Origin of the sequence: Bradyrhizobium cytisi (assembly GCF_008123515.1) — a bacterium.
Classification (GTDB): domain Bacteria; phylum Pseudomonadota; class Alphaproteobacteria; order Rhizobiales; family Xanthobacteraceae; genus Bradyrhizobium; species Bradyrhizobium cytisi.
On the sequence record NZ_VSSR01000005.1, the window covers coordinates 114,198 to 171,868 of the forward strand.

The following is a 57,671-nucleotide window of genomic DNA, read 5'->3' on the forward strand; positions in this document are numbered from 1 at the left end:
GCGGTCTCGCCCGATTGCGAGATGAAGATCGCGAGGTCGCCTCTGCGGAGTGGCGCTTCGCGATAGCGGAATTCGGAGGCAATATCGACATCAACCGGGATATGTGCCAGCTGTTCGATCCAGTACTTCGCGATCGCGCCGGCATAGCTTGCGGTGCCGCAGGCCGTAATCGTCGCGCGCCTCACGTCGCTGAAGTGGAACGGCAGCTTGATCGGCAACGCTGCCCGCTCGGCTCTCATATCGACATAGTGGGCGAGCGTGCGGCCGACCACGTCCGGCTGCTCGCAAATCTCCTTGGCCATGAAATGGCGATAGTTGGCCTTGTCGGCGACGAACGATGCCCCGCCCGAATTCAGCACCTCGCGGGCAACGACCGCGCCATTCGCGTCCCGGATCACTCCTTTCTCACGGGACAGCTCCACCCAGTCACCGTCCTCGAGATAGCTGATGCTGTCGGCGAAGGGAGCGAGTGCAATCGCATCTGAACCGAGATAGGTCTCGCCTTTGCCATACCCCACCGCCAGAGGCGAACCCCTGCGTGCTCCGATCAGAAGATCGCGATATCCCTTGAAAAGGAACACTAAGGCAAAGGCGCCACGCAGCTGCGGCAACGACGCCCACACGGCTTCCTGAGGCGAATAGCCCATCAGCAGGTAGGAATGAACGAGATGTACGACGACTTCCGTATCGGTATCGCTCGTGAAGGTGGCGCCCTTCTCTTCCAGCGCCTGGCGCAGTTTTCTGAAGTTCTCGATGATGCCATTGTGCACTACGGCGACGCGCTCGGTCGCATGTGGATGGGCATTGTGCTCGGTCGGCTTGCCGTGCGTGGCCCAGCGCGTGTGACCAATTCCGGCATCACCGCTCAGTGGGTCGGCAAGCAGCCGCGCCTCCAGGTTCTTGAGCTTGCCTTCGGCCCGGCGGCGTTCGAGACGACCGTCATCGAGAGTTGCCAGGCCCGTTGAGTCATACCCCCGATATTCGAGCCGCCTGAGTGAATCGATCAATCGCCCCGATACCGCGGTTCGTCCTAGAATACCGATAATTCCGCACATTTGTCAGATCCCTCGCCCCCGCCGACAATCAGAAATGCACGCGCACGATGATCATCGTCGCCCAATACACGGTTCGCGCAAATTGAGGCGGTCGAATCGGGAGAATTGCAGCAACAAACGCGGGGTACTCCGCTCGAGCGAGCGAATGCGGCAAGCGCCCTCCTCTGTTCGAGGAGGCGCTCGCGCGGCGCAGATCAATGTTGTGAATGCGATTACGGCGGGTGGATCCGCGATCCCGGACCCAGACCGTGCTGCCAGGCGCCTCACGCGAGTCGCTTCAATGATTGCTGCCTGAGAGTCGGCGCGAACGCCTGCAAGTGAATCAGCAGGGCAAGCCCTCCGCCGTCGCTATACCTTCGATGCGAAGAGATCGCGGCCCCGGCGGGGGGCTGATTTGCAGGGAAGCCGGGGCCGCCGAACACGCCGAATTGGGCAATTGCGGCGCAACGTGAGCTTAGAGCGCAAGAAGCAATAATCCATGTCAATCACGAGAATCCGGTTCGACGTTGAGGTACTCAACAATGATCATGGACGTGGAATGGCAGCTCGTCGTAGGTCCACTCGGGGACGCTACTGCGACGTCCGCTTGGTTTTGTCCCGGGGATGCACTCGTTTTCCGGAAGCGCCAATGCCCCGCTATTTTTTCCACGTTCACGACGGCGGCGACTCAGTACCAGACGACCTCGGCTTGGATCTCCCCGACATCGACGCCGCGCGGACGGCGGCCATTGAGTTGAGCCGCGAGATCTTGCGAAGTGACGTCGTCGGACCATTTCAGGACTATCCGTCTTGGCGGATCGAGGTGAGCGACAGCCCTGAACTGACCAGTCTGCCACTGTTTGTCCTCCATTTTTCGGTCGAGCAATAGCCTGCAGCAAGCACCTGCTGATAGAACCCCGCTGGCGTCGGATTAATCCCGGTCGAACGTCAGTTGGCCTCGGCAGACCATCGCTCGCGCACGGGACTGGAAGCAAGAACGGCTTTCAGAGCTCTCCGCTCATTCATTCCGTCGACTTGGCCGGAGTGCCCCGATCAATCCGCGAAATGGCCAAGGCCGCGAGCGCTGTCCGGTTGCTGATCTCCAGCTTCTGGAAGATGTGGTGAAGATGGACTTTGATTGTGCCGTCGGCAATGTTCAAGCGGCGTCCAATTTGCTTGTTTGATAGTCCTTCCGAAACCAAGCGCATGATCTGACGCTCTCGGTCCGTCAGCACAGCCAGCGCACTCTCTGAATTCACCTCGTGCCCCGCCGGCATAACCTGATCAATTGAGGATTGCGGCACGATTCTTTCGCCGCTTGCGATTTGCCGTAAAGATTGCACCAGCGCTTCGGGTAAGGTCTCCTTCAGGATCACGCTGCAGCCATCGAACGCGTCCGGCGAGATCAGCCCGTAGACTTCTGAGGGGATGAAAAACACCAGGCGGATCGGGCGATCGGCTGGATTGAGGGCAGAGGAGCCCAGTGCGATCAGCTCGGACATCGTTGAATCGAGAATCGCGATATCGGGCGCAAGGCTGTCGATCGCCTGCACGCAGCTAGCAGCATCACCACAAGATGCAACAATTTCGAAGTCATCTTCCGAGCCGAGCACGCTGGTCAAACCTCGCAAGACCACCGGATGCCGGTCTGCAATCACTATTCTTGTGCAATTCATTGGGCTTCTCAATCAGTCGCCCCCGCTTCTCAATCAGTCGCCCCCGATGTCAACGTTCACCCACCTCTCATTGTTTCACGTCTCTGCCGGCCATACGGCCCCGCGCGATATCTTACCGCAGAACTACGATCATTGTCCCGGGGCGCCTCGCCCGTAGAACCCCGGTGCGGATCGCCACATTGCGTTCTCGCGACGAGAAATTCCCGTAACGACGCCCCAGAAACTCATATTTCCTACTTCTGGCAGCTTCATCAATACACCTGTCCCGGCGATTGCGCCGGTCGGCGATATTTCAGTCCGACCCGCGGCTCTAGGGATTCACGCAATGTGCGGAAACATTTTGATGTTGGCTCATCTGCAGATTGCGTGAATCGCGCTCCGCGACGCCAGTGGATTCCGCAAGTGCACCTATAACGAACGGTATATATGGAAATCGAAAATCCGGATTTAACGTTCATAAAACCTTAACAAACAAATTAAGGGCCAAGAACCTGCCAAATAACGGCAAAGGCTGGAAGCACACAGCCGGGGTAGCACGAAAGAGTAGCCGCCGAACAAAACCGATCAACTGAGCGACCTGTAAGGAGGCAGGCGGAATGATCGGCGGAGTTCACTTTGACTTCTAAATGTTTCGAAAATGTTTCGTTGCAGTCGTAGCGTAGGTGCTGGAGGGTACAATGCCGAGGCGTCAGTCTTATGAAACAATTCTTATTGGAAAGAACATTTTAGTCAGAGAGGGAATTTCACGGATCCTACATGCTGCAAATTTCAGGATCGTGCTCTCTGCTTCGAGCGCTGATGAGCTACCAAGCGAGCTCCAATCACATCAGCTGCTGTTTCTCATTATCCACAACGGCGATAGCTTCGATGTCGCCTTGGAGCAAATCCGTTTCGTCAGAGCTCGAAGCCCTGATGCTCGGATCGCAGTCGTATCGGATCATTATTGCCCAAGCGACCTTGTCTCGGCCCATCGGGCTGGTGCGAGCGGCTATTTCGTGAACGTCAATTCTTGCGATGCCTTCATCAAATCCATTGAGCTCGTGACGATGGGAGAGGCCGTCTTTCCTCCGGCATTCCTGTCGTTCGCGCTTGACGGCATTCTTGAGCGCGAAGCGGCACCGACCGAAGAGGTCGAGCATGGCATCGTGCTCACCGCGGGGGAGCCGGTTGCGCCACATCTTTCTCCACGTGAGAAGGCGATCTTGTCTTGCTTGATCGAGGGCAGTTCGAACAAATCCATCGCCCGAAAGATCGACATAGCCGAGGCGACCGTGAAAGTTCATGTTAAGGCGATCCTGCGCAAGATCCGGGTCCAGAACCGAACCCAGGCTGCGATCTGGGGAATGAACAATGGGTCACTGGTGCACTCCGCAAATGGACACACCTTGCCCTCGATCATCCCTCAACCCGTAGGCTTCAGCGCGTTGCGATCCGATCGCCGAAATCACGCCAATCAAACTCCGGGCGTTACCAAACTCGACTAGCGGACCCTGGCCGCGTCTACCACCTCATCGCAACGGCGTCTCGACAAGCGATAAAGGACTAATCCCGCGGCACGGCAACCATCACGCGGTCTGCAATCTTCTCGACGCGCCACAGCAGCCACGCTGCTGTGGCGTTCGTCTGTCGTGCAGACCTCGACCGTCCCGGTTCACCCACAGCGCACTGATAGTGCTTTGATTTCCGCCGTGCTTGAACGCGCCAACCAGCACGGCTACGTGGCCATCGCCTTTCGCGCTCGCGCGTCTGCGCGCGGCATTCGAAATCGATCACGGTCGCACTGAATGCACTTGATCGTGTCCGCATACCCAAATCGTCTCATGCAAATGCACGAAGACGCGTCAGCTGAATTGCGCTTACGTTCTTTACACGCTCCTGCCCGATCAGCACGCTGAGATCGGACTTATGCGGGCGAAAGTACATAATTGAACGATTGCAAATTCTAGCAATGCGGAGGGTCTTATGAAGGCGGTTATTCAATGCGGCGGCAAAGGAACTCGCTTACGCCCCCACACCTCAATTTTGCCGAAACCACTTATGCCAATCGGTGCGCGTCCCGTACTTGAGCTCGTTCTCAAGTGGCTCAGGCGGAACGGGATCAGGGAGGTCTACGTCACGACCGGATATCTGGGCCACCTTATCCGCAGCGTCTGCGGAGACGGCAACCAGTGGAACATGCGCATCAACTATACGCAGGAAATGGAGCCGCTCGGAACCATTGGCCCACTGTCGCTGCTGCGCGACCAACTCGACGAGCCGTTTCTCGTACTCAATGGCGACGTGCTGACGGATCTGAATCTCAATCAGTTCGTGAACTGCCATCGGCGCAGCAACTCTCCGCTCTCGATCGCCACGTCGATCCGGCCGACCAAGATGGACTTTGGCGTGATCGAAGAGATGGAAGGGCGCGTGAGCGATTTCCGCGAAAAGCCCGAGCTCACGCATCTCGTCAGCATGGGGATCTACTGCATGGACCCGTCTATCGTCGAGCGGATCCCGTCAGGCGTTCCCTTCGGGTTTGACGATCTGATGTTCCAGATGCTCAACGAGGACGTGCCAGTCAACGTCTTCAAGCACAGCGGCCTCTGGCTCGACATCGGACGCGTCGAGGACTTCCTGAAAGCACAGGATGTCGCATGGGACGAACAGTCCCCTGCACTCGCAAGTTTCGCCGCCGCCTGAGGCCGATTCTCATCCTGCAGTGATCGCAACAGTCGCGCTCGCGGCGCGAGCTCGCGCCCAGAATTGGAGATGAACAACATGCTATTGGTATCAGAGCCGGTCCTGGGCGAAGAGGAGAAGGGCGCTCTCGCCGCGGTCATTGAAAGCGGCTGGGTGACGATGGGAGATCGAGTTCGCGACTTCGAGCAGGCGTTCGCCCGCCTGCACGAGGCCGAGGATGCGGTCGCCGTCGGCTCCTGCACGGCGGCCCTCCACCTCATCCTGCACGCCCTTGGCATTGGCCCCGGCGACGAGGTCCTCGTCCCCTCGCTGACCTTCGTAGCGACCGCCAACAGCGTCCTCTATGTCGGCGCCAAACCAGTCTTCGTCGATATCGGGTCGGCAGAGGTTCCACTGATGTCGCTGGACGAAGCGGAAGCAAGGTGCACCTCCAGGACCAAGGCCATCATCCTCGTTCATTTTGCCGGCTACCTTGCACATCGCGATGCCTGGCAATCCTTTGCACGCCGGAAGGGGCTGCTCTTGATCGAGGACGCCGCCCATGCACCCGGACTGCCCGAGGTCGGCAGCTATGGCGAGGCAGCCGCCTTCAGCTTCTACGGAAACAAGAACATGACCACGGCCGAAGGAGGCGCGATCATTGCGCGCAGCCGGGCCCTGCGCGAGACCATCCGGCAGGCCCGCGCTCATGGGATGACAAGCGGTGCACGGCAACGCCTCACCAGCCGCCGTCCCGACTACGACGTGACGGTTCTCGGCTTCAACTACCGGATGGACGAGCTGCGGGCTGCGCTTGGCCTCGTGCAGCTCAAGAAGTTGCCGGAATGGAACGAGATCAGGCGGCGGTTGTCGGCCACATACCGTGAGCTCATGGCGGAACATTGCCCATCGGTGATGATACCTTTTGAAGATCCCTGGCCGTCGACCCACCATTTGATGCCGGTGGTGCTGCCGCCGGCAACCAGCCGGCAGCGCGTCATCGATCGCCTGCGCAAGCATGGCATTCAGACCACGGTTCACTATCCGCCCGTTCACCGCCTGACTTTCTACAGAGATCTCTATCCAGAGATTCTCCTGCCACGCACCGAGGATTTTGCTCGACGCGAATTGACGCTGCCTTTGCATCCACGAATGACGACGGCGGATGTCGAGAAAGTCGTGGTTGCACTGACGACTGCACTCACCACCGATTTCCCAGTGGGGGCGGTAGCATGACCCTGCCCGAGATAGCGAACCGGTGGGGCGCGCAATCTCGTTCATCTCGCTTGAGTGCACGGCGCGCAATCGATGTTCTCTGTGCCGGCACCGCGATGGTATCGCTTTCACCCGTCTTCGTCGTTGTCGCGTTCGTCATTTGGCTCGAGAGCGGGCGGCCACTCCTGTTCTCGCAACTTCGCCTGGGACAAAGCGGCGAACCGTTTCGCATGTACAAGTTTCGCAAGTTCGGACCGAGCTGCGGAAGCGGCGGCTCGCCCCTGACGCTGCAGGAGGATGAACGTTTGACGGCCGTCGGCCGAATCCTCGCCGCGACCAAGCTGGATGAGCTGCCGCAGCTCTGGAACGTCCTGCGCGGCGACATGTCTCTCGTCGGCCCCCGACCGGAGTCTCTCAGCTTTTCCGATTGCTTTCGCGACGGCTTCGAAAAGCTGCTCGACTACAAACCAGGTGTGTTCGGCCCGTGTCAGGTCCTGTTCAGACACGAAAACAGGATGTACCCCACCGACGCGCCGGCAGCGGAGTACTATCGAAAAGTGCTGTTTCCAGCCAAGGCGAAGATCGACCTTGCCTATTTTCCGCGACGGACTCTCGTATCGGATTTCGGCTGGATCGCCCGTGCCGGGCACGTCATCGCCGTGGAATGCTGGGGCGCGTTAACGCGGAAGCTTCGATCAAGATGAGAGAAAGAGAGGGGCGATGATGACCTATCTTGGAGCAAAAGTTCTCGTGACAGGAGCCGACGGCTTCATCGGATCGCACCTGACGGAGCACCTCGTTTCGGCAGGAGCTGACGTAACTGCGTTGGCGCAATACAACTCCTTCGATAGCCATGGTTGGCTCGACGATATCCCCCAAACAACCCGACAGAAGCTCAATCTCGTGCGCGGCGACATTCGCGACGCGGCCTTCGTCAGCCGGCTAGTCCAGGGCCATCACTATGTCTTTCACCTCGCGGCGCTGATCGCCATACCCTATTCCTATCTCGCGCCGCAATCCTACGTGGAGACCAACGTACTCGGTACATTGAACATCCTCGAGGCCGCACGCCAACACGGCATCGAACGGCTGGTCGTGACGTCGACGAGCGAGGTCTATGGTACGGCGATGAAGATGCCGATCGATGAATCTCACCCGCTGCAAGGGCAATCGCCCTACTCCGCCTCCAAGATCGGCGCAGACATGATGGCCGAGGCCTTCGCGCGCTCGTTCGGCGTTCCCGTCGTAATCCTCAGACCGTTCAACACGTTCGGACCTCGGCAAAGCGAACGCGCGATCATCGGCACGATCATCCGGCAGGCCCTCGATCCGGAATGCGGTGCGATCATGGTCGGTGATACGACCACCGTCCGCGATCTGACATTCGTCACGGATACAGCCGCGGCATTCATGGCGGCCGGACTAGCGGACGGCGTCGAATATGGTCATGCCTACAACGCCGGCAGTCAGCGCGCCATCACAATTGGTGATCTGATCGACAACATTCTCGAGCTGACGTCCAGTCACAAGCCGGTCCTTCGCGACGAAAAGCGCCTGCGGCCGACAAATTCGGAAGTGCGCGCGCTCCTTGCCGACTCCACCCGGTTCGTACGGGCGACCGGCTGGACGCCGAAGGTCACGCTGCGCGAGGGACTGGAGCGAACCGTCAATTGGTGGCGCGGTCGCCTCTCCACTAAGAAAATCCGACAGCAGACGGATTTTATTACATGACGAGGCCGCGCAACCGATGCTCGATTATGCAAGGAGATCGCTATGGGCGACACCAAGGGCGTCAGGACGTTCAGCCGCATCTCGATTGCCGGCTGGATGGCGATAGTTCTGCTCGCCAGCAGCCCGTGCTTCGCAGCACAGTATAGGCTGGCGGCGGGTGATACCGTCGAAGTGTCGATCGGAGGTGCGTCGGAACAACGTCACCGGGCGCAAATCCAGATCGACGGCACGATCGCTCTTCCCGGAATCGGCACGGTCGAGGTCGCGGGCCTGACTACGGCCGAGTTACAGAGCCGGATGGAAACGTTGCTGCAGTCGAAGATATTGCGGCAACGGCTGCCAGACGGGCGCGAACAGGCAATCGTCGTCGTGCCTGGCGACGTGATCGCGAGCGTGGTGGAGTATCGTCCCATTTACGTTACCGGTGACGTTCTGACGCCCGGACAGTTGGCATACAGGTCCTCGATGACCGTGCGCCAGGCTGTCGCGGTTTCCGGCGGTTACAGCCTGTTGCGTTCCCGCAATCAGCCCGGCGCCAACGATCCAGCGGATCTTCTGCGCGACTATCAGTCCTTTTCCACGGAGTACGTGAAAGAGTACTTCCATATCCTTCGTGTCGATGCCGAACTTGCAGACAAGGAAACCTTCGATCAGACGCCGCCCCAGGACATCTCTTTGCCGTCATCTGCAATCGTTCCGATCGTGCAGGCTGAGGCAGAGTCGCTAAAGACCGCCCAACGCGACTATCGCAAGGAGCGGATGTTTCTGGAAAACGCCGTAAAGCAAGCGGACGGACAGTTCGCGGCGCTCAGTAAGCAGCAGGAAGGCGAAGAAAAAGGCGTGCAGGCGGATGAGGAAGAACTCGATCGCGTCGTGAAGCTGTTCGGTTCGGGCTCCCTACCGAGTCCCCGCGTCACTGAAAGTCGACGTGCCCTTCTGCTTTCATCGACGCGCCGTCTGCAAACCATGGTCGAGCTCATGCGTCTCCAACGCCAGCGCGAGGATTCCGCCCGGCAGATCGATCGCGCCGCAAGCCAGCGCTCGATCACGTTGCTTCATGAGCTGAGGGATTCCAACGTCCACATAACCGACCTGCGCATCAGAATGAGGTCGTTAGCGCAGAAGCTGCAGCCCGTAAGCGGAAGCGCGGCGGTACCAGCGGGAACAGGTGACCTAAAGCCCCAGGTCACCGTCGTACGAAAGTCCGGCCAGAGTTGGGAAAAGATCGTCGCAACCGAAGATTTCGACCTGGAACCAGGTGACGTCATCGAAATCGCGTTGCACGCCCCGGGCGGCTCATAACGCCACCGGCTTAAACGTGTATCGCACCGACCCGCAGAGCCTCCACCGGGGCAGTCAACAAGCGATCTCCGCCTACCCCGCGTGAGCCTCCTCCGCTTCCCCGAGAACATCGGCTGGATTACTCCCAAGTTGACCTCCTAACTCCGATTCAACGTTTACAACGCGCCCGCCAATTGGAGAATGGTCGTCAGATATCGTTCATTTGAACGAGCCGGTAGACGAAAAGGGCGCATCGAATGCTGAACTTGACCCAGAGCAGCTCGGTTGCATCGCGTTACCAATCCAGGGAGTCCATTTTCAACATTTCCAACCGTGCTCCTCCAATCCTCTCCAGTGACCGTCGGTCCGACGTGCGCGATGAAATGTACGCAGCCCTTGGCCGTATCGGCTGCGCGCACATCTTGCTCAAACACAACCGTGTGGTCGAGGTGAGCCCGACGGGCCAGGCCATACTGGAGCGCCGTTGTGGATCCGCTCTGGATACGAGATCGCTGTCCGGCGCTGTAAGGGAACTCGTAAAATGCGCGGGCGTCGAAGTTCCTGCGGGTTCGATGGCGTGGCTGGCAACGTCCTCCCGCGAAGGCATAACGAGCCTGGTCAATCAGATAGCCAATGTCTGGTCGGACGACACCTGCGCCATCGTCCTGCTCGACCTCGATGCTCGTCCGGAGCCGTCGCCCCGAACGCTGCAACGCTTGTTTGGCCTCACGACCGCTGAGATTCATGTCGCCATCGAATTGGCACGCGGCGGCAATTTGCTCGACATTGCCCGTTCTCAACAGTTGAGCCGAACGACAATCCGCTCCCATCTCGCGTCGCTGTTCGTCAAGACACAGACGCGGCGCCAAGTGGAGCTTGTCTCTCTCTTGGGACGTATCGCCCTGATACCTTAACTACATTACTTCCGTTTCCGACCTACTCTGCTGCCGAGGGGCGCATCCAAGCGATGATCGTCGTGAGGCCACTCTCCGGCGAGTTTCACCGGCATGGCCCTGGGGCGCCGCCCGACGGCCAAAGAGGCTTGCTCATCCATCCTCAGAGCCTCCTGGCCGCTATCTTTCCCGTAATATTTCCTGATTGTAGCGCGTCAACGGTGAGAGCAGGTAGCTGATGATGCGTCGCGAACCCGTCCTGATCTCGACGGTCACCGCCATTCCGGGCGACAGCTGGACGGTCCGACCCTCTATCTCCATCGAGGTACGGTCGAGGCTGACGCGGGCCGCATAGATCAGCTCCTGCCCTTTCGGCTCGCTGGACGCGATCTCCGTTCCGCCGGACTGATCCCTCGCCCCGTCCTCACGCCGATCACGTATGATTGCATCCCGTGAAACGCTGAGCACCCGACCATTCAGCAGGCCATAGCGGGTAAAATTGAAAGTATCGATCTTGATTGCGACAGTCTGCCCCGGAACGACAAAGCCAATATCTCGGTTCGATATCAGCGCCTCAATCTCGAAATCCGGATTCAATGAAACTACGGCCGCCAGTGTTTGCGCCGGTGTGACCACGCCACCGATCGTGTGCACCGCCAGCTGCTGCACCACGCCATCGACCGGCGCGGTGAGAATCTGCAGCTTCGCCTTTTGCTCCGCCTTGATCATGTCCTGAGCGAGACCGGCGGCCCGCTGTTCGGCCTTGGACAGATCGTCATAGAGCGCTCGCCGGAACTCCGCTTCCGCTTTGGATCTGGCCTGCGCGAGACTCGCCGTCGCGGCCTCCGCTTCGCGGAGCCGACTCTGCTGGACCAGAACGTCATGCTGTTGGCCGACCAGTTCCTGAGCCTCGGTCAGGTAGGTGATCTTGGACCCGATCGCCTTGTCGTAGAGATATTTGCGAACGTTCACACGCTCCTCGAGGAGGGGGATGGTTGCATCGAGTTTGGATATCGTCGCCGCGATGGTCTCGCTCTCAGCCTTTTTCTGTCCCAACTGCCTGTCGAGCTCCGACAGCCTTGTGCTGTGCTCTGCCATCTGGCTGGCCAGGAACTGACGATGCAGCTCGATCGCCTGCTGGCTGGCTCCTATCGGAGGGGCGAACGCCGCCATCGGATCGCCGGGTGCCAGCGCCGCGCGCAACCTGGCACTGTCAAGCTGCGTAGCAACCAGGTCGCTCTTCACGTGATCAAGTTCGGCGGCAGTGATAGTTGGATCCAGTTCGATCAACACGTCACCCGCCTTGACCATCGCGCCGTCCCTGACGTGAATCGCGCGCACCACCCCCGTTTCCGCCGGCTGGATTACTTTGGTTCGGCCATTCACCACGATCTTGCCCGGCGCGGTCGCGACAACATCGACCTTGGAAAGCGTCGCCCAGACCATTGTGACGCAAAACAGCAAGATAATGACCATGCCGGTGGCGCGGCCGACCGGCGACGGCGGCCTCTCGAGAACCTCCAGCGCGGCTGGGAGAAAGGCGGTCTCCTCTTCGCGGCGCCGGCGGCGATCCGGGAACGGAACGATGCTTCTAGCGATGGTCATTGATCCCTGCCTGGAGCAAGTGCAAGTTTGCATAGCGCCCGTTCGAGCGGATCAACTCATCATGGGTGCCGTCCTCGACGATCCGCCCGCGATCGATGGTGATGATCCGATTTGCTCGTCGTACCGTGGAGAGCCGATGGGCAATGATAAAGACGGTGCGCCTCTCGCAAATGCGTCGCATGTTGTCCTGGATGATGCGTTCGCTCTCATAGTCGAGGGCGCTGGTGGCCTCATCGAAAATTAAAATACGAGGATCATTGACCAGCGCGCGGGCAATCGCGATCCGCTGCCGCTGGCCACCCGAAAGGCTGCAGCCGCGCTCACCGACGATGGTATCGTAGCCCTCAGGTAGCTCGAGTATGAACTCGTGTGCTCCAGCAAGGATGGCCGCATCGATGATCCGCTGCATCGGCATGGCAGAATCGGCAAGCGCGATGTTCTCGGCCACGGTTCGGTTAAAAAGCACGTCCTCCTGCAGAACGACGCCCACCTGCCGTCGCAGCCAGGCGGCATCGGTCAAGGCGAGATCAACACCATCGACGAGGACACGGCCACTTTCCGGCACGTACAGCCGCTCGAGGAGCTTGGTCAGCGTGCTCTTGCCCGAGCCGGACGGACCAACAATGCCGACGACTTGGCCTGCCGGAACATGGAATCCAATGTCGTGCAGCGTCTCAGGACCGTCGGTGCGATAGCGGAATGTAACGTGATCGAATGTGACGGCGCCCGTGATCGGCGGGAGCACGGCGCGCCCTATGCCGACAGTCGGCTCCGGCCGCGTATTAAGGATATCGCCCAACCGATCGATCGAGAGACGAACCTGGTGGAAGTCCTGCCAGATCTGGGCGATGCGCAAGACAGGCATGTTCACGCGGTTTGCCAGCATATTGAAGGCCACCAATTCACCGACGGTCAGGCGACCGTCGATCACCAACTTCGCGCCGAAGAACAGGATCGCAACCGTAACCAGATGGCTCACCAATTGCACCGCCTGACTTGCGACATTTCCAAGACTCACAACGCGAAAGCTCGCGGAAACATAGGCAGCGAGCTGTTCCTCCCAGCGCCTGTTCATCTGGGGCTCAACGGCCAGGGCCTTCAACGTCTGCACGCCCGTTATGCTCTCGACCAGGAAGGCCTGATTTTCTGCGCCGCGACGGAATTTTTCATCCAGCCTCTGACGGAACAGCGGCGTCGCAATGGCCGAAATGCCGATGTAGAACGGAAACCCTCCCAGAACGATCAGAGTGAGCATCGGCGAGTAAACGAACATCACCGCAATGAAAACTGCGGTGAACATGAAATCGATAATGAAAGTCAGCGCGGAACTCGTCAGAAAGTTGCGGACATTTTCCAGCTCCTGAACGCGCGCGACCGAGTCGCCGACCCGTCGGGTTTGAAAATACATGAGTGGTAATGACGCCAGATGGCGGTAGAGGCGGGCGCCTAACTCGACGTCGATGCGGTTGGTAGTATGAGAAAAGAGGTAAGTGCGTAACGCGCCCAGCACTGCTTCGAACACGGCGATCACGGCCAGACCGATCACCAAGACTTCCAGCGTACTGATCCCGCGGTGGACGAGCACCTTGTCGATCACAACCTGAAAGAATAGCGGGCTGACGAGGGCGAATACCTGGAGGAAGAAGGAAGCGAGCAGAACCTCCCCGAGCAGGTGCCGATATTTCCGAATTGCACCGAGAAACCAGGTAAAGTCGAATCGGCGAGACNNCGGAAAGCGACGCCCTGCGCGCCATCAAGACCATGCGGCCATCCCAGAGCTCCTCGAATTCGGCACGACTGAGTTTGCGCGGACGGGGGTCCGAGGGACACTGAACCAACACCTCGTCCCCGTCCGCCTTGCCGACCAGGAGGAAGCCGCCTTGATTAAGCACGGCGATCCCCGGCAAGGGTATGCGCGCAAGCCGTGCCCAATCGGTCTTAATCGTGCGCGCCTTGAGGCCGAAAGCCTTCGCACAGCGCACCATCTCCGTCACGCCGATGTTACGTGTACCCAATCGGTGACAGAGTTGCTCCTTGTCGGCTGCAATGCCGTGCAACCTAAGCAACAAGACGAGGGCAAAGGGCGCCGACTTCTCTGGAGACGCCATTTCTTGGATATCCCGCATGTGGTTCGCCAACATCTCGCGATCAATAACATCAGATCCGGCAGCAACCCGAGTGGCCATTTAAGGTCCTCGTCTCGCGCTCGATCCGGCGAGCGCTGGTTGCTCGTGAAGCACGTCTTGCAGTGAAGTCGGCTCCTGCGGTCGCGACTCTAACCGTGCTCACGGGATACCCGCGCGGCAAAAACGCGGTACATGTGCAGTTTCATTAGGCCCTAATAGGTAGCCCAGAAGGTCAAGCGCCCGCACCGGGACGGCGTCATCGACAGGCCGCCGCTCGGTGGCGCAGCGGGAGACTCTGTGGCGAACAATTGTCCGGCCAGAGAGGCGAACTGTGAGGTAATCCAAAGGGGGTACCGAAACGATGGCCGCATCATATAGCCTCACCTGCCGGCCGGGCATCGATCGAGTACAGCCTTATCAAATCCATTCCCGCCGCAAGCGCGCGATCGTCCTGACGCAGCATCGCAACGCGCCGCCGCCGATTGCGCGAGTGGATCGTGTGGTTACCCCTTTATTCAGATACGATCGCAAATGTGCCGTGATAATAGTGGATTCCCGACAACCCTCTCGGTTGAGTGGCTAAATTCACGCTTCCCTGAGCGTGTCGGCGCTTTCGAGCGGATACCATTTTTCGGTTTCCGATTGATGGATGGGCCGCGGCGCCGTTCAAGTGGGCTGCGATCCAATGGATGAATTGACGAGATCCTGTCTCGGCGGACGGGCTGCCGGCATTTGCCAAGACGTGGGCGATTGAGAGCGGGCGATTGAGACGTGGGCGATATCGAATAAGGGAGCTTTGCGAATGTTGAAGCTAGGGCTGAGCGGCGATCAAAGATACGGCTCTCATCTCCCTGATAACCACCCAAGTGGGACGTCGACGGCCCGACGCGATCCGCTGCAGCCCCATCTTCTTTATATCGGGGGCGAAGATCATCATCTGCGCATTCCGGCGATGTGCGCGCTGCGCGACCACGGCTTCCGCATAACAGCCGTGGCGAGCGGCGACCCAGCTCCATTTGCGCAAGCAGGCATCCGCTATCGAGACTTCCAGTTCAACCGGTTCGTAAACCCGCGGGCCGACTGGGCGGCGATCAAAGGCCTTACGAAAATCCTGGTCGAGGAGCAGCCTGATCTCGCGCAAAGCTTTGACACCAAACCCTCGATATTTCTGCCTTTGGCTGCGCGGAGCGCTCCTGGTGTGCTGGCCATTCGTACGATTAATGGACGCGCCTTTCTCTATTCATCTCGCTCCCCTCTCGCCCTGACACTACGTCCGGTTTATCGCGCGCTCCACAAGCTCGCGGCTCGCACCGCTGCCGCTACGGTATTCGAGATCGGTGACGACCGCGCATTCTTCGAGCGTCACGGGATCGCCGGCAAGATGCCCGTTCTGATTCGAGGTGCGGGCGTCGATGTCGAGGGGTTCGATCGAGCACTGAGCTCAGGACCCTCGCCAGCTCAGCTCCGCCAAGAACTCGGGCTTGGCGACGCCGAAGTCGTGATTACGGTGACGCGGATGACCAGGCAGAAGGGCATTCCGGCGCTACTCGACGCGGCTGCCCGGGTGCACGAGGTGCGTCCCGATGTACGCTTCCTGCTGGTCGGACCGCGCGAATCCGAAGGCCCCCTCGCCATCACGCAAGCCGAGATTGATCGGCATGCACCCTATGTGAAGGCGATCGGGCCGAGATCGGACATCCCGGCCCTGCTCAGGCTCGCAAATGTATTCGCGTTTCCGACTGAGTACCGTGAAGGCGTGCCTCGGGTTCTCCTCGAGGCCGCACTCGCCGGCCTGCCAACCGTGACCACGACCATGCCGGGTTGCGCTGAAGTCATCCGCGACGGATGGAATGGCTTGCTGGTGCCCCCGGGAGCGCCGCCCGTATTGGCCGCAAAGATTCTCCACTTGCTCGCCAATCGAGAGAAGGGCCTGGCCATGGCAGATCGCGCCGCCGAGTATGTCAGGAGGGAGTTCTCGCTCGCGACCGTTGTCGCTCAGCATGCGAATCTCTACAGGCAGTTGATCGATCGTGCGTCCCCAGCCCGGTTCAAGGACCGCAGCCTCGCGGCGGCGAGGGAGGATACATGCAGCGCCCTGTAGGGAAACGTGCCGCGTGCGTTACGTGGGCCGCGGTAGCAGTGCTGCTGGGGGCCGGCGCATTGCTCCTGCAGGCGCTCGTGTTCGATACGCCCACGCACGCGCAGGCCACAACCACGCTGCATTTCGCCTCCAACGGAAATTTCGACCCGGCCGGCAACTATCTTCCCGGTGCTGCCGGCTTCAATTTGGCGGACGTCAGCAGCCTGGCGCAGATGGAGGCTCTGCCGGAGGGTGTGAGGGGCCTGGTGTGGGTCGGTCAATGCAACGGCGCGGACACTAAATTCGTGGATACCGTCCGCCCATTCATCGGCCATGCGAAACTGTTCGGCTTCTATTTGATGGACGATCCGGATCCGACTGGACAGCACTTCCCGCTTTGTACGGCTGACAATCTGAAGGCGGAATCGGACTGGATCCATGCCAACGTGCCCGGCGCAAAGGCTTTCATCCTGCTCATGACGATGACGTCGTCACGAACGCCGTCCTTCAAGAACGCCTACGACCCTGCCAACTCGCATGTCGACCTGTTCGGCATCGATCCCTACCCTTGCCGGACGGAGTTGAACGGCTGCGATTACCACCAGATCGACCGCTACGTCGCGGCGGCCGAGGCCGCGGGGGTGCCGCGCGACAAGATGGTCCCGGTCTACCAAACCTTTGGCGGCGGCCGCTGGATCAATGACGGCGGAGGCCGATACGTGCTGCCGACCGCAAGTCAGATGCAGCTGATGTTGGCTCGCTGGGACGCGCTCCTGCCGGCTCCCGTTTTCGACTTCGCCTACAGCTGGGGACCGCAGAATGGAGACTGGGCCCTCGCCGGTTCACCGGAATTGCAGGCAGCGTTCTTGAGCCGCAATCGAAACCCAATCGCTTTGAACCGAATGAATTGAAGTCCGATGGAAACCGCCCGAACGCGTCGCAACCGCAAGACATGCCAGCCGGGCGAGACTTATGTGCGCCTCAAGATAAGAGCGACGGACAGGAGGTCTGGACTCCTGCCTGCTGCACCGCAAACCTTCGCGATTTTTCAGATCGTCACTCAAAGACTGCCCTCTTCGATCGAGCGGCGGTTACGGAATCGATCGACGCAGCGCGAGGTACGTCGATGATCCTGGACTTCCTGTTCGCATTCGGACTGCTGCTGACGCCCGCCTCCCAATTGCGGCTTGCGGGCTTGCCAGTCGGACCGGGCGAACTTTGTCTATTTATCTGGGTGATCCTCGTACTCGGTCGCGAAGCAGCTCGCCTTCGCTTGCTCCTGACGCCGGCTCTGTCGCGGCTACTGGTATTCTGGTCGCTGTTTGTCCTTGCGCAGAGCCTCGGAACGCTGACGGCAAAGCTCATCGGCGACGAGCACGATTCCGAATGGTTCATGCACGATGTCATGGCCTATCCCCTGTTGGCCGCCATCAGTTGCCTGAGCGTGGTCGGGCCGCACCCCCGAGCCAGGTTGCGGCGCATCACCTGGCTTCTGTGTGGACTCGGCACGCCGGTTATCGTCGCACAACTGGCCGACGCCTGGGGTCTCTACGATTTACCTTCGGTCGATCCGATGTGGTGGGATCAATTCCGAGGCTGGTCGTCGAATCCGCATCAACTTGCAGTTCTCTGCATGGTGCTTGGAATTCTATCGCTCCATCTTGCCGAAACGTCCACCACGCTCGGCTCGAGGATTGGCGCTCTCGCCTGCGCCATCATCCCAGTCTACACGGGCCGGATCACCGGGAGCGACTCGTTTACCCTCATTCTTGTGCTCGCCGGCCCGATCTTCTTGGCGTTCAAGTGCCGAATCTGGCTGTTCTCGCGAGCGCGGCAGATCAGCTTCCGTTCGGCGTTCGCCTGGGTGATTGTGCTGGCCTTGCCCGGGCTCGTGATTTCGATCGCGCCGCTGGCCTATTCGATTGCGGTCGAAGCCAGCGACCTCGCCAAATCGATGGCACGGGAAAACCCCGAGCAAACCAGAGAGAAGACGGAATTGCGATTTGAGCTTTGGAGCCAGGCCGTCAGGCGGGGAGTCCAATCCGGCATGCTCGGCCTAGGCCCTGGTCCGCATCTCGAAATTCCGAGTTCCATCGTCTCGGCAAGGAACCTGGATACGATCCACCCCCAGTTTGTCGAGCACCCCAAGCCCTCGTTCGTGCCGAACTTCGAGGCGCACAATACGATGCTCGACCTATTTACCCAGGGCGGGCTCCTGGTCGTCTTAAGCTTCGTCTGGCTCGTTGTAATGGCTTTCAAGTCCGCCTACGCGACCGGTCAAGCAGGCTTGCCGACGTTACTGTGCGGTCTCTGCATTTACGCCATCGCCACCTTCCTGCTTCGGCATCCTATCTTCTGGTTTGCAATCGCTGTCTGCCTGACCGCAGAGCCGATGCCGGCGGGCCAACTACGATCGATCGCCAGAGGCAACGCACTGCGTTGCCATGCTCGCCTCGCGAACGCATGGGGTCGATCTCTTACACGTCCGCGACCGGCATATGGCGCGAGCCAACTGGGCTCGAGGTCGAGCTAGCTGCGAGGATGGACCGATGGCAGGGAGGTACGGATGCAGTTGATGGATAAGACGGGTCTCATCGCCGACAGCATACCATTGAGGCCCGATTACGAAGGCATGCGGCAAGACGACCCGACCACGATCGCGCTCGAACCGGGCTTCCAGCAGGTGATTGGGATCCTGCGTCGGAGGAGCAAGTTCATCCTCACCATCGCCGGCGTAGGAGCGATGCTTGCCGGCATCGCCGGCCTGGTCATCACACCCAAATATACGGCGACCGCGCAGGTCGTCCAGGTTCAGGGCGGCACTTCCCTAAGTCCCGAGGCGCTCCAGCAGGCCGTCGACACTCAGGTGACCATGCTGACATCTCCCTATCACCTGCGCCACGTTCTCGACAGCTTTCGAAACGACCCAAAGTTTCGCGGACTGGCGCCCGACGTCGCAGTGGATCCGGCCATCGTGCCGAAACCTGCTCAGGCCGAGACGAGCGAGGCCGGCCCGCTAGGCCTGAATGAGCTCAAGCGACGGCTGGGTGTCTGGATTGGACCGCTATTCCATCACAGGCGAACCGACGCAGGCCTGCAATTCGACGATCTCCAGCGTCGTCTGCAGGTCCTCCAGGAACGCCGCTCACGCATCATCAACGTCACCTTCCAGTGGACGAGTCCCGAGAAAGCCGCCGACATCGTCAACCGGATCGTCGCGCTGTACGTTCAGAGCAATGCCGAGCAGCAGCGAGCCTACACCGCCGGCGAACTGGCCCGGCTTGACGAACGAATGGCGACGGTCAAGGCCGACATCGAGCGGACCAGCGCAGCTCTGCACCAGGCAATCCAGCGGCGCGCCGATGTGGGCCGCAACGCCGGCGGCGAAGAACAGGGAGCTAGCGCCGACCCACGCGAACTCGAACGCCGAACCGCCGCCAACGCACAGCTTTATGCAAGTCTTCTCCAGCGCCAGAAGGAGATCCGCGAACAGGAAGAGCTCGTCAACCCGGACGTCAGCATTCTTTCACTTGCCTCTCCGCCGTCGCGACCGAGTTCTCCGAATCCGATCCTGTTCATGCTCCCTGCCCTGATCGTCTCGCTCATCTGCGGGAGCTTCGTCGCGCTCATCCAGGAGCGCCTCGACAAATCGCTGCGCAGCGAGAAGGAAATCACCGATGCGCTCGGACTCTCCTGCATCGGTTTGGTCCCGCAAATGCCCGTGGGCCATCTGACTGACGCAGGAGACTATGTTCGGGTCGAGCCATTCTCTCCGTACGCGGAAGCGCTTCGGTCAACGGCTGCGACGTTACGTCTGGCCGAGCCAGGCCATGTGAAAACGGTCCTGATCAGCTCCAGTATCGCAGGCGAAGGGAAAACCACGCTCGCCAGGGGCCTTGCGGCTTATGTCGGCCTTCTTGGGCGGCGTGCGCTCCTGATCGGCATCGACCTTCACAGAGGCATGCGCGTTACCGAGTTCGACAACGCCGGCGAGCGACGAATCGTCGGTCTACAGAACCGATCGCTGGCGGACTCGATCCGGCACATTCCGCAGGCCGGCTTCGACTACCTCCGGATACCCGGCTATCGGCTCGACCCAATAAGTGCCATCGAACAGATGGCAGAACTCATTCGCCAACTGCGCGAACGCTACGATTGCGTGATCATCGATGGTCCGCCCGCCCTTGCAGCCATCGAGGCCCGATTGCTCCCACCGATCGCCGACAAGCTTCTCTTCGTCGTCAAATGGGGGAGCACGAGGCGGGAGGTCGCTCAGAACGCCTTGGGCCTCCTTCGCAACTGCGGGCGTTTCGACAACGAGCGCGGCGATTTTGCAGCGGCCATCGCGACACAGGTCGATCTCAAGAAACAGGCGCAATACGGTTATGGCGATGCGAGCGAATTTGCCGCCCGGGCGGCAGACGCGCCTCGCGCCGGCATACGCCAACGCTTCCTCGCAATCACCTCCTCCCTGTTTCAGTGGATGCAGGAGATCGGACTTCAAGCTGCAAGATCATTCGGCCGAAAAGGGCACGAAAGATGAGACAGGATGCCCTGCACAGAACAGACCTGACCGGCTCGACCGCCGAGAGCGCGATCTTGCCGCTGAATCTTATGGTCTTGAACGACTTTGATCGGCGCGACATCACCTACTTCTACTGGAAGAGCAGCAATCGAATTTACCGCGGGCTGACCGGCGACGGCGACCTCGATCTGCTTGTCGCAAAACAGGATCAGCACCGCGCTCAGGCGATTCTCCTCGAGCGCGGTCTCAAGCTCTTTCCCGCCGTCGCCTATCGTGACCATCCGTCGGTCCTGAGCTATCTTGGCCATGACGAACCGAGTGGGCGGATCGTGCATCTCCATCTGCATGTCCGACTGGTCGCCGGCGCCAGCCTGCTCAAGAACTACCACCTGCCGTGGGAAGAGGCCCTGGCGAAGCGAGCGATTGCTCATCCGGAGCTGCCGATCCGTATCCTGGAGCCAGTGGACGAGGCATTGCTGTTGATTGTACGCGGCTGCCTCGAGCTGAGGCGATCGGATCCAGTCGTGCTCCGCAACTGGCAGGCAATGACGCGCAAATTTGCACTTGATCGCACGGAACTCGCCGGCCGAATTCCTCGCGCGGCACTCAGAAGGCGAGCGGCTGAACTTCTGGGCGGCGATCTGGCCGACATGGTCGCCAATGCCCTTTATTGCCAACCCGCGCTGGAACATCAGCATCATCTGCGGCGGCGTATCCGAATGCACTTCGCGCCGCATCGTATCTACAACGATCTTGAGGCAGGACTGCGGAGCCTGACACGCGCCACACACCTCGTCGCCGGTTACCTGAACAAGCGCTTTCTCTGGGCACCCCGACCATGGAGCCGACGAGCCCCAGGTGGTGGGCACGTCGTGGCCGTCATCGGCGTCGACGGCAGTGGGAAATCAACCATCGTCGCGACAATCCGGCAGTGGCTCGGCGAGGAAATGGATGTCATTCCCATCTATTTCGGTACCGGGGCAGGACGCCCCTCCCTCGTCTTATGGCCACTCAAGCTGATGGTGCCTCTGGTCACGCCGTTGTTCAAGACCAAGCCCAGAGGCTCATCGCATGGCAAAATCTCGGATCGCCCTCCGAGCCGAGTGTACAGTGCCCTCATGGCGATCTGGGCGACGGCCACGGCCATCGAAAAGCGCTCCAAGCTGACGGCCGCGCATCGCGGGGCCCGCCGGGGCCTTGTCGTGGTCACGGACCGATACCCGCAGAACGAGATCGCCGGCTTCAACGAAGGTCCGCTGATGCCACGCCTGATCGGGATTCCGCTCTGGCTACGTCGGTTTGAAGCCAAAGCCTATTCACTTGCCGAGCGCCTTCCACCGGACATCGTCATCAAGCTGGTCGTTCCGCCGGAGGTTTGCGCCAAACGCGAACCCGACATGGATCCTGCCGTGATCACGCAGCGTATCGCAGCTATCCCGCGACTAGCGTTTTCCGGCGCGCGCGTCGTCTCGATCGACGCCCAACAGCCTCTAACCGATGTCATTCGCGCGGTGAAGAAGGAGGTGTGGCGGATACTCTAGAGCAAACGACAGAACTGTCCAATTTCAATCATTTCATTTGTCTGAGTTCGGATATGATCATCGAGCTTTTCGGTCCTCCAGGCGCTGGCAAGACCACTCTTGCTCGTACTCTTGCCGCACGTCTGCGCGAGCGTGACTACACCGTGGACCTCGTACTCAGCCATCGGCCGGCGGAACGCTCGCCAAGCGAGACCGTCACGCCGTCAACGCCCCTTCGGAAGATCTCCTTCACGACGCGGCGCTTGACGCGTCCGCTGGCGGAATTGGTGTCCATGATATTCCGACCGCGGGGGATTTCACGCGATCTAGGGACAGCATTGAATCTGATCAAGGTCCTTCCACCGTCGAACCCGCTCTCTTCGCTCAGGCTGCTGCAATACATGTCCAGATTATCGCACGCATGGTTTCACAGATCCGCGATCGCGCACATCGTCTTGTTCGACCAGGCGTTCGTCCAGGCGATTTGCTCTCTGACACTGCTTTGCGGCATCGCCGACGAAGCATTGATCTCGTACGCGCTGGATCTTGTTCCCGCACCGGACCTTCTGATACGCCTCGACGCGCCGACCACGCTCCTCGAGGAGCGGCTTCGCGACCGACATCATCTCGGGGGCAAGATCGAACAGCTGCTCGAGCTGGACGTGGAAACCAGCCTCAGCTCACGCAGCATCGTCGACCTCCTGCACGAATTGTTGCGCAGGAAAGGCCGGAACGTCGTGACCATATCGTCGCTCAATCAGGCGTCTCTCGCCACGGCCGTCGAACAAATGGAACGGCAGATCGTGAGCATCGTCGAGCAACAGAAGCGCGCCACGACCAAACCAGCACATGTTGAAGCGGAACTCTCGGACCATTCCCTGTTGAATCATTTTCCTTGAATCGTTTTTCGACCCGGATTTTTGGGCTCGATAGAGCCAATACTGCAAGGACAGAAAATGGAAATGCACGACCGGAGCGTTGGCCACGCGCGGATCAGACGAGTGGTGATCGGAGGAGCTGCCGCATTCTCAATCTACGTTGCCAGCGCCGGCGTAACTGCCTGCGCGCAACTCCTGATAGCCAGAATTGTCGGCGCTCACACTTACGGCGTCTACGCCTATGTCATCGCCTGGATAACCATCCTCGCATATTTCTGCGCGCTCGGCTTCGACATCGCACTGCTGCGCTTCGTGTCCGCGTATCAAACCACGGGAGCCAGCGGCCTTGCGCGAGGCGTCATCCAATACGCGGAGCGACGTTCACTTGGCATAAGCCTTCTAGTCGCGTTCATCGGGGCGGGCATTATCGAGATCTGGCCCCGGCCGTTCTCGACGGAGTTGACGAACACCTTTCTGGTCGGCTTCGTTCTCATTCCCATTCTGGCGCTGTTATGGATACGCTGCTCGATCGTCCGCGCTTTTGGCGGCGTTGTGCCGGCACTGTTGCCCGACCGCGTGGTGCGGGACGGATTACTTGTGATCATCGTCGTCATGGCCGGTCTTTTCCTCGGATCGCGCATCGAGGCACAGGGGATCATGATGGCGACCGTCGCCGGCGCCGTCGTCGGACTCGTGCTCGCCAGCCAGGCTGTTCGGAGATTGTGTCCAGACGCAATCAGGGCGGCAGAGCCCCAATATGCGCCCACAAGTTGGCGGCAGACTGCCGTGCCGTTCATGATCATCGCGGGCGCGGAAGCTCTGCTCAACCGCGCCGGCGTGGTGCTGCTCGGATGGTTCGGGGAAACCAGGGAGGCCGGAATATATAGCCTGGTCTTCAATATCGCATTCCTCGTGGCATTGCCCCGCACTGCGATCAATACCCTGTTCGCGCCGACCATCTCAAGCCTGTTCACAAGGAACGATCGGGCGACCTTGCAGGCACTCGTGACTAAGGCCGCTTTGTGGACGCTCTGTACCTCGGTGGGCATCGCGCTCGGATTGGCGATCATGGCCGAGCCACTTCTCTCCTGGTTCGGAGGGGATTTTGTGGCTGGCGCCGCCGCCCTGCGCATCTTGCTCCTGGGGCAGGTGATCGCAGCCGCCTTCGGATCTCTGCTGCTCATCATGACGATGACCGAGCACGAACGGGGGGCTGCCGTACTGCTGACCCTGAGCGCCGCCATCAACATCCTCGCCAGCATCGCATTCATCTACTGGCTTGGATTGACCGGCGCTGCGATCGCCAGCGCAGCCGCGCTGATCATCTGGCACATCGCCATGGCCTTCTTCATTTTCCGGTACCTGCGGCTGCTGCCCGGCGTCCTCGGGGTATTCCTGCCGAACCGCAAGGAAAAAGCCACGGCGCGGCCCGATGTCCGTGTAGAGGCGCCGTCCGTTTGAGATTTCGTACCTCGCCGGCGCACCACAACGACGCGCCGGCCGGCCGCGTTTCAGGGGCGCAGGTAGCTCCAACCCTGCTCCTGCAGCTCCATCAGCCGAACCACGCCGGATTTGGTGACCTTCGCCTGCGAGATCAGAGGTATCTCCTTGGCTTCGGTCCTCGCCATGTTCTCCTTGGTGTTTCCGCATGCTGAGAACGAGACTTCGGGCATGGTCTCGCTCATGGACCTGATGCGCGCTTTCACAGGCGAGGTGTCGTCTCGCAACATGTGCAACCCTGGTCCGAATGCCACCAGTTCGACCTCGACCTTCTGACCGATTTCCGAATAGTGCTGAACCGTGTTGCTGACGTTGTTCAACGCGAGGTTCATGAGCGCCGGATCATTGACGTCCACCTGGACGACGAGCCGGTGCGACTGCACACGCTTGGGACTGACGATCATCTTGGCATTGGCGTTGAGCTTAGGGCTTCCAGCTTGAGAGGCATGAGTTGTCTGGACCGCGCTCACCAGAAACGCGCCAGTAAAGGTCAGACTGGCGAAAACGACGATTGTCTTGTTCATGCTGTTTTCCCCTGAATTGTGCGGAACGCGCAGCCTGGGCTGGCCCGTCCAATCTGTTGCGAGCGGCTGCGTTGGTCAAGGAAGGCACAGCGGCAGCGCCGACGATCTACTTTATTCCCGGTACGGCGCGCCTCTACCTCCTTGTGGCTACCTATACTGCCACATCGACAGAGCACCGACCAAGGCGGTGTCATTGATGACGCCGAATGACAAGGTGCCTAAGGCTAGTCTGAGCTGTCACGATGGAGTTACAGGCAATTGCGCACGAAATGATCGGCTCGCTGAGCGGCGTTCCCCGTCCTTTCCGACAGGGCCGATCGCTTGGCGGAGATGTCGTGTGGACAGCCGCTACGGCGGCATTCCTCCTGGCACTCCTTGTCGGATTCGCGCATGGCGGCCCGCGCGACGCTATCGAGTTCGGCGTCCCGGCGGTTGAAGCCGAACGGATCAGGCAGCACGAGGCACTTGAACAGGAGCGTGATCGAGCCGACAGGCTCGCACGTGAACTGGCAAGTGTCCGAGCAGAGCTTAACGCTGCCCAGCTCGAGCGGGCGCACGCGATGGGAGCCATTGAGCTGGGGATCAGGCAGACCCACGCCCTTGAGCTGGAACGGGACAAGGTGAACAATCTCGCGCGAGACCTCTCATTCCTCGGGGCGGAGCTCGCGGCGGCCCGGATCGCAGCCTCAAAAGCGATGCAGATCTCCGCAGCAGAACCCAAGCAAGAGCCGATAGTCGCACCTGGAAGCGGCACAGAGAGCACCACGGCCGAGCTTGCGTCGCTCCGATCGGACCTCGACGTCGCGCGGAGCGCCGCGACTGAAGCAACAACGGCCCTCGCCGCCGAGGTTGCAGGGAAGCAAGCGCTCGAAGTCGAGCTGAAGCAGCAACGCGACAGATCCGAGGGGGCCGCCACCGAGCTGACTTCCGTCAGGGCCGAGCTCGAAACCGCACGGACCGCCGCCACCGACTCTTCCAAAGCCGCCGCTGCCGAAGCCACGCAAAAGCAGGCCATGGAGCAGGAACTGAAGCTGCAACGCGACAGGTCGGCTGCCGCCGCAACGGAACTGGTCACCCTGCGGACGGCGGCCAGCACAGCTCGAGCCGAGACCTCCGACGTTGCGAAGGCGGCCGCTGCAAAGTCGGAGCGGAGTGTCGCCCTGGAGAAAGAACTGGCGCAACAGCGAGATCGAGCAGATGCCGCCGTGAAGCGGCTCGCCTCCGTCCAGGCTGAGTTCGAGGCCGCGCAAACCGCTGTTATGAAGACCCGCAAAACCGAGACCGAGCAGAGGGAGGCGCTGGAACGCGAGCTAGGCCAGCAGCGAGATAGAGCAGACGAGCTCGCACGCGAAACGGTATCGCTGACGAACCAACGTGATGACGCGCGTTCCGCCACCGGAGAGGCCGCTAGGGCCACCGATGCCGCCCAGGCCGAGAACAAGAAGGCAGCAGTCAGACAGAGGGACAAGAGCGAAGCTCTCCTTCGCGAACTGACCTCCGCGCGGAAAGAGGTCGAGGAACGTTCTGCCGGCCTCGCCGCTGCCTATGCCGAGATCCTCAGGGTCACGGACCTCAACGCGACGGCTGCAAAGCAGAACGATGCCCTCGCCGGTGAGCGCAAGCGCGCCGACGATCTCGCACGCGAGCTTGCATCGGCCAGGGCCCAGCTCGCGGATACGAATGGAAAATTGGCCGCAACGATTTCGTCCGCAAATCGGCCGCCGGAGCGGACCGCACAGGAGCGTGCGCCCGTTCTCGCTCCTAACGGCGAGGGAGGAGGCCGCTCGCGCGAGCAGGACACCGCCCGGACGGTCGCCTCCAACCCACAACCTACCTCGAAACCTGGCTCATCGACATTGCAGGCGCAAACGACAAATCGCGCCCCGCCCGCGGATCCGGGTTCGAAAGTCGCCGCGGCACCGGAGCGCTCCGCTCCGGCGAGCGCGACGCCCCGTGCCCTCGCAGACGAGCAGAGGCTGCTTGCACGGGCGACTGCGTTGCTCCGGCAGGTCGACATCAGCAGCGCTCGCCAGTTGCTGGAGTTGGCTCTTGCACGCGGCAGCGCGCAGGCCGCCTTCATGCTTGCGGAGACCTATGATCCGCCCGTGCTGGAATCGTGGCGTGCGCGCGGAGTTGCGGGCGATCGGACCAAAGCGCGCGACTTGTATCAAAGAGCAAAGGCCGGCGGCATTGACGATGCAGAGGAGCGCATCAAGGCGCTGAAGTAGCGTCGCACCAGATCTCGAAGCAGCCAGACGACGGAGAACGACACATGGGCATGATCAAGTTCGCGTCCGCAATTTTATCGGCGCTGATCGGGCTGCAAATGGCGGCGAGCGCCCAGTCTGTCAGGACTCCCGCAGCGCCAGCCGCGGTACCGGCAAAGAACGCCGACATGATCGCAAAAGAGCGCATTAATGCTTGGACCGTCGGGCTCGCAGGCGGTCTCATCGAGGGTGCTCCGCTTCGACTTGCGGCGGAGATCGCCCGCGTCGTCAACGAGGAAGACAAGCTCCACGTCATCCCGATCGTGACGACCGGCGCGACGGAGAACGTCAATTCGCTGCTCTATCTGCGGGGGGTGGATGCGGCGATCATCAATACGGACGCCCTCGACGAGTACAAGGCCCAAGTCCCGTCGATCGACCGGCGCATCGTCTACATTCTCAACCTTTTTCCAGCTGAACTGCACGTCTTCGTGCGCCCCGAGATCAAGTCACTCGATGACCTCAAGGGTAAGAAGGTCAACTTCAACACGCAAGGCACAGCGGCCGCTTATTCCGGTCCGTTGATCTTCAGCCGGCTGGGGTTGAATGTCGAGAAGATGTTCATTCCCCATCAGGTCGCATTGCAGCAGATGAAGAGCGGGGAAATCGCGGCGGTTGTGTTCATCACGTCGAAGCCGGTCGATGCGTTTCTGAAGGGGCGTTGGGAGCCGGGATTCAAGTTCCTGCCGGTGGAATACGATTCACGATTCGAGGACTACTATCTCCCGTCAGCGATCGACGCGACGGACTATCCGAGCCTCGTGTCGAAAGGAGAACGCATCTCAACCATCGCGGTCCCCACCATTTTGGCAGGCTACAACTGGCCGAAACAATCCGACCGCTACGTGCGCATGGCCCGCTTCGTGGATCAGTTGTTCGGCCGGCTCGACCGCCTGCAGTCGCCTGGCTTCGATCCGAAATGGAAGGATGTGAGCCTCCGCGCCAACGTGCCCGGCCTCGCCCGGTTCGGCCCCGCACAGGAATGGCTCGATCGCTCACCGGGCGCGACGGTGGGACTGTCACGATGAAGGGCACGGTTGCCGTGGCTTTGATTACACTCGCAAGTCTAAGCCTGCCGACCCGCGCACAGGCGGGCGATGCTACCGAGCGGTTGAAGGAATGTGCCCGGTTCCAAGGAATGGAACGGCTGAAATGCGTCGACAATTTGCTGAGTGAGGCGGCAGAACCGACCACAACGGCACCACCTCGAGGGCTGGACTGGATCATCAGCGAGACGACCTCGCCGGTGGACTACAAGCCGCAGATCTCGGCGCAGACCATGGGACGTCGAGCCACGAAGGATGCCCCCTCCTCGATCGCGATCCGCTGTCGCGGCAGTCGGACCGAGCTGACAATACCCACCTCGCCATCCTGGAAGCAGCCTCCAGAGACCGAGGTGAAAGTCGTGTACCAGATCAACGACGAGCCATCCGTCGAAGAGCGCTGGCGCGCGACGGAGGGAGGCAGAAGTCTTACCTTTCAGGGTGACGCCGTTCGCCTGTTGCGCGCGATGCCGGAGGGCGGCCGGCTCCTGATCAAGGTCTACGCGGGAAAGACCCTCCCATACGAAAACACGTTTGACCTGGTCGGCCTGGATTCCGTCCGACGCAAGCTCGCGACCGCCTGCAATTGGTCGGGTTCGTGAGGAGGCGCCCCACCTGATCGGAGATCGGTTCTCTCCCTCGCTCCTCCCTCCGGCGCACTAGTTCTCCCGCATGCCGCGACGTATCGCGTCCGTCATCGGTTGTGTGAGATAGGCCAGCACGGTGCGTTCCCCGGTCGCGATGAGAACGTCGGCCATCATCCCCGGCTTGAGCTTTTCCCGGATCGTCTCGGGGAATTTTGCCACCTGCACCGAGACCTTGACCTCGTAATAGGGTTGATGCGTCGCTTCATCGCGAACCGCATCGGCTGCGATCGAGAGAACTTCGCCGACGGCGATCGGGGTGGAGCGCGCCTTGAACGAAGGAAGCCGGATTTCCGTGGGCAATCCGACCTGTACATGATTGATATCGAGGGACGACACTTTCGCCGCGACCACGAGCACGTCGTTATCGGGCACGACCTCCATCAGGACCTCGCCGGCCCTGATCACCGCTCCCACCGTATGGACTTTCAAATTCACAATGCGTCCGGAACGCGGTGCTCGCACCTCCATCCGAGCCAGAACGTCGTCAGCGGCCCGCAGCTTCTCGCGCGCGTCGGCAAGTTGCGCCCTCGTCTCGGTCAGCTTTCCGGTCGCTTCCTCCAGGACTTTCTGTCCGACCTGCTCGATCTGCAACCTCGACTCGTCGATCACGCGCCCGTAGCGGGCGATATCGGCCTCGTAGGCGCCGATCTTGCCATCGAGCTCGGACTTGCTGCGCTCGAGGGTGGCGACACGGGCGAACGCGACGATCCCCTGATCGGCGAGCGGCTTGAGCTTGGCATATTCCTGGCTCACGCTATCGAACTGCGCCCGTGTCGCCTTGCTTTGCGCATCATTTCCCTGAATCTGCCGCTGCGCCTGCGCTATGCGCTCTTCAAGAATCGATACCTCGATTTTTCGCGCGGCGCGGCGTTCGTCAAAACGCCGCTTCTGGTCGCCCATCGCGCGTTGCGCCGATGGATCGGAAGCATTCTGAGTCAGTTCGGCGGGAAACGTGATCTTATCGCGTCCTTCGGCTTCAGCCTGTAGGCGCGCCTCCTCGCCAATCGCCGAATAGACGGCCGAGCGCGCGATCCCCTCCTTCGCCCGTTCCTGGGTTGAATCGAGTCGCAACAGGACCTGCCCTTCTGCGACATGAGCGTCGCCGGTCACCATCAGACTTTGAACGATGCCGCCCTCAAGGTGCTGCACCGCCTTCTTGTCGCTCTCGACCACGACCGAGCCCGTCGCCACCACGGCGCCATCGATCGAGGCCAGGGCGGCCCAACCGCCAAACACGACGAATGTGAAGAACACGATGGCGAAGCCCCGCCTCGCTGGAGTGTGCCAATCGCCGGACGGGCCACCAGCGGCTTGCCCCGAGCCCCGCAGCGAAAGCAACGGCCCAATGGCCATCGCAAGACGAGGAAGCCGCCTTGCCAGTGACCGCAAATTGGCTATGGCGTCGGACAGGATGTGGCGCGCCCGAGGCCTGCCGCTCGCGCTCAAGCGCTTCAGAAGCTCCGTGAATTCATTTTGAGGAGAGGCTTCTTTGACCGACATCATGTTGTCCATCATTGCCTCGTCGCGTGAGCTGCGCGCACCGGCTTCGCAAGAGGCGCGTTGAGGGGAGCGCCGTCGGCGCGATGATGAGCTTCGACTTGGTGACGGTGCTCACCCGGCGCTCGCGCATCGCGATGCATCGGCGTGACCGCCTGCCCCAGCAGCACGGGAAGAAGTTCGTCGCGTGTTCCGACCCGCCCGAGGCGTCCTTCGTGCATGAAGACGATCTTGTCGACCAGGGCGAGCAGGTTGGGGCGGTGATTGATGATCACGACCGTTACGCGGTGCTTCCGGAGCGTCTGGATCGCATCTGCGAGAGCGCGGTCGCCATCGCCGTCCAAATTGGCATTCGGCTCGTCGAGCACGACCAGCACGGGCCTGCCGAACAGCGCGCGCGCCAACCCGATGCGCTGCCGCTGACCGCCCGAAAGACCGGCCCCGTTATCGCCGACGACGGTGTCATAGCCCTTCGGAAGCCGCTGAATCATGGCATGCGCGGACGCCAGTTGCGCAGCCTCGATGACCGATTCATCCGTCGCGTCGTCGCGAAAGCGAGCGATATTGTCGCGCACCGTGCCGGCGAACAGCTCGACGTCCTGCGGAAGATACCCTAGGCGTTGCCCAAGGAAATTAGGATCGAAATGCCTTGTGTCGTTCCCATCGATGCGCACGCAACCGCGGACGACGGGCCAAGAGCCGACAAGAGCCCGTGCCAGCGACGATTTCCCGGAGCCAGACTGTCCGACTACTGCAACGATCTCACCGGGGGCCAAGTGGAAAGAAACATCTGCGACCGCCGGCATTTGGGATCCGGGTACGAGCACCGTGACGGCTTCGACCGAAACCTCACCAGCCAGTGGCGGCAACTTGGTTGGCGGGCGCTCTGAAGCCCGAGTTCGAAGCGCGGCGTCGAGCCGCGCATACGACGTACGCGCGACGACGAGAGCCTTCCATTGCGATACGGCCGCTTCCACCGGTGCAAGCGCGCGCCCCATGATGAGCGAAGCCGCGAACAGAACGCCTCCCGAGATCTCCTGCTGAATTGCGAGATAGGCTCCTACTCCCATGATCGACACCTGGAGTGCCATCCGCAGGAATTTGGAGATCGCAAGGAGCGTGCCACCGCGTTCGCCCGCGCGGGCGCCGTCGAGAAGCGCCTCGCCATGTGTCGAGCTCCAGGCGTTGCGCACGGCGGGTCCCATTCCCAACGCGCGGATGGCCTCGGCGTTGCGTAGCGAGGATGTCAATCGGTCCAGGGCATGAAGGTTTTTCGACGCGGCCGCAATGAGCGGCGCCTTGGTGGCGCGCTCATTGAGGAAGGCCAGAAAGAGAATGGCAACCGCACCGGTCAAAGCGACCAAGCCAATCAAAGGATGAAGCAGGAAGCATATTGCCAGGAATATCGGTGTCCACGGCACGTCCATCAACGACGTGATCACACCACCCGACAGGACCTCGCGCAGAGTGTCCACGTCACGAAGCAGTTGGACGTGATGCGAGCTGCTCGTGCTCAGGGAATGGCCGAGCGCGGTCTCGAAGACTTCCCCGGAAAGGAGCTGGTCGAACTGCAGGCCGACTTGCACCAGGACCCGGCTGCGAAAATGCTCGAGTGCCGCATAGCTGACAAATACCGCGAGCGCGATCAGCGAGAGCAGCAGGAGGGTCATTCCGTTCCGGCTGGTCAGCACGCGGTCGTAGATCTGCATCGTGTAGAGCGGCGAAACGAACACCAGCAGGTTTATGAAGATAGATAGTCCACCGGCCGCAAGCAGGCCAGGACGTATCTGACGGAATCCATCCGCGAGCGCGGAAACCTTTGCCGAAGCGTACATGTGCATATCCGGGCGGCCCTTGGACGGGCAGCGGCAAGCAGTTGAAATTTTGCATGTGATCGAGCGCGAGCGCTCGCATTCCAACATTCCGCCTTGCGCAGAATGGCACCCCGGCCCGCGGCCACTGCGGCAGCAAGCGATCCCCTAGGCAATTCTCATACGCGGGGCGTGCCCCGCGTATGTCTCTGTTGACGAAAACGGTCTCTCAGATCAGAAGTGCCACGCGTGATGGTCAGTGTGATGACTGATCAGATCTGCCATATGAGTCGCGGCATCCGTGTGGGTCGAAGTGGCATCCGTTGCACCGCTTCCGCTCGCAGTCGCAATCGGCGTTGTGGACGTCGGAGCGATTGCCGACGAGGCTGTCGGTGCGCTCGTCGCAAGCTGCGAAAAATCGAGCCCGTGATGGTGATGATGGTGCTGACCATCGGTCGTCGTCGATGTCGAACCGCCGGACGAACTGCCGCTGGTCGAGCCCGTGGTCGTGCCACCGGTGGTCGTACCGCCGCCCGCCGCGGTACCTGTGCCGCCGCTCGAGCCAGTGGTTGTGCCACCGCTCGAACCGGTCACGGGTGTCGTGCTACCGCCCGAACTGCCCGTCGAGCTTCCGCTGGTGCCTCCGGCCGGCGTCGTGCTCGTGGCGGTGTTGTGCTGCAGAAATACGCTCTGCAACGCGGACGAGCCCTCGAGTGCCGTATCGCCGTTCTGCGAACCCCACGCATAGGCGTAGTCGAAGGCCGGATTTGGCACGGCCGCCGCCCAATGAGCGAGCATCGTCTGTTCCTGCGCGGCTGTCGGCATCACGTAGTGGCCTCCGCTGTCATCGGCCCAGTTGCCGCCGCCGAAGGTCTGGAACACCGGGACGATGTGGTCCGCCGAAATCCCCGCGGATTCGGCGGCGGTCACGGCCTTGTCGATCATGCTGTAATCGACCGTGCTCATGTCCGACCGGACCGGATACGGATCGATGCCGAATAGATCGATGTGGGTGTTGGTCGGGTTGTAGGTGTTCGCGAACGTCGGATTTTCCGAAGACCCCATGTTCATCATGGTGATGAAGGTCTTTGCGCCGGGAACGTTGGCGTGGATGTAGTCCGACTCAGCCTTGAGGTTGGCCGCCGTCACCAGCGTATTGTACTGTCCCGTCGGATCCGGCTCATCCTTGAGATAGAAGCCGTAGACTTTCGGATTTCCGATGTAGGGCTTCACTGCATCCATGAAGCTCTGGGTGACGCCGTCCCCCTGGTCAAGGTAGACCATGCCGCGCACGCCAGACGGCAATGCATTCAACTCGTCTACCGACGAAACATCGGCCAGGTTGAAGCCAGCCGCGGCTGGCGCGTAGGTACCTTGCGCATTGATGTTGTTACCTGCGGTATAGTGTAGTGTCAAATCGCTTCCCCTATCGTGGTGAGTGCCCCCAGCACCTCCAAGTCTGAGTGCAACCGGCCTCTCATTGCGGGTGAACGTATGTTTACGTTTGAGGCAGGAATCTCGGTTCGATTGGGCGGAACCAAGGGATTATTGTGCCGAAAAGTTGGGCGCTCAATTGCGCCGCAATTTGCCCGATGCATCCTTTCCAGGCGTTTCGCCAACAGCGTCAGTGGTCTGAGGTGCGACGCGCACGCGAGATGCGCCCAGTCTCCGTGCATGGCCGACGTTCACAACCTGATTGAGCTGCTCGAATCACACCGGGAGCAGACCAGCAGAACGGCCAGGCGAGGTACCTCTAATGGAGCATTCGCATCTACGATCATACCGTTCGACCTAACGCTCCGGGGGCGAGCGAAGACGAACAGCGGATAGCCGACAATACGTTGCCCGTTTCGGGTGCCGGCGATCGCGCACAGTGGTTGAAGCGAACCGAGTGGATTTATGGCTCCGGATTACTCCCGACGAAGGATGTTTTCACCGAAGCGTTTCCGTGATTCAGTCCGGGACGTTGGGGGGCCGGATGCGAGTTCATGGCGCGGATTTGGTGTTGAGCAGGTATTGTGGCGCTGAAGCCGAGCAGGCGGAGAGAATTAGGAACTGCAGTTGGGCATCGGATGATTTGGTCTTTTCAGCACTGTTGTCCGAGACCTCTTTTTATCGCCGAAGTACGACAGCTGCTATTTTCGTCTGGCCCGCGATCGAACTTCCCGCCTGCCTGCGCACCCTCGTTCACGGCGCACGCGTTCGCGAACTCTTCGAGTAGAACTAGCTCATTCGCTGCCGAGGATGTCATGGCAGGATCGGCCCAAGCCGAACTCAAGTTTCCGCCGGGCTCACGAATTCAGGTGAAGCCGGGAGCCGGTCCTCGCTTGGCTGCAAGGACCGGGACCGTGATCAGGACTGGATACTATCCGAAGAGTCTCCGCGTGATTCTGGATGGATCGAAGGGACCAATCACTCTTCATATGGACTACGTGGCCATGATCGACACGTGAAACAGGCGCCACGCTCTCGTCCGAGCACAAAGCCGCCGCGCCTAATTTAGACGATGCCCGCCGAAGTCCCGGCGACGGCGGGGCGCTCCTTCGCTCTTTGCGCCCGATAACCGGAGGCGCGATACGCCGCTATGGGCGCGATCGCTCCGCCTGTGCGCAGGCGAGCGGCGGCGAGGAGCGGCGAGACATCTGTCGTGAAGGCGCGTTTCAATTCGAGATGCGCGCCGAGCGCGTCATTCGTCTCTTGCGCAGCTTCGAGCGCCGCGCGATCGACGATCAGGGCCTGCGCATAGGCGCGCTGCAATTCGATTGCCGATTGCATCAGGCTCTCGATCGGATCCGTGACGTTATGCGACTGGTCAATCATATAAGCGGGCGCGAAGCCTTCCGCTTTGCGGCGCTCGGCGTCGATCAGCTCGTTGAAGACCAGAAACAGCCGAAACGGATCGACCGAGCCGGTATCGAGATCGTCGTCGCCATATCTTGAATCGTTGAAATGGAAGCCCGCGAGCTTCTTGAAGCGAACCAGCCGAGCGACGATTTGCTCGATATTCACGTTCGGCGCATGATGGCCGAGATCGACGAGGCAATAGGCCTTGGGCCCGAGCTCCTGCGCGGCGGCGAAGCTGGTGCCCCAATCCGGGATCACCGTGGAATAGAAGGCCGGCTCGAAGAACTTGTGCTCGAGGAACACGCGCCAGTCGGCGGGCAGCGCCGCAACGATCTCACGCATTGCGTCGATATAGCGGTCGAGGACCTTGGTCAGACTAGACTGGCCGGCGAAGTTCGAACCATCGGCAATCCAGACCGTCAGCGCTTTCGAACCGAGTTTGCGGCCGATCTCGATGCTTTCGATGTTGTGCGCAACGGCCTGGTCGCGCACCGCCTTGTCCGTATGCGACAACGAACCGAACTTGTAAGAGAGCGCTTGCCCGGGCTGATCCTGGAACGTGTTGGAGTTGACCGCGTCGAAGGCAAGGCCATGCGCCGCGGCTTTTTCGCGCAACGCCGCATTGTCATCGACCTTGTCCCACGGAAGATGCGGCGAAACGGCCGGCGTCGCCCGCGCCAATTGATGGATGACGGCGCAATCATCGATCTTCTCGAAGACGTTGCGTGGTTCGCCCGGGCCCGGAAAGCGGGCGAAGCGCGTGCCACCGGTACCGACTCCCCAGGTCGGAATGGCAACGCCGAATTCCGTCACCTTCCGGACCAGCGCTTCGGCATCGATCCCGCGCCGCGTCAGCGTGCGCTCAAGCGCGTGATAGTCCTCCGTCGTCGCGCCGTCGAGCCGCGCGTTGTGGTCGGCAATGAAATCGGCGCTGATCGAGAATGGCGCGCTCATCGCGTGAACGCCTGGGCATTGCCGGCATCGATATTGAGGATGTTGCCGGTCGATTTGGCCGAAAGATCGGAAGCGAAAAAGTAGATGCCCTCGGCAATGTCCGCGGGGAAGACCGACAATTTCAACATCGAGCGTTGGCGATAGACTTCTTCGAGCTGGTCTTCCCCGACCTTGTTGGACGCCGCGCGTTGTTGGCGCCACTCGCCTTCCCAAATTTTTGAGCCGCGCAATACCGCGTCGGGATTGACCGTGTTGACGCGGATGCCGTGCGCTGCGCCCTCCAGCGCCAGGCAGCGGGCGAGATGGATCTCGGACGCCTTGGCAGCGCAATAGGCCGAAGCGCCAGCCGAAGCGGCGAGGCCATTTTTCGAGGCAACGAAGATGATAGTACCGCCGGTCTTCTGGCGCTGCAGCAGCCGGAACGCCTCGCGCGACACAAGGAAATAGCCCGTCGCGAGAATGTCTATGTTCTTCTGCCAAAGTGCAAGACTTGTGTCCTCGACCGGCGACGCCGAGGCAATGCCGGCATTCGAGACGACGATGTCGACGCCGCCAAAGGCGAGCGCGGTCTCTTCGAACGAGGCGATCACCGCCGCCTCGTCGGTCACGTCAAGCTTCACGCCGACCGCCGCGTCGCGGCCATAGCGTTTCGCGATCGCCGCGACGCGCTCTTTCAACGCCTCCTCGTCGATATCGGCGACGACGACGCAGGCGCCTTCGTCGAGCAACCGCTGCGCGGTTGCCCCGCCAATGCCGCCGGCGCCACCCGTTACGTAGGCGATCCGTCCGGCCAGCGGCTTCGGCTTGGGCAAACGCTGGAGCTTGGCTTCTTCAAGCAGCCAATATTCGATGTTGAAGGCCTCTTGTTCGGCAAGGCCGACATAGGCGCTGACACCCGAGGCACCGCGCATGACGTTGATCGCGTTGACATAGAACTCGCCGGCGATGCGGGCCGTAGCCTTGTCCTTGGCGAAGGTGAACATGCCGATCCCCGGCGCAAGATAGACGACCGCGTTGGGATCGCGCATAGCCGGCGAATCCGGATGTTTGCAGCGCTCGTAATAGGCGGCGTAATCGCGCCTGTAGGCGGCGAGCAGATCGTCGAGACCGGCGATCACCTCGTCGAGGTTGTCGCGGCCCGGATCGTAAGGGAGAACCAGCGGCCTGATCTTGGTGCGCAGAAAGTGATCCGGGCACGACGTGCCGAGCGGCGCCAGCTTCGTCAGCGAATTGGAGTTGACGAATTCCAGCACTTCCGGCGCGTCGGTGAAATGACCGATCTTGCGCTCGTCGGCGGAAATCTTGCCGCGGATCAGCGGCATCAGTATGGCCGCGACGTCGCAGCGCTTTTCCGGCGCGGCCGTTTCGACCTTGGTGCCCCCGAAGGAAGGCTTCTGCTCATGCGCCGCAAGCCAGTCGGCGGCCTGCTGAATGATACGCAAGGTCGTCTCGTAGCAGGCTTTCGACGTCTCGGCCCACGTAAAGAGCCCGTGGCCTCCGAGGATCACGCCGACATACTCTGGATGTCGCGAGGCCATCTCGCCGAGTTTCAAGCCGAGATCGAAGCCCGGCCGCTGCCACGGCAAGAAACCGAGCTTCCCGCCGAAAACCTCTCTGGTCAGCCGCTCAGCATCGGCCGAGGCGGCGACGGCGATCAGCGCGTCCGCATGGACGTGATCGACATGGCGATGCGGCACGAAGGCGTGCAAGGGCGTATCGATCGAGGTCGCGCGCGGATTGAGATCGAAGGTGCAGTGATTGAACAAAGCGACCATCTCGTCCTCTTCGGCGAGACCTCGATAGAGACCTTTCAGGCTCTCGAGCTTGTCGAGGTACAGCGTCGCGAAGCCGTCGCGCTTCATCGAGCCGAGGTCGCCGCCCGAGCCCTTGACCCAAAGGACGCGAACGTTCGCGCGGGTCAGCGGATCCCGCGCGTCGACCTTCGCCGAAGTGTTGCCGCCGCCGAAATTGGTGATGCGCAGATCGACCCCGAGCAAATTCGAGCGATACAGCAACTGGCCCGGCTCATCGAGCCCGGCGGCGACGGCGTCGTCCCATAGATTGGGCAACCGCATGTCCGCAGCCTCGCTCATTGGACGTTCTCCTGTGCTTCGTTTGAAGCCAGCTTATGTCCGACATTCGATCACGGTCAATCATGGATGCCCGTCGCCGCGATGCAACATGATTGATGCAGCGCGATAATGATCGATCTTGAAAGTTTGGAGTTGACCCGTCCTCGGGAGCATGACCAATTTACGGGCAAGGGGAGGAAGATCGACGTGCACGAGCGAGAACGCTGGCAGGTCATCAAGGCGCTCTTGCGAGAGCGGTCGCTAGTGCGCATCGCCGATGCCTGCCGCGCGACGGGCGCCTCCGAAGCATCCATCCGGCGGGACTTCGCCAGTCTCGCCGGGCAGGGCGTCGCGATCAGGGTGCATGGCGGGCTTGAGACATTGTCCGACGCAACCAATGCGCAGGGCGACGTCCTCTCCCTTGCGACCCGCTCTTTCGATGTCAGCCAGACGCTCAACATCGATGCCAAGCGGGCGATTGCCAAGGCGGCCGTCGCGCTCTGCGCCGACGGCGAGACGATCATCATCAATGGCGGCACGACCACCTACCAAATGGGTGAATATCTGCGCGAGCGGCACCTGAAAGTGCTGACCAATTCTTATCCGCTCGCCGAAGTGCTGATCCACAAATCGAAATGCCGCGTCGCTCTGCCGGGCGGCGAGGTATATCGCGAGCAGGGCATGATCGTCTCGCCCTTCGAGGAGGACGCAATCCAGCATTATTCAGCTACGCGCATGTTCATGAGCGCGATCTCGATCGGGCCGCTCGGCGTCATCGAGGGCGATCCCCTGCTCGCTCGTGCCGAGTCCAAGCTGTTGAAGCGCGCCAACAAGTTGACCGTCCTCGCCGATTCCTCAAAATTCAACCAGCGCGGCAGCCTTGTCGTTTGCCCGCTGTCGCGCATCCACACGCTGATCACCGACGCCGACGCACCGGGCGCCGCGCTCGACATGTTGCGCGAACAGGGCATTCATGTCGTCGTCGCGACCGGCGCCGACGCTATCGCGGCGGCTTGAAGCGATGGCGAACGATCAAGCCCTTCGCGAAACCGCCGCGCCGCCTCGCCTTTCGGTGTACAACATCGAGAAGTCCTTTCCGGGTGTGAACGCGCTTACGGGCGTCTCGTTCAACGTCGCAAAGGGCGAGGTCCACGCCTTGCTTGGCGAGAACGGCGCCGGCAAATCGACCTTGATCAAGATTGTCTCCGGCGTGTTCCCGCCCGACCGCGGCGAGGTGATCGTCGATGGCAAGCCAGTCAATCTCGCGCGGCCGGACGACGCCAGGCGCGCTGGCATTGCGACGATCTATCAAGAGCTGCTGCTGTTTCCTGAGCTCACCGTCGCCGAAAACGTTTTCATGGGCCATGCGCCGCGTGCGGGGCTCGGCCGGCTCGACTGGCGCGCAATGCGCGAAAAGACGAGACATCTGCTCGCTGCACTGGAGATTCACGACCTGCACGCCGACCGCGTCGTCGGCTCGCTCAGCGTCGGCAATCGCCAGCGCGTCGAAATCCTGCGCGCTCTGTCGCAAGATGCCCGCATCTTGATCATGGACGAGCCGACCGCGGCCCTGACCGAATACGACGTCACCCGGCTCTTCGATATTGTGCGCAAGCTGAAGGCGCGCGGCGTCGCAGTGATCTATATCAGCCACCGGCTCGACGAGATTTTCGCGATCGCCGATCGTGTCACCGTGCTGCGTGACGGGGCGCATATCGCCACCAAGCGCGTCGCTGACACGGCGGCAGCCGAACTCGTGCAATTGATGGTCGGCCGCAAGATCGAAAGCCTGTTTCCGAAGATCACGCTTCCGATCGGCGGACCGGTGCTGGAGGTCAAAGATCTCGAGCGGCGGCCGCTCACCAAAAGGATCAGCCTTACCGTGCGCGCCGGCGAAATCGTCGGCCTTGCCGGCCTTGTTGGCTCGGGCCGAAGCGAGCTGGCGCAGACGATCTTCGGTGTGACGCCTGCCGAAGGTGGCGAAATCAAAATCCGCGGCCAGGCAGTCTACATCCGTTCCCCCGCGCAGGCCCGCACGCTCGGCATCGCTTATGTGCCGGAAGACCGCGGCACGCAGGGGCTGGTGAGGCCGATGACGGTGCGCGAGAACTTCAGCCTCGCCGCGCTAGGCAAGGTCGCATTCGGCGGCTTTATCGATCGCGCCGCTGAGCGCAAGCTGGCCAGCGACGGCGTCAAGTGCTTTGCGGTCAAGACGAGCTCGCTCGAGCAGATTGCGGGCAAGCTCTCTGGCGGTAATCAGCAGAAGATCGTGCTCGGCAAATGGCTCGCCAATAAGCCGAAGCTGCTAATTCTTGACGAGCCTACACGCGGCATCGATGTCGGGGCTAAGGCGGAGATCCATCGCCTGATGGGCGAGCTCGCGGCACAGGGGCTCGCGATCCTGATGATTTCGAGCGAGTTGCCCGAAGTGCTCGGGATGAGCGACCGCGTGCTCGTCATGCGTGAAGGTCGTATCGTCGCGGAGTTCTTGCGCGAAGACGCAACGCAGGAAACGGTCGGCGCGGCGATGATGGGCAGCCACGAGAGCGCGGAGAAAGTGGCATGACCGCGACGACATTAATCCACGCCGAAGCCAGCCCACGGCGGCTACTCAAGGCGCTCGCCTCGCAGGAGGCCTTGCTGGCCATCGCAGTGATCGGCCTCGCGATCATCGTCGGCCTTTACAATCCGCGCTTTCTGGCGATGCGCAATCTTTCGGACGTTCTGCTCGGCAACGCCTATATCGCCGTCGCCGCGGTCGGTATGTCGATGGTGATCATCTCCGGCAACATCGACATTTCCGTCGGCTCGCTGATCGGCGTCCTGGCGACCGTCAGCGGCACTTTGGCGGTGGAAGGCGCGCCGATCATCGTCACCTGGCTGGCGCCGCTCGTCGTCGGTATCCTCGTGATGGCCTTTCAGGGCGCCATCATCGCGTATCTGCGCATTCCAGCCATCGTCGTGACGCTCGGCATGCTCTCCATCCTCAAAGGCGGGCTGATCGGCGTCACTGGCGGCAAGTGGATCACCGATCTGCCCGACAGCTTCCATCTCGCCAACATCGAGCTTTTCGACGCCGTCCCGATGCCAGTCTTTCTCATGATCGTCGCGACGATCTTTGCCGCCTGGTGGATGCGCTATTCGGCGCCGGGCCGTACGATCTACGCAGTAGGCGGCAACGCGGAGGCAGCGCGTCTCTGTGGCATCTCGCCGCCGCGCGCCACGGTGATGGTTTTCGCGCTGCACGGCTTCTTCGCCGGCGTCGCGGCCCTGCTCTATGCGACGCAACTCCGCGTCATACAATCGACCGTGCCGCCGAATCTCGAATTGACGATCATCACTGCGTCGGTCGTCGGCGGCGTCAGCATTCTCGGCGGCGTCGGCACTGTGATCGGCTCTACTCTCGCCGCGATTCTGATCGCCGAGATCGCCAGCGCGCTGGTGTTCACCGACGTCTCGCCGTACTGGATCCGCGCAGTGCAGGGCGTGCTCATTCTTATAACCGTCATCGCCGATATCTTGCGGCGCCGGCGCATGGCCAGAGCATGAGCGCGATGAGCGAAATCCCCCTTCCCCAGATCGCGAAGCGCGTCGCCCCCTGGTGGCTCCTGCGACATGAGACCATGCTGGCGCTGATCCTCTTCGTCGCGCTGATCATTCTCGGCGCCCTGAACAATCGCTTTCTGACGCTCGACAATCTGCTCAATCAGGGCCGGCTGACGACCGAAGTCGGGCTCATCGCCCTGCCTATGACCTTCATCATCATCACCGGCGGCATCGATCTTTCGGTCGGCTCGATCGTCGGGCTCTGCGCTATCTTGCTTGGCTATTCATGGAAGACCTTCGGTTTTCCATTGCCCCTGGCAATCGCCTTCACGCTCGTCGTCGGCGCTACCGCCGGCTTCTTCAACGGCGTTGGTATCACCAGGCTCAGAGTGCCGCCGTTGATCATGACAATCGCGACGCTCGCGCTCTATCGCGGCCTTGCCGAGGGCATAAGCCAGGCTCGCTCGGTGCGCGGGTATCCGGAATGGTTCTATTTCATCGGCCAGTCAGATCTCTTCGGCGTGCCGGCGCAGCTCTGGCTGCTGTTGATCGCGATCGTCGTCGCAGGGATTGCGCTCGACCGCACGACTTTCGGCCGCACACTCTATGCGATCGGCAACAATGAAACCGCCGCTCGCTTTTCCGGCTTGCCGGTCGATCGCGCCAAGCTAATCATCTACACTTTGTCCGGCTTGATGGCGGGACTCTCAGCCGTCGTCCTCGTCTCGCGCGTGACGACGACGCGCTCCGACATGGGTATTGGCTATGAGCTCGACGTGATCGCGACGGTGGTGCTCGGAGGCACCAGCATATTCGGTGGCGTCGGCACGATCTGGGGCACCGTCGTCGGCCTCGCAATGATCCAGCTTCTGAAAAATGGGCTCGCGCTGACCGGCGTCAAGGGCGATGCTACGATTGTCGTGATCGGCACGGTGCTGATCCTGTCGACGCTTGTTGCGAGCTTGCTCCAGCGACGCCGCGGCGTCTGACGTTCTGTTTCTTAAGGCCGCACAAAGCGGCTGCAACGTGGGAGGAAGAGCATGAAACTCGGATTAGCCATAGCGCTGATGAGCGCGACGCTGCTGGCCGGGACGGCCTATGCGGCGGAGAAGAGATGGGACGGCGCGGACGATCTACCGGTCAATCCGCTTGCCTGTTCGGCTGGCGAGGCCAGCGCCGCGCCTGCGGCCAAACCTTACGATGGTGGCCAACCCACCAATGCGCCCGACAAGGCCGGCAAGCCGATCTCGCTGGTCGACGTGCCGAAGCTGATCGGCATCGGCTATTTCAATGCGACCACGAAAGGCATGCAGGACGCCGCCAAGGCGCTCGGCAACGTCGCAGCGAAGACCGACGGCCCGACTGAAGCCAAGATCGACGAGCAGATCAAGTTCATCGACAATTACATCACCAGCGGCGTCGACGGCATTCTCTTCGCAGCCAACGATCCGGTAGCGATCGCGCCGGTTCTGAAGAAAGCACTCTCGAAGGGTATTCATGTCGTCGGCTATGACGCCAACTCGACACCGAATGCGCGCGAATGGTTCGTCAACCAGGCCGAGTTCAACGGCATCGCCAAGGCGATGATCGACTCGATGGCCAACGAGGCCGGCGAGGACAAGAGCTTCGCGATCGTCACCTCGACCTTCACGACTCCAAATCAGGCGCGCTGGATCGCCGAAATGTGGGCCTACGCGCAGAAGTGCCATCCCAAGCTGAAATGGCTCGAGACGGTCGAAGCGCAGGAGGACAACAATCTCTCCTTCAACCAGGCGACGACACTGATCAACAAATATGGCGACAAGCTCTCCGGTCTTTTCGGCATGACCTCGGTCGCGACGCCCGCTTCGGCGGAAGCCGTGACCAAAGCTAAGCTATGCGGCAAGGTCGCGGTGGTCGGCCTCGCCACGCCCAACGCGATGAAGCCCTATGTCAACGCCGACTGCGTCAAGTCCGTCGTGCTGTGGAACCCGGTCGATCTTGGCTATGCGGCAACCTACGTGATGCGCGCTGTGGTCGACGGCAAGCTGAAACCCGGCGCGACCTCGGTCGAAGCCGGCAAGCTCGGCAAGCTGAACGTCGTCAACGGCAGCGAAATTCTGCTTGGGGCGCCCTTCATCTTCACGAAACAGAACATCAAGGATTTCGACTTCTGATTTGGGCTCGTCGCCCGGCCGTCGAACGCGGCCGGGCGACACACTCTTGGCCTTCGTTGTCATTGCCGCGACAAGCCGGCTATAACGCGATGGCGACGTTGCTTGCCGAGATGTTCCATGTGCCTTGAGCTTCACGATGAGCCAGACGGTCGCAGTTTTTGACGTCGGCAAGACCAACGTAAAGCTTGCGTTGTTCGACGAGGGCCGGCTTCTCTGGGAAAAGTCGGCGCCCAACCGCGTCCTGCCGGGCCCGCCCTATCCGAATGAAGATGTTGAGAGCGCTTGGAACTTCTTCCTCGACGCGCTTCGTGAGGTCGCACTCACGCATCAGATCAGCGCGATCGTTCCGACCGCGCATGGCGCAGCCGGCGCTTTGATCGGCGAGAGCAAGCTCGCCGCTCCCGTCATGGACTACGAATTCGCGGGCGTAGAAGTGATCGAATCCGATTATGCTAGGCTGCGGCCGCCCTTTTCGGAGAGCCTGTCGCCGAAAGTACCGGCCGGCCTCAATCTCGGCCGGCAGCTCGCCTATCAGAAGTGGCGCCGTCCGGATCTTTTCGCCAAAGCAAGGTATTTCGTTGGCTATCCGCAATATTGGGCTTGGCGCCTGACCGGCGTCGCGGCCTCGGAAGTCACCTCGCTCGGCGCCCATACGGATCTCTGGGCGCCGCTGCAGGGACAGGTCTCGAGCCTCGTCAAAGCTCTTGGCGTCCACCACTTGCTGCCGCCGCTGCGCCGCGCCTTCGACCCGCTCGGTCCGATTCAGCCGGACATCGCTGCCCTAACCGGGCTCGCGCCTGAAACGCAAGTCTTTTGCGGTATCCACGATTCCAACGCTTCACTTCTGCCCTACCTCATCTCGCGCCAGGCACCGTTCACCGTGTTGTCGACCGGCACCTGGGTGATCCTGATGTGTGTGGGCCTTTCGCTCGATCAGCTCGATCCTCGCGACGACACGCTCGCCAACGTCGACGCGCTCGGCCGTCCCATCGCCTGCGGGCGTTTCATGGGAGGACGCGAATTCGCCGTCATCGCGGGCGGCGGCGGCAATCCGGATCTCGACGCGGTTGAGCGCGTCATTGGCTCCGGCGCGATGGCACTGCCCTGCTTCTCCGACCAGGGCGGACCTTATGCGGCGACCAAGGGCATAATTCGCGGCGAGGTTGCGGCGCACGATCAGACCGCACTGGCGACGCTGTATTGCGCCCTGGTTGGCGATCTCATGCTGACGCGCATGGGAGCGACCAGCGGCGATCTGATCATCGAAGGGACCTTCGCCGGCAATCTCGCCTTCTGTCAGACGCTCGGGGCATTGCGGCCGAAGCAGCGCGTCTTTGCGGCGGAGGACGTGGTGGGCACGGCGCGCGGCGCCGCAATGCTGGCGCACTGGCCGCCAAGCTATCCCATTACGGCGCCGGCGCCCGTCCCTGCAGCTTCGATCTCGGGCCTCGATGCGTATCGCGATGCCTGGACCGCGGCCATCAACTCGATCGCTCGCCGAGCTACGAATGCTTGATTTCGCGAACCGTCGCCTTCCGGCGGGAGCTGAGACGGGCAATAATTCTCACGGAAGCCGTAAGCCAATCCAGATCGCGAATTCGCGCGCACCGAGGAGGCGCGCCCTTCAGCGCGGCACGACGGCCGTCGCTTCGATCTCGAGGCGCGCGGAGGGCTCGACAAGGCGCACGACCTGCACGAGCGCCATGCTTGGGTAGTGGGTGCCGATGACCTCGCGATAGACTTTGCCGAGCGCCTTGAGATTGGACACGTATTCGTCCATGTCCACGACATACCAGGTCAGGCGCACGAGATGTTGGGGCTCTGCGCCGCCCTCGGCCAGGATCGCGACAATGTTTTCGAGTGCCAGCCGGACCTGCGCGACAAACCCGTCGGCAAATCGGCACGCAACGTCCCAACCGACGACACCACCCGTCACGACAAGGCGTCCCTCGGCCATCATACCGTTAGAATAGCCTTTCGGCTGCGGCCAGCCGCCGGGCTGAAGCACCTGCAAACCGCTGGTCGCGCCGGCTTCCGGCTTTCTCATCGTGCTCATGCGGAATTCTCAATTCTCTCAGCGCGGCTTCAAGAGGTCGCGCGCGACAATCAGCTTCTGGACCTCGGTCGCGCCCTCGTAGATGCGTAGCGCGCGGATTTCGCGATAGAGGCTTTCGACGATCTCGCCCTTGCGCACACCGCGACCGCCGAACATCTGGACGGCGCGGTCGATGACGCGCTGCGCGGTCTCGGTTGCGGTCAGCTTTGCCATTGCAGCTTCGCGCGTCGTCGGAAGCTTCCGGACATCGCGGCGCCAGGCCGCGCGGTAGGTCAGGAGCGCGGCAGCGTCAGTGTCGGTCGCCATGTCGCCGAGCGCGGCCTGGGTCAGTTGCAGATCTCCCAGGGTCGCGCCGAACATGTGCCGGCTGCGCGCGTGCGATAGCGCCTCCTCGAGTGCCCGCCGGGCGAAGCCCAGGGCAGCGGCCGCGACCGATGCGCGGAAAATATCCAGCGTCTGCATCGCGAGCTTGAACCCGCTGCCCGGCGTGCCAAGGCGGCGGCTCGCCGGGATCCGGCAATTGGTAAAGCGCAACGTGGCCAACGGATGCGGCGCGATGACGTCGATGCGCTCGGCGATGCCGAAGCCAGGATCATCGGGAAAGACGACAAAGGCCGAGATGCCGCGGGCACCCGGCGCCTCGCCGGTTCGCGCAAACAGCGTGTAGACGTCGGCAATGCCGCCGTTGGAGATCCAGGTCTTCTCGCCGTCGATGACATAGTCGTTGCCGTCGGCGCGCGCGGTGCAGGACATCGCCGCGACGTCCGACCCCGCCTCCTTCTCGGACAGCGCGAAGGCCGCAAGCCATTCGCCGGAGCGGACCTTTGGCAGTACGGCCTTGCGCAGCTCCGCAGCACCACCGAGCGCAATCGCGCCTGAACCGAGCCCCTGCATGGCGAAGGCGAAATCGGCGAGGCCATCGGCATAGGCAAGCGACTCGCGCGACAGGCAGATCGAGCGAGAATCGATTGTCGTTGCATCGCCATCGGGAGCCGCGACCGCGCAATCGAGCAGCCCCGCCTCACCCATCGCGCGCACGAGCCTGCGGCAGGCGCCATCGATGTCGCTGTGATCGATCTTGTCGAGGGCCCCCGACTGCACGAAGCGGTCGAGTGCATCGCCAATCGCATGATGACGCGGCTCGAAAAACGGCCAGTCAAGCCATTCGCGCCGGATCACCTTTGCCACGGAGCTCATCTGATCCCTCCTCCGCTCACTGAGCAGCCGGCCGGGCCGCCGCCGATACAGACTATGCGCGTGATCCCCTAGCTTTCGCGGGGTCACGCCATGTGGTGAACCTTCACCTCAATTAGTTTAAGCCTAAAATATTTTGTCGGTGCATGCCTTGTCAAGGTGGGTTCTGCAAAGAGCTTGGGCGACGGGTTCGGCTCCGCAGTGTCGACCTTGAGATACAGTGCCAATTGGATACAGAGCAGCGCCGGTTCCGAGACGCCCGGGCTAAGCCTTGAATTTACTTTTGGCACGAACTATCTTGCTAGCGACCCATGAGAGCTGCGCCAGCTTTCAACAAGCCACGAAGCCCGGGAGATTCGATTGGCATTCGCGAAAGAGCCGACGCCTGTTTCAGCCAGGAATGGGGTGGATCAGGAGGCCGAGCACAGGGCTCAAACGCGAGTTTGGCTCCGGCTGCTCGCCTGCACGACCCTGATCGAAGGCGAGCTGCGGCGCCGGTTTCGCGATGAGTTCGATTTCACGATGCCCCGCTTCGATGTTCTGGCTCAGCTCGACCGCGAGCCGAGCGGGCTTGTGCTGGGAGAGCTGCCCAAGCGTCTGATGGTCTCGGCCGGGAACCTCACGCCGATCGTGGACCGCCTGGTCGCGGATGGATACATCACCCGCACGCCGTCGAACCTCGACCGCCGCGTGCAGATTGTCTGCATGGCGATCGAAGGCCGCAAGGCCTTCAGGCGAATGGCCAAGAGCCACGGCGCGTGGCTCGCCGAGCTGCTGGCGGATTTCCCCGCGGACCGGTTCGACGGCTTGATCGGCGAGCTCGACGAGCTCAAGGGCGCTGTCAGGGAGGCTTTGCAAAAGCCTTGAGCGGGCGCAACTGTCAGCGTCGCACCTTCACTCCGGCCGCTTCGCGATCCCATGTATCCGCAGTGACGCCCGCGTCGCGCAGCACGCCCTTCTTGATCTTGCCGTTCTCCGTCAGCGGCATCTGGCTCAAAATGCGCACGTAACGCGGGATAGCGAAATAAGCGATCTGTCCTTCGCAATGGCGGATGACGTCGACCGGGTCGAGCGATTGGCCCGGCTCCAGCAGGATCGCCGCCGCAACCTCGTCCTCGCCCAACTCCGACGGCAGCGGGTAGATCGCGCAGGCGGCGACCGCGGGGTGGGACTGGATGGTCTGCTCGACCTCCCACGAGGACACGTTCTCGCCGCGCCTGCGGATCGAATCCTTCATGCGGTCGATGAAGCGATAGTGTCCGCCAGGATCTCGAACCACACGATCGCCCGAGTGAAACCACAGATTTCGCCAGGCCTCGACCGTCTTCTCCGGCATGCCGAAATAGCCGGTGGCGAAAGCAAAGGGCTCTCCGGCGCGAAGCACGAGCTCGCCGGCCTCTCCATCAGGAAGCGCTGAATCATTCTCGTCGACGATCCGCGCCTCGATCCCGTCAGCCAGATAGCCCATCGTTCCGGGGCGATCGGGCGGAATCCTGCCGGCGAACACGAAGTTCGTCTCGGTAGAGCCGTAGCCGTCGACCAGCGGCACGCCAAAGCGTTCGCGGAACGGACCGTGGATCTGCGGCGGCACGCCGCCGCCAAGCGCAACGCGAAGGCGATGCGTCGAATCCTCCGCGCTCTGCGGCTGCGCCAGAAGCATTGACGCCATCGCGCCGAGCAGATAGCCGACTGTCGCGTCGTGCCGCCGCGCGGCAGCCCAGAAGCCGGAAGCGGAGAATTTCGACTCGAGCACGTAGGTGCATCCGTTCAGCAGCGCCTGATAGAACGCATTCAGCGCGTTGGTGTGGAACAGCGGCAGCGTCGTGAACAGCACATCGCCCTCGCGGATTCCGAGCGCCCGCGCCGAATAGATGCCCCACCAGAACAGTTGCGCCTGCGGACAACAAACGCCCTTTGCAGGCCCCGTGGTGCCCGAAGTGTAGAGGATCGCAACGGTGTCGCCGGGCCGCACGGCACCTGCCGGGGCCGCGGCTCCCCGCGCCGGCAACGCTACCGCGGAAAGCCTGGCATCGCTGGCCCCGGCAGCAGCTCCGATGATCCAGGTCCGAGGCGGCAGCTCGACACCCGCCTCGACACTCTCGATCGCGCTAGCGAACTGGGCCTCGACGACAAGGAGCGCGGGACGCGAATTGCGAAAGATGTGGGAGAGCTGGAAGCCGCGGAGCGCGGTGTTGATCGGGACCGCAATGGCGCCGAGCCACGCACAGCCGAGATAGACCTGCAAGAACTCCGGACGGTTCGAGCACATCAGCGCGACCCGATCGCCCGGCTTGATCCCCGCGTCGATGAGCGCCTGGGCCGACGCGGCCGCGATCGCCGCGGTCTGCGCAAAGGTCCAGCGTGCCTCACCCGCAACCAGCAATATCCGCTCACCGTAGCGTTCCGCCTGCCGCGTGAGGATGGTGGAAAGAATCCGGTCCGACGGCGGAAACGACGTCACCGCGCGCGCCCAGGCCGGCGTCACGTTCTCTTGGCCGATCGCTTTGCTGATATTCGCCGGCGCCTCGTTCTTCGTCACGATCATGCTCCCGCCTCAGGGCAACAGCTTGTATTTGCCGTCCTCGATCTGGACCATGATGCGTGAGCGATCGTCGACGCCATGCCGATCCGCCGGCGTATAGGTGTAGACGCCCTGCGTTCCCACGACCTCCTTGGTCGCGAACAGCGCCTGACGAAGCGCGGTACGGAATTCCGGCGACCCGGGCTTGGCGCCGGTCGCCATCGCGCGCTTGCCCGCATCGGCGAAGACCAGCCAGCCGTCGAAGGAATAGGACGAGAACGAATCCGTCGGTGCCTCGCCGTTCGCCTTCTCAAAGGCCGCACGGAAATCCAGGGCAACCTTCTGGATCGGATTGCTGGCCGGAAGCTGCTCCGCCGCGGTCACAGGTCCGGTCGGGCAGATGATGCCGTTGGCGGCCTTGCCGGCGAGACGGAGGAAATCGGCGCTGATCAGCCCGTGATTGCCGTAGAGCGGCCCCTTATATCCGCGCTCGGACAAGGCGATGACCGGCAGCGCGCCGGGCGTCCCGGTGCCGCCGAGCATGATGGCGTCGGGACGTGCAGCGAGAGCGCGCAGCACCTGGGCCGTGACCGAGGAGTCTGATCTGGCGTAGCGTTCGTTGGCAATGACCTTGATATCGGCGGTCTTCGCACTTTGCTCGAGCGAATTGTACATGAGATCGCCGAACGCATCGGAGAAACCAATGAATGCGACGGTCTTCAGGCCCCGTGCCTTCATGTGGTCGACGATGCCTTGTACGAGAAGCGGCGTTGGTTGCGGCGTCTGGACGACCCAGGGGCCGCCATCACCGGCCGGCACCGGCGCGATCGGAGACACCGCGATCATCGGAATCTTCATCTCGATGGCCGCAGTCGCCATCGCGAGCGTCTGGGGTGCGCCGGACGTACCGATGAGGACATCGACCTTCTCCTGCTCGACGAGCTTGCGTGCGTTGCGCGCCGACGCGGTCGGGTCGGAACCGTCATCAAGCTGGATGACCCGGATCTTCTCGCCGCCGACCTCGCCGATATAGGTCTGGCCCGCCGCGATCCCCTTCGCGTTCGGAATTCCGATCGACGACACCGGTCCGCTGAGGCCGGTGACGAATCCGACGAGGATCTCGGCGTGCGCAAGTTGCGGGACGGCAAGAAGCAATGCGGTCGAGGCCAGCAAGCTCTTGATCAAGTTCATGGCACCTGCCTTTCGTGGGAGTTTCTTGTTCTGATTGGCAAGCGCCATGGATTGGGTTCAGATTGACGATACCAGCGCGATGACGCGAAGCGGACTGCCGGAGCCGTTCTGGATCTTCAGCGGCGAGGCTACGATGATGGCGCCGGTGGCCGGAAGCTGATCCAGATTGCACAGGCATTGCAGGCCGTAGCGGCCCGCGCCGTGCAGAAAGTGATGCGCCGGATAAGGCGGCTCGAAATGCCCGGCCTGCCCCGCATCCGTACCGATGGTCTCGGTGCCAAACCCGATGACGCCACGCTCCTCCACCAGCCACTTCATGACGGCCGGGTTGGGGCCCGGCGTGTGTGCGCCGTCATCCCCGAGATTGGCGTAGTCGCGCCAACCCTTCTTCGACCAGTCGGTCCGCAGCAGCACCCAGTTCCGCTCCGGGATTCGTCCATGCTTGGCTTCCCAGGCTTCGACGAGCGGGACCGTCAGCAGGAAATCGGGATCCTGAGCCGCCTGCGCGGAGCAGTCGATGACACAGGCCGGCGCGATCATGTCCTTGGCCGGCATGGTGTCGACGGCATTGTTCGGCAGGTTCTTGCCGGTGAACCAGTGAATCGGCGCGTCGAAATGCGTGCCGGTATGTTCGCCGAACGTGACATTGTTCCAGTACCAAGCCGGGCCACGACCATCGTATCGCGAGATTTCCTGGATGCGGACCGGCGCTGCCTGGCCGAACTCCGGCGGCAGCACGATGACCGGAAAATCCGGACTGAGTGTGAAGGTCAGATCGACGACGCGCACCGCGCCGGAAGAAATCGCACTCGCCAGCTCCAGGAGATTGTTGCTTTGCATCGTCACGTCCTCCGGCTTGGTTGAAATCCCGATGTCACCTGTCGAGCTCGCGTTCGAGCGCTTTCGGATTGGCCGCCAGACGTTGCCGGATCTCTTCGGCGACATCTCCGACATACATCTCCTCGAGCCCGCCTCTCAGCCCCGACACGATTGCCTGCGCGATCGCGCGCGGCGCGACCTTCGGCGGCGGTACGGTCTGGAACCATTCGGTGTCGACCGGCCCGGTGAACAGATTCATCACCCTGACCCCGCCGGGCCGGAGCTCGGCGCGAAGGCAGTGCGAGAGCGACAGGCACGCTGCCTGCGAGGCCGAGTAAGCGCCAAAGGCAGGCCAGTTCGCCAGCGCGTAGATCGACAGGATGTTGACCCACGCGGCGCTGTTACTGATGCCGTCGGCGCCGCGCATCCGCATGGCGGGGCCGAAGGCCTGCGCCAAGTTGATGAAGCCGAGATAGGCCTGGTCGATCTCGTCGCGTGCGGTGCTCGTGCCCCTGCGGTCAAGCAGGCCGCCGGGCCGAACATATTCCGTTGTGTTGACGAGGATATCGACCTTGCCGCCGATGTCGGCTGCGAGATCAGCGGCAGATTTTTCGTCGGCCGCGTCAAGCGTCACGATCTCGATCCCGTCCTGACCGCGCAGCAGCTTCTCGCCGGCGAACGGCCGCCATGGTTCGGCAACGCCGACGAACACCGTCTTGGCGCCTGCGGCCTTCAAGGCGGCGACGACTTCCTGGCCGATCACGCTGCGGCCGTTGGTGACCAGCACGCGCCGGAATTTCGGATCGGCCGTCATTTCCCGCCACTGCTTGTCGTCTGCCATGTTGGGAGTCTCCCCCTCGGGATGGGCAAAGGCCACCGCCTGACCGCTCTTGTCGAGTTGCAACGACATGCGAACGGCTGCGCCCTCCGCGCAGTCGGCATGGAGATGGGTCACGATCGTCGGACCGCAATCCATCTTGACGAGGCCGATCCGCCACGGCGCCCGTTCGCGGAAATAGACGTCGCTTGGCACGCGTGCCGTTGTCTCGGCGAGCAGCGTACCCCGGCGCGGCGCATCGACGAATGCAAGGCCGGCCGACAGGCAAGACGGACACGCCTCCCGCGCCGGATAAGCAAAGGAACCGCAAGCCGCGCAGCATTGCAGCATAAAGCGGCCTTCGGCTGCCGCCCGCGTGAACCCATGCGAGATCCTGCTGCGCGGCCGCGGTGGCGAAGCAGGCAACCGCGTCCGCAGCAGCGGATTCTTGCGCGGGGGCGGCTTGATCGGTTCTATCATCGCGAAGGCCCTGCAAGGATAGCGGCGCCCGAGGCGAGACCGCGGTCATAGTTGATCATACCGAACCCCGAGGCCAGGGCGACGCTCGCATTGCTGACCTGGGTGGGGCCTGCAGTCCCCAGAACCTGCCGCAGTCCCTCGACGAGACCGAGGTAGGCGCCGGCCGCACCGGCCTGCCCGACCGAGAGCTGTCCGCCCGACGTATTGTGCGGAAAGTCACCATCGATGGTGAGGTCGTGCTGGCGCACGAACTCGGCCCCCTCGCCCTTCTTGCAGAAGCCAAGATCCTCGAACTGCATCATGGTTATGACGGGATAGTCGTCATAGGTCTGCACGACATCGAGATCGTCAGGCTTCACGCCAGCCATCGCGTAGAGCTCGCCGATGTCCATCGCCCAGCCGCCGCGCACCTGCATCGGATCGTCGGCGAAGGCATTGTGCCGCTCGATCGTCGAGAGCAGTCGTGCGGCCGGCAGGCCCAACGATGTCGCTGTCTCGTCGCGCATGACGAGGAACGCTTCCGCACCGGCGCAGGGCATCACGCAGTCGAATAGGTGGATCGGATCAGAAATCGGCCGGGCCGCGAGATATTGTTCGAGCGTCAACGGCGTCTTCATCAACGCATACGGGTTGCGCAAGGCATTAGTGCGCTGGGCGACGGCGATCCTTCCGACGTCCTCGCGCGTGACGCCGAAGGTCCGCATGTAGTTGCGTGCGATCAGTGCGAAACTCGCATTGGCGCCGCCGGCGCCGTAAGGATAGACCGCATCCTGGTTGAAGCGCGAGAAGTTCTCGAGCGTCAGCCGGAAGGAATCGACATAGTTGGTGTCGCCCGCCACGCAGGCCACAATGTCAGCGTCATGGGCCTGAACCGCGCGCGCCGCCTTTCGCAACCCAGCGATGGCGCTGGCGCCACCGAGCGGAATCGTATCCAGCCATCGCACGCAGAGTCCGAAATGCTGCGTCAGTCCCACCCCGCTGTCGGTGCCCATGGTGAAGCTGGAAACGCACAGGCCGTCGATGTCGGAGGCCTTGATGCCGGCCTGTGCAACAAGCGCGCTGAGCGCTCGGCCGATCCACCACTGCGCGCTTTCGATGGAGTAGCGCACATAGGGAATCGTGACGGGCGCCGCAATCGCGACGCCATCATACGGTGTGCGTAAGGTATTGGTCACCGACCGACCGCCTCGTTCATCCTCAGACCACCGTCAGTTTCACGTCAATATTGCCTCGGGTTGCGTTCGAATAGGGGCAGCGCTCGTGCGCACCGGCGACGACCTCCTCGGCCACCGGCTTTTCGACACCTGGCAAATTGACTTTCAGCTCCACAGCCAGCGCGTATCCGACGGGAACCGGCCCCATCGCGACCTTCGCAGTCACGGAAGGTTCGGCAGAGGGCACAATTTTCCGCGTCCGCGCGACGAGCTTGACCGCACCGAGAAAGCACGCGGCGTAGCCGGCCGCAAAGAGCTGCTCGGGATTTGTGCCCTCGCCGCCGGGGCCGCCCATCGATTTCGGCAAGGACAGCGACACCGACAAAAGACCGTCGGCGCTGGCGGCCTTGCCATCCCGTCCTCCGGTCGCCGTCACCTCGGTCTCGTACAGGATCTTTTCGGGAGTCATCATGCCTTATTCTCCAGGAATAGTTTTCGAGGACGAGCGACTGTTACGCGCGAGCAACGCGCGGAAATCGGCGCGCGCCTGGGCATTGGCCCGCTTGAAGCTCGGCCCACGGCTGGGCTCGGTGCCGTTGAGCTGCCGAAGCTGCACCCACATCTCGGCACTCTTCAGCGCCACCGCCGCGCAGTTGACCACCGGCGCGTGGCCGACCTTCAGGCCATGCTCTTTCCCGATCAAAAGGCCTGGCAAGACGCCGGCCGGGATCACGACGTCCGCGCCGCGCTCGATCAGCGGACGTGCGCAGGCGACAAAATCCTCGACCATGCGAGCTTGCGCGGCAGCGTCTCCGGCGAACGCATCGGCGAAATCCTCCGGCTTGCAGCCAAGACCGGTCACGTGGACCACCCGATCACGGAGACCGTAACGCTCTGCCTGCTCGTAGTGCCAGACCTCGAAGACGGGATCGAGCGTCACAAGGCCGAGCCGCCGACCGAGCTGCGAGGCCGCGAGCAGCGTCGCCTCGCCGGTCCCGATCACGGGAATGTCGAGCGCCGAGCGCAGCTCGTAGAGTCCGGGATCCTGGAAATGCCCCATGACGAAGGCGTCGAACCCGCCCTCCTCCGCCGCGATGCCGTTATCGATCGCCTGGACGGCGCAGCGCAGTTCGGCAAGCCGTCCGAACTCCCGGTCCGGCGGCGTAATGCCCTCGACGTGAACCGTCGTGCCTGATGCAGCGATGTTGTTGAGGTATTCCGACAGCCGCGCCATGTAGGGCGCGTTGACGCTCGCATCAACGAAGCTCTGCCAGAAGATGCGCATCGTCCTTCTCCTCAAGCGGTGGTCGGAGGATCGGTCGTCGGCTGCCGATGAATATATTTCAACCATAAACTAATTCACGCGTCAAATGCGCGCGGCAGCGCCGGCGGCTCGCGCCGTCACGGCAAGGCGAGCACGGCCCTTTCTGTCCGGTCGAGCAGCAAAGAAGCGCCGCACACTGACGAAATTGTATGCAGCAACATTTTTTTCTGACAGCCCCGTGACACGTGTTGACGGCGCCACCGGCAATACTTTAGGCTTTAAGTAATTCCTCGCCGATCAGGGACTGGTGGCCATGACAATGATGTTGCAGGGCACCGATTTTGAGAGACTCAATCGTGTGGACAGTCGCCGTGCTCAAGCAGCCGGCAGTGGCAGCAACGTCGCCGGTTGCGCATCGCGGCCGCGGCAACGACCTTTCATCGCTCCGGAAAAGTCCCGCCCGCATTTGCCGGTGGGCCCGTTGTTCGAGCGGCAAGCAACATCATGGCAGCTGACGCCCGGCCGACAAACTCACTTCTGTCGCGCCCGGATTTCGGCGCAAACAGCAATGCTTTCAATCGGTTCATTCGTCGTTCAAGCTCCCCGCACGGCAGCTTTGAAGCATTCCTATCCAGCATCAACGGAGGAGAACGCAAATGCGCAAGACTCTGAGCCTATTTGTACTTGTCGCCGGTGTCTTCGCAGCTCCGGCCGCGCAGGCCGACATCACCATCGGTTTCGTCACCTCGCTCAGCGGCAACGGATCGTCGATCGGAATCCCCTATGGGCGCGGCATCAATGCGGCCTATGAATACAAGAAGACCATCAACGGCGAGACCATTCGCCTGATCCAGCTCGACGACGGCTCCGACCCGTCGGCCGCGACCCGCAATGCGCGCAAGCTCGTGGAAGAAGAGAAGGTCGACCTGCTGATCGGCACCGCGACCGCCCCCTCGACTATCGCGATGGCGGCGGTGGCGAGCGAGCTGAAAGTGCCGATGATCGCGGTCTCGCCGATCGGCAAGCTGCCGGAAACTCCCGAGCAGTGGGTGGTGTCGGTGCCGCAGCCGGCCTCCCTGCTCGTCAAGATCGTCGCCGACCGCATGAAGCGCGATGGCATAAAGAATATCGGCTATATCGGCTTCTCCGACGCATGGGGCGACCTCGTCTACAACGGCGCCAAGGCAGCCGAAGCCGCCGGTGACATCAAGATCCAGACCAACGAGCGATACGCTCGCACCGACACTTCGGTCACCGCACAGATCCTGAAGGTGCTTGCCGCCCGGCCGGACGCCGTGCTGGACGGCGGCTCGGGGACGCAAGGCGCGCTGCCTCTCCTCAGCCTCGCCGACCGCGGCTTCAAGGGCAACACTTACGGCACGGTGGCGCTGGTCAATCCGGACTTCGTCAACGTCGGCGGCAAGGCCGCTGACGGCATCCAGGTCTCCGCAGGTCCCGTCATCGTGGCCGAGCAGCTTCCCGACGAGCACTTCGCCAAGAAGATCGCGCTGGATTTCCGCAACGTCTACCAGAAGACCCACAACATCCCGACCACCGACGGCTTCTCCGCCTACTCCTTCGACGCCTGGCTGATTTTCGCAAACGCCGCCGAGCGCGCGCTCAAGATCGCGAAGCCCGGAACGGCGGAGTTCCGCACCGCGCTGCGGGACGCGATCCTCAGCACCAAGGAGCTGCCGGGCGTGCATGCCGTCTATAACTTCAAGCCGGGCTCGGTGACCGGCGTCGACGAGCGCTCGCTCGTCGTGGTGCGCCTGAGCGGCGGCGCCTGGAAGTATGCGCCGTAGTCCGAAGGCGGCAGACAGTCAGGGCGGAGGAACGGCGTCTCAATGACGAGCGACATCGCAGCCATCCTTGCGATCGACGGGATCGCCACCGGCGCAGTCTATGCGCTGGTGGCGATCGGGACCGTCCTCATCTTCACGGTGACACGGGTCATCTTCATTCCCTTCGGCGACATCGCCGCGTTCACCGCGCTGACGCTGGCCGCCCTCGATGCGAAGCGCTTTCCGGGCACGGGAGCGCTGGTCGTCATCCTCGCCTGCCTTGCGACGCTGATCGAGATCATCTC

Annotated in this window: 45 protein-coding genes and 1 pseudogene (2 of these 46 cut by a window edge); 27 read left to right on the forward strand and 19 right to left on the reverse strand. The window is 61.9% G+C overall.

The window, feature by feature from the left end; translation table 11 throughout:
* Positions 1-1,055, reverse strand: partial view of a glutamine--fructose-6-phosphate transaminase (isomerizing) gene (gene glmS / locus FXB38_RS02390; protein WP_148749171.1) — the 5' portion only. Its footprint begins 772 nt before the window's first position; the window shows 1,055 of its 1,827 coding nt (coding positions 1-1,055); it begins with the start codon at positions 1,053-1,055; the stop codon falls past the left edge of the window.
* Positions 1,056-1,683: 628 nt separating this feature from the next.
* Between glmS and FXB38_RS02395 the strand changes: the two genes are divergently transcribed.
* Positions 1,684-1,923 (forward strand): DUF6894 family protein, encoded by a 240-nt coding sequence (locus FXB38_RS02395; protein ID WP_148749172.1) that lies wholly within the window; start codon positions 1,684-1,686, stop codon positions 1,921-1,923.
* 133 nt (positions 1,924-2,056) lie between these two features.
* On the opposite strand, the gene FXB38_RS02400 is transcribed toward FXB38_RS02395, so the two are convergent.
* Entirely contained in the window at positions 2,057-2,710 is a 654-nt protein-coding gene (locus tag FXB38_RS02400; protein ID WP_148749173.1) for a LuxR C-terminal-related transcriptional regulator, read from the reverse strand.
* 677 nt (positions 2,711-3,387) lie between these two features.
* Between FXB38_RS02400 and FXB38_RS02405 the strand changes: the two genes are divergently transcribed.
* The 7 genes from FXB38_RS02405 (at position 3,388) to FXB38_RS02435 (ending at position 10,512) form a co-directional block, all read left to right on the forward strand.
* A complete protein-coding gene (locus FXB38_RS02405; RefSeq protein WP_148749174.1) occupies positions 3,388-4,194 on the forward strand; it encodes a LuxR C-terminal-related transcriptional regulator in 807 nt (268 codons plus the stop codon).
* A gap of 478 nt (positions 4,195-4,672) precedes the next feature.
* Positions 4,673-5,392, forward strand: a complete 720-nt coding sequence (locus tag FXB38_RS02410; RefSeq protein WP_148749175.1) for a nucleotidyltransferase family protein — start codon at positions 4,673-4,675, stop codon at positions 5,390-5,392.
* Positions 5,393-5,470: 78 nt separating this feature from the next.
* Positions 5,471-6,607, forward strand: a complete 1,137-nt coding sequence (locus FXB38_RS02415; RefSeq protein ID WP_148749223.1) for a DegT/DnrJ/EryC1/StrS family aminotransferase — start codon at positions 5,471-5,473, stop codon at positions 6,605-6,607.
* Positions 6,604-7,290, forward strand: coding sequence for a sugar transferase (locus tag FXB38_RS02420; RefSeq protein WP_148749176.1), 687 nt, complete (start codon positions 6,604-6,606; stop codon positions 7,288-7,290). Before FXB38_RS02415 ends, FXB38_RS02420 begins: the two co-directional genes overlap by 4 nt.
* Before the next feature lie 19 nt (positions 7,291-7,309).
* Entirely contained in the window at positions 7,310-8,317 is a 1,008-nt protein-coding gene (locus FXB38_RS02425; protein ID WP_148749224.1) for an SDR family NAD(P)-dependent oxidoreductase, read from the forward strand.
* Positions 8,318-8,359: 42 nt separating this feature from the next.
* On the forward strand, positions 8,360-9,619 hold the full coding sequence (locus FXB38_RS02430; protein WP_148749177.1) for a polysaccharide biosynthesis/export family protein: 1,260 nt from the start codon (positions 8,360-8,362) through the stop codon (positions 9,617-9,619).
* A gap of 236 nt (positions 9,620-9,855) precedes the next feature.
* Entirely contained in the window at positions 9,856-10,512 is a 657-nt protein-coding gene (locus FXB38_RS02435) for a helix-turn-helix transcriptional regulator (protein WP_148749178.1), read from the forward strand.
* A 159-nt stretch (positions 10,513-10,671) separates the two neighbouring features.
* Here FXB38_RS02435 and FXB38_RS02440 read toward each other — a convergent pair whose 3' ends face one another.
* Both FXB38_RS02440 and FXB38_RS02445 read right to left on the reverse strand, forming a co-directional pair.
* Positions 10,672-12,096, reverse strand: a complete 1,425-nt coding sequence (locus FXB38_RS02440) for an HlyD family type I secretion periplasmic adaptor subunit (RefSeq protein WP_148749179.1) — start codon at positions 12,094-12,096, stop codon at positions 10,672-10,674.
* 1 nt (position 12,097) lies between these two features.
* Positions 12,098-14,204, reverse strand: a pseudogene (locus FXB38_RS02445) (type I secretion system permease/ATPase); the annotation flags it as partial.
* An 820-nt stretch (positions 14,205-15,024) separates the two neighbouring features.
* Between FXB38_RS02445 and FXB38_RS02450 the strand changes: the two are divergent.
* From FXB38_RS02450 to FXB38_RS02480, 7 genes are all read left to right on the forward strand, one after another.
* Positions 15,025-16,323, forward strand: coding sequence for a glycosyltransferase (locus FXB38_RS02450; protein ID WP_148749180.1), 1,299 nt, complete (start codon positions 15,025-15,027; stop codon positions 16,321-16,323).
* Entirely contained in the window at positions 16,308-17,213 is a 906-nt protein-coding gene (locus tag FXB38_RS02455) for a hypothetical protein (RefSeq protein WP_246229610.1), read from the forward strand. The genes FXB38_RS02450 and FXB38_RS02455 overlap by 16 nt, the downstream gene beginning before the upstream one ends.
* A 215-nt stretch (positions 17,214-17,428) precedes the next feature.
* Positions 17,429-18,835 carry an O-antigen ligase family protein gene (locus FXB38_RS02460; protein ID WP_148749181.1) on the forward strand — a complete coding sequence of 469 codons (1,407 nt, stop codon included), beginning with the start codon at positions 17,429-17,431 and terminating at the stop codon, positions 18,833-18,835.
* Between the two features lie 33 nt (positions 18,836-18,868).
* Positions 18,869-20,845: a tyrosine-protein kinase domain-containing protein gene (locus tag FXB38_RS02465; RefSeq protein ID WP_148749182.1), complete on the forward strand. Its 1,977-nt coding sequence runs from the start codon at positions 18,869-18,871 to the stop codon at positions 20,843-20,845.
* Positions 20,842-22,368, forward strand: coding sequence for a hypothetical protein (locus FXB38_RS02470; protein WP_148749183.1), 1,527 nt, complete (start codon positions 20,842-20,844; stop codon positions 22,366-22,368). The genes FXB38_RS02465 and FXB38_RS02470 overlap by 4 nt, the downstream gene beginning before the upstream one ends.
* Before the next feature lie 53 nt (positions 22,369-22,421).
* Positions 22,422-23,246, forward strand: a complete 825-nt coding sequence (locus FXB38_RS02475; protein WP_148749184.1) for a hypothetical protein — start codon at positions 22,422-22,424, stop codon at positions 23,244-23,246.
* Between the two features lie 57 nt (positions 23,247-23,303).
* A complete protein-coding gene (locus FXB38_RS02480) occupies positions 23,304-24,686 on the forward strand; it encodes a lipopolysaccharide biosynthesis protein (protein WP_246229612.1) in 1,383 nt (460 codons plus the stop codon).
* 50 nt (positions 24,687-24,736) lie between these two features.
* Here the strand turns inward: FXB38_RS02480 and FXB38_RS02485 are convergent, their stop codons facing one another.
* Positions 24,737-25,249, reverse strand: coding sequence for a DsrE family protein (locus tag FXB38_RS02485; RefSeq protein WP_148749185.1), 513 nt, complete (start codon positions 25,247-25,249; stop codon positions 24,737-24,739).
* Between the two features lie 269 nt (positions 25,250-25,518).
* Here FXB38_RS02485 and FXB38_RS02490 point away from each other — a divergent pair, with 269 nt between their 5' ends.
* From FXB38_RS02490 to FXB38_RS02500, 3 genes are read left to right on the forward strand one after another with little or no spacing between them, the layout of a single operon-like run.
* The gene (locus FXB38_RS02490) at positions 25,519-27,477 is read left to right on the forward strand and encodes a coiled-coil domain-containing protein (protein ID WP_148749186.1); all 1,959 of its coding nucleotides are present in this window, start codon (positions 25,519-25,521) and stop codon (positions 27,475-27,477) included.
* 44 nt (positions 27,478-27,521) lie between these two features.
* A complete protein-coding gene (locus FXB38_RS02495; protein ID WP_148749187.1) occupies positions 27,522-28,544 on the forward strand; it encodes a TAXI family TRAP transporter solute-binding subunit in 1,023 nt (340 codons plus the stop codon).
* Positions 28,541-29,161: a type VI secretion system-associated protein TagO gene (locus FXB38_RS02500; protein WP_187434614.1), complete on the forward strand. Its 621-nt coding sequence runs from the start codon at positions 28,541-28,543 to the stop codon at positions 29,159-29,161. Before FXB38_RS02495 ends, FXB38_RS02500 begins: the two co-directional genes overlap by 4 nt.
* Before the next feature lie 57 nt (positions 29,162-29,218).
* Here the strand turns inward: FXB38_RS02500 and FXB38_RS02505 are convergent, their stop codons facing one another.
* The 5 genes from FXB38_RS02505 to FXB38_RS02530 form a co-directional block, all read right to left on the reverse strand.
* Entirely contained in the window at positions 29,219-30,721 is a 1,503-nt protein-coding gene (locus FXB38_RS02505) for an HlyD family type I secretion periplasmic adaptor subunit (protein ID WP_246229614.1), read from the reverse strand.
* Entirely contained in the window at positions 30,718-32,544 is a 1,827-nt protein-coding gene (locus tag FXB38_RS02510) for a type I secretion system permease/ATPase (protein WP_148749189.1), read from the reverse strand. Before FXB38_RS02510 ends, FXB38_RS02505 begins: the two co-directional genes overlap by 4 nt.
* Positions 32,545-32,748: 204 nt before the next feature.
* A complete protein-coding gene (locus FXB38_RS42525) occupies positions 32,749-33,930 on the reverse strand; it encodes a calcium-binding protein (RefSeq protein ID WP_187434615.1) in 1,182 nt (393 codons plus the stop codon).
* 1,083 nt (positions 33,931-35,013) lie between these two features.
* Positions 35,014-36,312 (reverse strand): L-rhamnose catabolism isomerase, encoded by a 1,299-nt coding sequence (gene rhaI, locus FXB38_RS02525; protein ID WP_148749191.1) that lies wholly within the window; start codon positions 36,310-36,312, stop codon positions 35,014-35,016.
* Positions 36,309-38,405: a bifunctional rhamnulose-1-phosphate aldolase/short-chain dehydrogenase gene (locus FXB38_RS02530; RefSeq protein ID WP_148749192.1), complete on the reverse strand. Its 2,097-nt coding sequence runs from the start codon at positions 38,403-38,405 to the stop codon at positions 36,309-36,311. Before FXB38_RS02530 ends, rhaI begins: the two co-directional genes overlap by 4 nt.
* 186 nt (positions 38,406-38,591) lie before the next feature.
* On the opposite strand from FXB38_RS02530, the gene FXB38_RS02535 reads away from it, so the two are divergent.
* From FXB38_RS02535 to FXB38_RS02560, 6 genes are all read left to right on the forward strand, one after another.
* The gene (locus tag FXB38_RS02535; RefSeq protein WP_148749193.1) at positions 38,592-39,401 is read left to right on the forward strand and encodes a DeoR/GlpR family DNA-binding transcription regulator; all 810 of its coding nucleotides are present in this window, start codon (positions 38,592-38,594) and stop codon (positions 39,399-39,401) included.
* 4 nt (positions 39,402-39,405) lie between these two features.
* On the forward strand, positions 39,406-40,950 hold the full coding sequence (locus FXB38_RS02540) for a sugar ABC transporter ATP-binding protein (protein WP_148749194.1): 1,545 nt from the start codon (positions 39,406-39,408) through the stop codon (positions 40,948-40,950).
* A complete protein-coding gene (locus tag FXB38_RS02545) occupies positions 40,947-41,933 on the forward strand; it encodes an ABC transporter permease (RefSeq protein WP_148749195.1) in 987 nt (328 codons plus the stop codon). Before FXB38_RS02540 ends, FXB38_RS02545 begins: the two co-directional genes overlap by 4 nt.
* A complete protein-coding gene (locus FXB38_RS02550; RefSeq protein ID WP_148749196.1) occupies positions 41,930-42,919 on the forward strand; it encodes an ABC transporter permease in 990 nt (329 codons plus the stop codon). Before FXB38_RS02545 ends, FXB38_RS02550 begins: the two co-directional genes overlap by 4 nt.
* Before the next feature lie 51 nt (positions 42,920-42,970).
* Positions 42,971-44,086, forward strand: coding sequence for an autoinducer 2 ABC transporter substrate-binding protein (locus FXB38_RS02555; protein WP_148749197.1), 1,116 nt, complete (start codon positions 42,971-42,973; stop codon positions 44,084-44,086).
* A gap of 136 nt (positions 44,087-44,222) precedes the next feature.
* Entirely contained in the window at positions 44,223-45,602 is a 1,380-nt protein-coding gene (locus tag FXB38_RS02560) for an FGGY-family carbohydrate kinase (protein ID WP_148749198.1), read from the forward strand.
* A gap of 108 nt (positions 45,603-45,710) precedes the next feature.
* On the opposite strand, the gene FXB38_RS02565 is transcribed toward FXB38_RS02560, so the two are convergent.
* Entirely contained in the window at positions 45,711-46,142 is a 432-nt protein-coding gene (locus FXB38_RS02565; RefSeq protein ID WP_148749199.1) for a RidA family protein, read from the reverse strand.
* Positions 46,143-46,160: 18 nt separating this feature from the next.
* Positions 46,161-47,339: an acyl-CoA dehydrogenase family protein gene (locus tag FXB38_RS02570; RefSeq protein WP_148749200.1), complete on the reverse strand. Its 1,179-nt coding sequence runs from the start codon at positions 47,337-47,339 to the stop codon at positions 46,161-46,163.
* A 357-nt stretch (positions 47,340-47,696) separates the two neighbouring features.
* On the opposite strand from FXB38_RS02570, the gene FXB38_RS02580 reads away from it, so the two are divergent.
* Positions 47,697-48,203, forward strand: a complete 507-nt coding sequence (locus tag FXB38_RS02580) for a MarR family winged helix-turn-helix transcriptional regulator (RefSeq protein ID WP_148749202.1) — start codon at positions 47,697-47,699, stop codon at positions 48,201-48,203.
* A 13-nt stretch (positions 48,204-48,216) separates the two neighbouring features.
* Here FXB38_RS02580 and FXB38_RS02585 read toward each other — a convergent pair whose 3' ends face one another.
* The 7 genes from FXB38_RS02585 to FXB38_RS02615 are packed head-to-tail and all read right to left on the reverse strand — an operon-like array spanning position 48,217 to position 55,603.
* The gene (locus FXB38_RS02585) at positions 48,217-49,881 is read right to left on the reverse strand and encodes an ATP-dependent acyl-CoA ligase (RefSeq protein WP_148749203.1); all 1,665 of its coding nucleotides are present in this window, start codon (positions 49,879-49,881) and stop codon (positions 48,217-48,219) included.
* A 9-nt stretch (positions 49,882-49,890) separates the two neighbouring features.
* The gene (locus FXB38_RS02590) at positions 49,891-51,048 is read right to left on the reverse strand and encodes an ABC transporter substrate-binding protein (protein WP_187434617.1); all 1,158 of its coding nucleotides are present in this window, start codon (positions 51,046-51,048) and stop codon (positions 49,891-49,893) included.
* 57 nt (positions 51,049-51,105) lie between these two features.
* Positions 51,106-51,888: a cyclase family protein gene (locus FXB38_RS02595; protein WP_187434618.1), complete on the reverse strand. Its 783-nt coding sequence runs from the start codon at positions 51,886-51,888 to the stop codon at positions 51,106-51,108.
* A gap of 34 nt (positions 51,889-51,922) precedes the next feature.
* Positions 51,923-53,164 carry an SDR family NAD(P)-dependent oxidoreductase gene (locus FXB38_RS02600; RefSeq protein ID WP_148749206.1) on the reverse strand — a complete coding sequence of 414 codons (1,242 nt, stop codon included), beginning with the start codon at positions 53,162-53,164 and terminating at the stop codon, positions 51,923-51,925.
* Entirely contained in the window at positions 53,161-54,339 is a 1,179-nt protein-coding gene (locus tag FXB38_RS02605) for a thiolase family protein (protein WP_148749207.1), read from the reverse strand. The genes FXB38_RS02600 and FXB38_RS02605 overlap by 4 nt, the downstream gene beginning before the upstream one ends.
* A gap of 22 nt (positions 54,340-54,361) precedes the next feature.
* Positions 54,362-54,790: an organic hydroperoxide resistance protein gene (locus tag FXB38_RS02610; protein ID WP_148749208.1), complete on the reverse strand. Its 429-nt coding sequence runs from the start codon at positions 54,788-54,790 to the stop codon at positions 54,362-54,364.
* Between the two features lie 3 nt (positions 54,791-54,793).
* A complete protein-coding gene (locus FXB38_RS02615; protein WP_187434619.1) occupies positions 54,794-55,603 on the reverse strand; it encodes an aspartate/glutamate racemase family protein in 810 nt (269 codons plus the stop codon).
* Positions 55,604-56,238: 635 nt separating this feature from the next.
* Between FXB38_RS02615 and FXB38_RS02620 the strand changes: the two genes are divergently transcribed.
* Both FXB38_RS02620 and FXB38_RS02625 read left to right on the forward strand, forming a co-directional pair.
* The gene (locus FXB38_RS02620) at positions 56,239-57,387 is read left to right on the forward strand and encodes an ABC transporter substrate-binding protein (RefSeq protein ID WP_148749210.1); all 1,149 of its coding nucleotides are present in this window, start codon (positions 56,239-56,241) and stop codon (positions 57,385-57,387) included.
* Positions 57,388-57,429: 42 nt separating this feature from the next.
* Positions 57,430-57,671: the beginning of a branched-chain amino acid ABC transporter permease gene (locus FXB38_RS02625; protein ID WP_148749211.1), read on the forward strand. It continues 802 nt past the right edge of the window; the window shows 242 of its 1,044 coding nt (coding positions 1-242); the start codon lies at positions 57,430-57,432; its stop codon lies off the right edge, out of view.

What these genes read in the sequence shown, in the direction of transcription:
- FXB38_RS02415 (WP_148749223.1), top strand. Translation starts at nt 5,471, where the DNA reads ATGCTATTGGTATCAGAGCCGGTCCTGGGCGAAGAGGAGAAGGGCGCT.
- FXB38_RS02555 (WP_148749197.1), top strand. Translation starts at nt 42,971, where the DNA reads ATGAAACTCGGATTAGCCATAGCGCTGATGAGCGCGACGCTGCTGGCC.
- FXB38_RS02570 (WP_148749200.1), bottom strand. Translation starts at nt 47,339, where the DNA reads ATGAGCTCCGTGGCAAAGGTGATCCGGCGCGAATGGCTTGACTGGCCG.
- FXB38_RS02430 (WP_148749177.1), top strand. Translation starts at nt 8,360, where the DNA reads ATGGGCGACACCAAGGGCGTCAGGACGTTCAGCCGCATCTCGATTGCC.
- FXB38_RS02420 (WP_148749176.1), top strand. Translation starts at nt 6,604, where the DNA reads ATGACCCTGCCCGAGATAGCGAACCGGTGGGGCGCGCAATCTCGTTCA.
- FXB38_RS02400 (WP_148749173.1), bottom strand. Translation starts at nt 2,710, where the DNA reads ATGAATTGCACAAGAATAGTGATTGCAGACCGGCATCCGGTGGTCTTG.
- FXB38_RS02405 (WP_148749174.1), top strand. Translation starts at nt 3,388, where the DNA reads ATGCCGAGGCGTCAGTCTTATGAAACAATTCTTATTGGAAAGAACATT.
- FXB38_RS02475 (WP_148749184.1), top strand. Translation starts at nt 22,422, where the DNA reads ATGATCATCGAGCTTTTCGGTCCTCCAGGCGCTGGCAAGACCACTCTT.
- FXB38_RS02465 (WP_148749182.1), top strand. Translation starts at nt 18,869, where the DNA reads ATGCAGTTGATGGATAAGACGGGTCTCATCGCCGACAGCATACCATTG.
- FXB38_RS02550 (WP_148749196.1), top strand. Translation starts at nt 41,930, where the DNA reads ATGAGCGCGATGAGCGAAATCCCCCTTCCCCAGATCGCGAAGCGCGTC.
- FXB38_RS02505 (WP_246229614.1), bottom strand. Translation starts at nt 30,721, where the DNA reads ATGATGGACAACATGATGTCGGTCAAAGAAGCCTCTCCTCAAAATGAA.
- FXB38_RS02490 (WP_148749186.1), top strand. Translation starts at nt 25,519, where the DNA reads ATGATCGGCTCGCTGAGCGGCGTTCCCCGTCCTTTCCGACAGGGCCGA.
- FXB38_RS02600 (WP_148749206.1), bottom strand. Translation starts at nt 53,164, where the DNA reads ATGATAGAACCGATCAAGCCGCCCCCGCGCAAGAATCCGCTGCTGCGG.
- FXB38_RS02440 (WP_148749179.1), bottom strand. Translation starts at nt 12,096, where the DNA reads ATGACCATCGCTAGAAGCATCGTTCCGTTCCCGGATCGCCGCCGGCGC.
- FXB38_RS02460 (WP_148749181.1), top strand. Translation starts at nt 17,429, where the DNA reads ATGATCCTGGACTTCCTGTTCGCATTCGGACTGCTGCTGACGCCCGCC.
- FXB38_RS02500 (WP_187434614.1), top strand. Translation starts at nt 28,541, where the DNA reads ATGAAGGGCACGGTTGCCGTGGCTTTGATTACACTCGCAAGTCTAAGC.
- FXB38_RS02590 (WP_187434617.1), bottom strand. Translation starts at nt 51,048, where the DNA reads ATGAACTTGATCAAGAGCTTGCTGGCCTCGACCGCATTGCTTCTTGCC.
- FXB38_RS02455 (WP_246229610.1), top strand. Translation starts at nt 16,308, where the DNA reads ATGCAGCGCCCTGTAGGGAAACGTGCCGCGTGCGTTACGTGGGCCGCG.
- FXB38_RS02435 (WP_148749178.1), top strand. Translation starts at nt 9,856, where the DNA reads ATGCTGAACTTGACCCAGAGCAGCTCGGTTGCATCGCGTTACCAATCC.
- FXB38_RS02615 (WP_187434619.1), bottom strand. Translation starts at nt 55,603, where the DNA reads ATGCGCATCTTCTGGCAGAGCTTCGTTGATGCGAGCGTCAACGCGCCC.
- FXB38_RS02560 (WP_148749198.1), top strand. Translation starts at nt 44,223, where the DNA reads ATGAGCCAGACGGTCGCAGTTTTTGACGTCGGCAAGACCAACGTAAAG.
- FXB38_RS02425 (WP_148749224.1), top strand. Translation starts at nt 7,310, where the DNA reads ATGACCTATCTTGGAGCAAAAGTTCTCGTGACAGGAGCCGACGGCTTC.
- FXB38_RS02480 (WP_246229612.1), top strand. Translation starts at nt 23,304, where the DNA reads ATGGAAATGCACGACCGGAGCGTTGGCCACGCGCGGATCAGACGAGTG.
- FXB38_RS02470 (WP_148749183.1), top strand. Translation starts at nt 20,842, where the DNA reads ATGAGACAGGATGCCCTGCACAGAACAGACCTGACCGGCTCGACCGCC.
- FXB38_RS02595 (WP_187434618.1), bottom strand. Translation starts at nt 51,888, where the DNA reads ATGCAAAGCAACAATCTCCTGGAGCTGGCGAGTGCGATTTCTTCCGGC.
- FXB38_RS02620 (WP_148749210.1), top strand. Translation starts at nt 56,239, where the DNA reads ATGCGCAAGACTCTGAGCCTATTTGTACTTGTCGCCGGTGTCTTCGCA.
- FXB38_RS02545 (WP_148749195.1), top strand. Translation starts at nt 40,947, where the DNA reads ATGACCGCGACGACATTAATCCACGCCGAAGCCAGCCCACGGCGGCTA.
- FXB38_RS02565 (WP_148749199.1), bottom strand. Translation starts at nt 46,142, where the DNA reads ATGAGCACGATGAGAAAGCCGGAAGCCGGCGCGACCAGCGGTTTGCAG.
- FXB38_RS02540 (WP_148749194.1), top strand. Translation starts at nt 39,406, where the DNA reads ATGGCGAACGATCAAGCCCTTCGCGAAACCGCCGCGCCGCCTCGCCTT.
- FXB38_RS02610 (WP_148749208.1), bottom strand. Translation starts at nt 54,790, where the DNA reads ATGATGACTCCCGAAAAGATCCTGTACGAGACCGAGGTGACGGCGACC.
- FXB38_RS02395 (WP_148749172.1), top strand. Translation starts at nt 1,684, where the DNA reads ATGCCCCGCTATTTTTTCCACGTTCACGACGGCGGCGACTCAGTACCA.
- FXB38_RS02495 (WP_148749187.1), top strand. Translation starts at nt 27,522, where the DNA reads ATGGGCATGATCAAGTTCGCGTCCGCAATTTTATCGGCGCTGATCGGG.
- FXB38_RS02450 (WP_148749180.1), top strand. Translation starts at nt 15,025, where the DNA reads ATGTTGAAGCTAGGGCTGAGCGGCGATCAAAGATACGGCTCTCATCTC.
- FXB38_RS02510 (WP_148749189.1), bottom strand. Translation starts at nt 32,544, where the DNA reads ATGCACATGTACGCTTCGGCAAAGGTTTCCGCGCTCGCGGATGGATTC.
- FXB38_RS02530 (WP_148749192.1), bottom strand. Translation starts at nt 38,405, where the DNA reads ATGAGCGAGGCTGCGGACATGCGGTTGCCCAATCTATGGGACGACGCC.
- rhaI (WP_148749191.1), bottom strand. Translation starts at nt 36,312, where the DNA reads ATGAGCGCGCCATTCTCGATCAGCGCCGATTTCATTGCCGACCACAAC.
- FXB38_RS02410 (WP_148749175.1), top strand. Translation starts at nt 4,673, where the DNA reads ATGAAGGCGGTTATTCAATGCGGCGGCAAAGGAACTCGCTTACGCCCC.
- FXB38_RS02585 (WP_148749203.1), bottom strand. Translation starts at nt 49,881, where the DNA reads ATGATCGTGACGAAGAACGAGGCGCCGGCGAATATCAGCAAAGCGATC.
- FXB38_RS02485 (WP_148749185.1), bottom strand. Translation starts at nt 25,249, where the DNA reads ATGAACAAGACAATCGTCGTTTTCGCCAGTCTGACCTTTACTGGCGCG.